This window comes from Dactylosporangium sp. NPDC000521 (assembly GCF_042898305.1).
Lineage (GTDB): Bacteria > Actinomycetota > Actinomycetes > Mycobacteriales > Micromonosporaceae > Dactylosporangium.
Genome location: NZ_JBIAYW010000026.1, coordinates 1 through 56,174, shown reverse-complemented (window position 1 = coordinate 56,174; position 56,174 = coordinate 1). Strand labels below are relative to the sequence as shown.

Here is a 56,174-nt window from a genome sequence, read left to right as displayed (position 1 = left end):
CGTAGAGCAGCGCCCCCTCGACGATCCCGTAGAGCCGCTGGGCGCCGCGGACCTCCTTGGCGGTCGACGTGCGGACCACCGCGTCGGTGGCCATCTGCCACTGCGTGGTGCCCTTGGCCTGGCCGATGTAGAGCTCCATGATCCCGGTCGGCTGGCTGAGCAGCACCTCGACCTCGTCGGTCGCCTTGCCGTCCGCGAGCACCGGCCGCCACCAGCCGGTCTCCCGGTTGCTGGGCTTGATCGGGTTGCCGTCGACGTCGATCACCCAGGCGCGCGACTCGTAGAACAGGAACGGCCGCCCGTCGTGGCTGAAGCGGATCTCCTGCGCGTAGTGGAAGCCCTCGATCGTCGGGTAGTCGCCCTGGCCGCGCCCGCGCCACACCCCGACCAGCGGCAGCAGCCCGAGCAGCGCGGGATGGAGGTCCGGGCCGACCCGCAGGTCGTGCGTCTCCTCGTACGGGTACTCCCCGACCTGGGCCAACCCAGCCCATGGCGGCTGCATGTCTGTCACCAACGCCCCCTCGACACCCTCACCGCGAGATAGATCAGCCCGCCTGCGAGGGCGCCCATCCCGGCGACCAGCAAGCTGACGAACCCGATCTCGGTAACCATCCCCCGAATCCTATGCTGCGAGTCATGGCACGCTCTCTGGTCATCAAGACAACCGCCGGCTCGGACGCCCCGGAACGCTGCTCGCAGGCCTTCACCGTGGCCGCGACCGCGCTCGCCGGCGGCGCCGCCACCTCGCTCTGGCTGACCGGGGAGTCGGCGTGGTTCGCGCTGCCGGGCCGGGCGGCGCAGTTCGAGCTGCCGCACGCGGCGCCGCTCGCCGACCTGCTGGACGCGCTGCTGGCGGGCGGCACGGTCACGCTGTGCACCCAGTGCGCCGCCCGTCGCGGCATCGGTCCGGACGACGTCATCCCCGGCATCCGCATCGCCGGCGCCGCCGTCTTCGTGGAGGAAGCCCTCCAGGAGGGCGCGCAGGCGCTCGTCTACTGAGCCGACAAGGCACTCCAGGCGGGCACAGCCGCTCATGTACCGAGTCGACAAGGCACTCCAGGCGGACGCGGCCGCTCATGTACCGCGTCGAGAAGGCGCTCCGGGAGCGCACGGCCGCTCGTGTACCGCGTCGAGAGGGCCTTCCGGGAGCGCGGCCGCCCGTGTGCCCGGCTAGCAGCCGGCCGTCGAGGTGATGTGCAGCTCGCTGCCGTCGACGCGCAGGGCGACACCCGCCTCACCGGCACGGAAGGCGAAGAGCTTCGGCTCGTCGAGCACGACCGCGGAGGCCGGGACCGTGGCGCGGGACGCGGCGCCGTCGCCGGTGGTGACGGCCTCGACGGTCCACAGGGTGCCGCCGCCGGGGCAGGTGACCCGGTGGGTCCGCCACTGCGACGCGGTCTGCTTCAGGGTGTCGAGGACGGCCTGGACGGGCGCGCGGTTGGCGGTCTGCGACTGCGGGGTCGCCTCCTCGACCGCGGCGTCCTGGACCCGGCAGCCGGTGTCGCCGATGAAGCGCAGCTGCCCCGGCTGGATGACGCTGCCGCGCACCGAGACGAACCCGCCGGCGTCGGCGCTCAGCGAGTGGTTGCTCGGGCCGCTCACGAGGTGGGCGTCGTAGGAGGCGGGCAGGGCCGCCTTGATCCGGTCGAGGACGTCGGGCTCGGTGCCCTGCTTCACGTACACCAGCAGCACCCGCTCGAAACGGGTGCCCTCGCGGGCGGAGGTGACCCGGCAGCTGCGGTCGACGCGCGTGTAGCCGCCGAGCGCCGTGACGGAGGTGGCCGGGTCGAGCGCGGCGGCGATGCGGCCGAGCGCTCCGTCGACGATGGGCAGGCCCTGCGCGATCGTGGTCTGGTCGCGGGACGTCGGCGTGCCGTGGCGCGAGGAGAAGTAGGCCAGGCCGGCCACCACGAGGGCCCAGGCCACCGTGACGGCGATGATCCAGCGACGTTTCACGGCGGCAATCCTCGCAGGCCGGCACACCGCCACCAAATGCCGCCGCACTGCGCCGAAAAATGCCGCCGCCCTCCGGGGTTGGGCCCGGAGAGCGGCGGCACGGTGCGTGCGAAGGTCAGGCGACCGCGACCGCGACCTCGTTGATGCCACGGCCGGCGGCGAGGTTCGCGTCACCGTTGCCCTGGCGGGACAGGGCCCGCAGCGTCCAGTTGCCGGGCGCGGCGAAGAACCGGAACTGCCCGGCCGGCGACGTGACGACCTCGGCGGTGAACTCGCCGGTCGCGTCGAGCAGGCGTACGTAGGCACCGCCGACGGGGCCGTCGCCGGAGCTCACGACGCCCGTGATGACGGTTTCCTTCTCGACGTCCACAGAGGCGGGGATCGGCGCGCTCTGCTCGGGGGCGCCGCAGCTGTCAGCAACACTCATGATGCTCTGCCTTTCACGCGTTGCCGGGCTCGTCGCCGATGGCGACGGGGACACCGACGAGGGAGCCGTACTCGGTCCAGGAACCGTCGTAGTTGCGCACATCGCTGTGCCCGAGGATCTCCTTGAGCACGAACCAGGTGTGCGAGGAGCGCTCGCCGATGCGGCAGTAGGCGATGGTCGCCTTGCTGTCGTCGAGGCCGGCGGCGGCGTAGATCTCGCGCAGCTCGTCGTCGGACTTGAAGGTGCCGTCCTCGTTGGCCGCCTTGCTCCACGGCACCGACACGGCGGTCGGGATGTGGCCCGGACGCTGCGCCTGCTCCTGCGGGAGGTGAGCGGGGGCGAGGAGACGACCCGCGAACTCGTCGGGCGAGCGGACGTCGACGAGGTTCAGCACGCCGATCGCCTTGACCGCGTCGTCGCGGAACGCGCGGATCGACAGGTCCTGGTCGTGCGCCGCGACATACGTGGTGGCGGGGCGGCTGACCTCGTCCTTGGTCAGCGGGCGCCCGTCGAGCTCCCACTTCTTGCGGCCGCCGTCGAGCAGCTTGACGTCGCCGTGGCCGTACAGCTTGAAGTACCAGTACGCGTAGGCGGCGAACCAGTTGTTGTTGCCGCCGTAGAGGACGACCTTGTCGTCGTTGCCGATGCCCTTGCTGGACAGCAGGGCCTCGAACTGCTCCTTGTTGACGAAGTCCCGGCGGACCTGGTCCTGCAGCTCGGTCTTCCAGTTGATCTTGACCGCACCGGCGATGTGGCCGCCGTCGTAGGCGGCGGTGTCCTCGTCGACCTCGACGAAGACCACGTTGTCGGCACCGATGTTCTGCTCGGCCCAGTCGGCCGTGACCAGTGCGCTCTCGCGACTCATGAGTGTTTTCTCTCCCAGGGAACGATTTGGGGTGGGTCGAGTCGGCACACGGGTCGGGGTGTGCACCACGCCGCGCGCGACCCGAGGGGACGGATCACGGTTTCGGCGATGGGTCTGAAAACTGCCGCGGACTGGGAAATCGCCCGCCAGACCCATCGGTCTGGGGCGCCGCTGCCTCGAGCCGTTAGTCGAGCACGCTGCAGGGCCGCACCACTAGGGGCGGCAACACAGGCAGGTGGCCACGCGGCACAGGTCGACCGCGCGCCGTCTGGTGAGCAGCATGCTCATGGTCAGGCAGCCTAGCACCGCCTGAGGTGTCATCCCAGGGTCCGCTTGGTCACTGTCCGCCTGTTGGACCTGATCACTGCCCGGAAAGGGGAACGTCCTTCGCCGAGGCGATGACGCGGAGCCCCGCGTCGGTCGTCTCCGCGGAGTTGATCACCAGGTTGTACGGGAGGCCCGGCAGCTTGACGGTGACCTGGAGCCGGTTCTTGTTGGCCTGGATGAGGTCGTTGACGAACTTCGGCAGGTTGCCCTGGTCGGTGGTGACCGAGTCGAGCTTGAGCCGGACCTTGCCCGACTCGACGACCATGCCGCCGTTGGCGATGATCGTGACCTTGAACCCCTGGTACGCGAACGGGATCCGCAGCTCGATCTTGTTGTTGACCACCTTCACGTCGACGGCGGAGGGGTCCACGCCCTGCGGCAGGTTGCTGAACTCCAGCAGCTTCCGGACGTTGTCCCAGGTCATGGTGGCCCGGCCGATGACCTCGCCGGCGACCACCTCACCCCGGCCGTTCATCAGGTCGCGCGCGTCGGCCTTGACCGCCTTGGCGTCGACGGTGAGCGTCTCGAGCTTCACGTTGTCGATCTGCGGCTTGCTCAGGGCGATGCTGATCTTCTCGTACTCCCCCGCGAGCACCTGGGTGAGGAACGGGAAGCCGGCGATCTTCACCGAGGGGCCGCCCTCATAGGTGACGGAGTTGGCCGCGAGCTGCTTGCGGGTCTCGTCGGTGATGCGGTCCCGCGCGGTGCTCGCCGCGATCCGGTCCGCGACGAAGAGCACGCCGACCAGGACGACCGCCAGCACGACCAGCACGATGCCGATCTTGGCGCCTCTGCTCGCCACAGCACTCCTTCCGCGCCCCGGGTGGGGGTGTTACCGGCACGTACCCAGCCTCCAGGATTTCCTACCTTCGCAACCAGGGAGGCCGCTGCGACACGAGCTGCGACACGACTAGAGCAGTAACAGCGTGCTGGCGAGGTAGGCGGCGGGCGCGGCGAAGGCGAAGGCCCCCATCGGCCCCTGGATGTGGCGGGCGAGGTACATGGCGGGCTCGTCACCGTCGATCATGCGGCTGGCCTCGGCATAGCCGACCGACAGGTCCACCATGACGGCGACGATGGCGGTGGCCAGGCCGGCGAGGGCGCTCTGCAGCGGCATGATGCCCTCGAGCACGTTGCCGATCGCGCCGGCGGCGGCGGTGCCGACCATCGCGCCGAGCACGACACCGGCGCCGCCGCGCGGGACCTGCGGCGCGATGCGGGGCAGCGCGACGATCGCGTCGGTGACCCGGGCGACCACGATGGCGATGCCGGCGGCGGCGAGGCAGGCGACGATCGCCTGCGTGCCGCTCGGGATCCGGCCGAGGACGATCACGCTGGCGAAGGCCACGACGCCGAGGGTGACGACGAGCGAGGAGCCGAGCGACTCGGTGACCCGCTGGCGCCCCGCGGGGCGGGTGAGCTGGCCGACGACGCCGACGATGAACCCGGCCGCGGTGACGTACGCCAGCGGCGCGAGGGACGCCGGGCGGGTCAGGACCGCGGCGACGTCGGTGCCGATGGCGACCGCGATGCCGACGGCGGCGACGACGCGCGGGGCCGGCGGCCGGCTGGCGATGATCCAGACGCCGACGAACAGCACCTGCACGCCGAAGATCACCACCGCGTAGGACTCGTGCCTGGTCTGCGCGCCGACGACGAGCCCGACGGTCAGCAGGGCCGCGAACCCGGCGATACCGAGGGAGACCATGCGCCGCACCGGGGGCACACGCTCCGGTGTCTCGGGACTGTCCGGGACGTCGGCCTGCTCCCGGCGCCTGCGCCGGGGCGCCTCATCGGCGGCCGAAGGCCAGGCGCCGCGGTCCTCGGCGTGGTTCTCGGCGGAGGGCGGGGTAGCGGGCACGCCCCGATGGTGCCAGAACTCCCCCCACCCGGCCCCCACCGGGATGAGGAAATCGCGCATAGCATGCGGCGAGGAACGGTGGAGTGTGGCTCAGCCGACTGTCCCGATCTGGATCGCCGCTGGTCGCAAACGATGAGTACTCCGATATTCTAGGGCGGAGATACCCCCCACAACCTCCCGTCAGTGTGGCCGGGACGAAACAGAGCCGCGGAGGTGACTCGTGGAGATCCTGCTGCTGACCGCGGCTCCCGCGGGCCAGGTGGTCTTGCCCGGCCTCGACCTGCTGCCCCACACGGTGCGCATCGCCCCGCGCGACGTCCGCACCCTGATGAGCGGCCCGAGCCCGGACGCCGTGATCGTCGACGCCCGCACCGAGCTGGCCGATGCCCGCGCGACCTGCCGGATGCTGCACGCGACCGGCCTGGGCGTCCCCCTGCTGGCGGTGGTGACCGAGGCCGGCCTCGTCGCGCTGCACGCCGACTGGGGCCTCGACGACGTCGTCCTGGCCAGCGCCGGCCCCGCCGAGATCGAGGCCCGGCTGCGGCTGGGTGTCGGCCGGCTCAACTCGGCCGCGGCCGCGAGCGGCGGCATGATCAAGGCCGGCGAGCTGACGATCGACCCCGACACCTACGCGGCGAAGCTCAAAGGTCGCCCGCTCGACCTCACCTACAAGGAGTTCGAGCTGCTCAAGTTCCTGGCCCAGCACCCGGGCCGGGTCTTCACCCGCGACCAGCTGCTGCGCGAGGTCTGGGGCTATGACTACTTCGGCGGCACCCGCACGGTCGACGTGCACGTGCGGCGCCTGCGCGCGAAGCTCGGCTCGGAGTACGAGTCGATGATCGGCACGGTGCGTCAGGTCGGCTACAAGTTCGTGGTCCCGCCGGCCCGCCCGCTGCACGAGTCGGAGCCGGTAAGGGTCTGACCACCACACGGGGCCACCGTACGAGGCCGCCGCACGAGGCTGTGCGGTAAGGGTCTGCTCTAGGCTTGGCCCGTGACCGTCGAGCAGCTGGACCACCTCTCCACCACGCAGGTCGACCAGGTGCTCGCGCTGAGCCAGGCCGCCGGCGACACCGACGGGGCGCTGCCGCTGTCGGAGCACGTCGTGCTGCACCTGCGGCACGGGGGTGAGACGCAGGCGGTGCACCTGCTGGCGCGCGACGCCGCCGGCACCGTCGTGGGGTATGCGCACGTCGACACGACCGACGCGGTCGCGGGTGCCTCGGCCGAGCTGGCAGTACACCCGCAGCACCGGCGGCGCGGGATCGGGCGGGCGCTCGCCGAGGCGGCGATCGCGGTCGCCGACGAGCGCTCCGGCGGCCGGCTGCGGCTGTGGGCGCACGGCGACCACCCGTCGGCCTCCGCCCTCGCGATCCGCCTCGGCTTCGACCGGGCACGGGTGCTGCTGCAGCTGCGGCGGTCGCTGTTCGCGCCGCTGGACGAGGTGGCGCTGCCCGACGGGGTGACCCTGCGCGCGTTCCGCCCGGGTGAGGACGACGCCGCCTGGCTCGCGGTCAACGCGGCGGCCTTCGCCGACCATCCCGAGCAGGGCAAGTGGACCCTCGACGACCTGCGAGTACGGGTGCGGGAGCCCTGGTTCGACCCGGCCGGCTTCCTCCTGGCGTTCCGCCACGACCCGCCGGAAGAGCACGACAACGGCGAGCTGCCCGGAGGGCGTGACAGTGGCGGCAAGCTGCCCGGAGGGCGTGACAGTGGCGGCGAGCTGGTCGGCTTCCACTGGACCAAGGTCCACGGTGAGCCCGAGGCACACGTGCACGATCAGATCGGCGAGGTCTACGTGCTGGGCGTCGCGCCCGGCGCGCACGGCGGCGGGCTGGGCCGCGCGCTGACCCTCGCCGGGCTCTGGCACCTCCGCTCGCGCGGGCTGTCGCAGGTCATGCTGTACGTCGACGAGGAGAACCGGCGGGCCGTGGCGCTGTACCAGCGGCTGGGGTTCGTGCGCTGGGCCATGGACGTGAGCTTCCAGCGGTCCGGGCCGCAGGCCGGCATGCCGCCACTCGCCGGCTGACGCAAAAGCTGGGCCATGGACCTGAGCTTCCAGCGGTCCGGGCCGCAGGCCGCCATGCCGCCACTCGCCGGCTGACGCAAAACGGGCACCGACTATCTCCAGTGGGCAGTTCACTCATTGGCAAACTGTCCTCCGACCAGGCGTCACCTTCCCCGAAGCACCTGTTCACCGTGCGTTCATCCGGCTCCGGAGGACCGGTTACCTAGCGCTCTTAGCGTCGCTTTCAGTCGACGACCCCCGTCGGCAGTACCCCGACGAAGGGACCGCAGTGAACTTCAAGCGGCACGGCATCATGGCCGGCATCGCGCTCACCGCGACGCTGGCGCTCACCGCGTGCGGCTCGGACAACAACGAGACCCCCAGCACGCCGGGCACCGGCGGTGGCAGCACCGCGGCGTCCGACATCACCTGCGCCAAGGGCTCGCTGACGGCCCAGGGCTCGTCCGCGCAGAAGAACGCGATGGACGAGTGGATCAAGGCGTACCAGCTGAAGTGCACCGACGCCAAGATCGACTACCAGGGCACCGGCTCCGGTGCCGGTATCACCGCCTTCTCGGGTGGCACGGCCGACTTCGCGGGCTCCGACTCGGCCCTCAAGGACGGCGACGAGACCACCAAGGCCACCGCGCGCTGCGGCGGCAACCCGGCGCTCAACCTGCCGATGGTCACGGGCCCGATCGCCATCGCCTACAACCTCGACGGTGTCAAGGACCTCCAGCTCAAGCCGGAGACCCTCGCCAAGATCTTCGGTGGCCAGATCACCAAGTGGGACGACGCCGCCATCAAGGCCGACAACCCGAGCGCGACGCTCCCGTCGACCCCGATCAACGCGATCCACCGCCAGGAGTCCTCGGGCACCACCGAGAACTTCACGGGCTACCTGGACAAGGCCGCGGCCGGCACCTGGACCTTCGGCAAGGACAAGGTCTGGAAGGCGACCGGCGGCCAGGCCGAGAAGGGCTCCGACGGCGTCGCGGGCGCGATCAAGAAGGCGCCCGGCGCGATCGGCTACGTCGAGTGGTCGTTCGCCAAGGTCAACTCCCTCGCCACCGCCAAGATCTACAACGGCGCCGGTGAGTTCACCGCGCTGACCGGTGCCGCGGCCGGCAAGACCGTCGCGGGCGCCAAGATCACCGGTACCGGCGACGACCTGAAGCTCTCGATCGACTACGCCACCAAGGAGGCCGGGGCCTACCCGATCATCCTGGTGACCTACGAGATCGTCTGCAGCAAGGGCACCCCGGCCGACAAGCTCGACCTGGTCAAGGGCTTCCTGGGCTACACCGTGAGCGCCGCCGGCCAGGCTCAGCTCGAGAAGCTGGGCTACGCCCCGCTGCCCGAGTCGGTCCAGACCAAGGTCGCCGCCTCCATCAAGAACCTGGCCTGACAGGACTCTCCTTGAGCCAGCAGACTCTGCCTGCCACCTCCGCCGGTTCGCCCGGCGGAGGTGGCGGTCTTCCGAGGAAGCGCCGTCTCGGCGCTGACATGATCTTCCGTGGCACCGCGACAGCTGCCGGCTCGATGGTGCTCGTCATCATCGCCGCCATCGCCGTCTTCCTGATCGTCAAGGCCATCCCGGCGATCAACAAGGACACCGAGAACTTCTTCACCTACAAGTCGTGGTTCACCGACGGCGACACCCCGCAGTTCGGTGTCGCGGCGACGGTCTTCGGCACGGTGCTCACCGGTGCGCTCGCGCTCCTGCTGGCGGTCCCGGTGGCCCTCGGCATCGCGCTGTGCCTGTCGCACTACGCGCACCGCCGGGTGGCCACCAGCCTCGGCTTCGTGATCGACCTGCTCGCCGCGGTGCCCAGTGTCGTGTTCGGCCTCTGGGGCCGCGACTACTTCTACGAGCCGATCAACGACCTCTCGAAGTGGCTGCACGACACGTTCGGCTGGCTGCCGATCTTCGGGAGCGAAGGCCCCTACGGCAAGTCGATCCTGCTCGGCTCGATCGTCCTGGCGATCATGGTCCTGCCGATCGTCACCTCGCTCTCCCGCGAGGTCTTCATGCAGACCCCGCCGGAGAACCAGGAGGCCGCCCTCGCGCTCGGCTCCACGAAGTGGGAGATGATCCGCACCGCCGTGCTCCCTTACGGCAAGGCGGGCATCATCGCCTCGGTCATGCTGGGCCTGGGCCGCGCGCTCGGCGAGACGATCGCCCTCGCGCTGACCCTCGGCGGCGTCTACAACATCAAGTGGGACTTCCTCGGTCCCGGCGGCGTCACCATCGCCTCCAACATCGCCAACCGGTTCGGTGAGGCCAACGACACCGGTCGCGGTGCCCTCATCGCCTCCGGTCTGGTGCTGTTCGCCATCACGCTGGTCGTCAACATGGCCGCGCGCGCGATCATCTACCGGCGCCGCGAATTCGTCGGGAGCGCATGATGAGCGTCGAAACCCCTGAACGCGTCGTCGGGCTGAGCAGCGGCCAGCAGCTGCGCAGCAAGTCCCTGCCGTCGTGGTCGGCCTGGGCGGCGGCAGCCGCCGCGATCGCCGTGGCGTTCGTCCTGATCTACCTGACCTCGGCCGGCGGTCTGGTCCTCACCGGGGTAGTCGCGGCCGTGCTGTTCGTGCTGTTCTTCGCGATCGCCGCGTCGATCGTCGAGGGCGGCCGCGCGGCCCGCAACCGCATCGCCACCACGCTGATCTACGGCGCGTTCATCCTGGCCCTGGCTCCGCTGCTGTCGGTGGCCTGGACCCTGGTCAGCAAGGGCACCACCCGCCTCGACGGCAACTTCTTCGGCACGTCGATGAACAACATCGGCGCGTTCGACGAGAAGGGCGGCGCCTACCACGCGATCATCGGCACGCTCGAGCAGGCAGGTCTCGCCACGCTGATCACCGTGCCGCTGGGCATCCTCGGCGCGATCTACATCGTGGAGTACGGCCGCGGCTTCCTGGCCAACGCGATCCGCTTCTTCGTCGACGTCATGACGGGCATCCCGTCGATCGTGTCCGGCCTGTTCATCCTGTCGTTCTGGGTCTTCACGGTCACGCCGCTGTTCAACGACGGCCGGGCCGCCTACTCCGGCTTCGCGGCGGCACTCTCGCTGAGCGTGCTGATGCTGCCGACGATCGTCCGCTCCACCGAGGAGATGCTGCGGCTCGTGCCCAGCGCGCTGCGCGAGGGCGCCTACGCGCTCGGCGTGGCCCGCTGGAAGACGATCGTCAGCATCGTGCTGCCGACGGCGCTGCCGGGCATCGTCACCGGCGTCATGCTGGCGGTCGCCCGGGCCGCGGGTGAGACCGCGCCGGTCCTGCTGGTCGCCGGCGGCCTCAACTCGATCAACTTCAACGTGTTCAGCGGTAACCAGTCGTCCCTCTCCCTGTTCGTCTTCGAGCAGGCCGGGGTCGCCTCGGAGTTCGCGCCCGGCCGCGCCTGGACGGCGGCCCTCACGCTGGTCGTCCTCGTCCTGGTCCTGACCGTCGCGGCGAAGCTTCTGGCCCGCCGAAACAAGCTCGCCCGATGACCCTCTCTGGAGCGCCCCACATGGCAAAGCGCATCGAAGCCCACGGTGTCACGTCGTACTACGGATCCTTCAAGGCCATCGACGGCGTCTCGATGACGATCGAGCCGAAGTCGGTGACCGCTCTCATCGGGCCGTCCGGCTGCGGCAAGTCGACGTTCCTGCGGTCGATCAACCGGATGCACGAGGTCCTGCCCAACGCCAGGATCGAGGGGCAGCTCCTCATCGACGGGCAGAACATCTACGACAAGGACGTCGACGTCACCGCCGTACGCCGGATGATCGGCATGGTCTTCCAGCGGCCCAACCCGTTCCCGACCATGTCGATCTTCGACAACGTCGTGGCCGGCCTGCGGCTCAACGGCGTGCGCAAGAAGTCGGTGCTCGAGGAGGTCGCCGAGAAGGCGCTCCGCAGCGCCAACCTGTGGAACGAGGTCAAGGACCGGCTCGGCCGCCCCGGCGCCGGCCTGTCCGGCGGTCAGCAGCAGCGCCTGTGCATCGCCCGCGCCATCGCGGTCGAGCCGCAGGTCGTGCTGATGGACGAGCCCTGCTCGGCGCTCGACCCGATCTCCACGCTCGCGATCGAGGACCTGATCACCGAGCTGAAGAACCAGTACACGATCGTGATCGTCACGCACAACATGCAGCAGGCGGCGCGTGTCTCGGACCGCACCGGCTTCTTCTCGATCGACAAGACCGGCGACCCCGGCCGCCTCATCGAGTACGACGACACCGCGAAGATCTTCACCAACCCGTCGGTGAAGAAGACCGAGGACTACATCACCGGCCGGTTCGGCTGAGCGCGTGGGTCAGACAGGGCGGATGGCGTCGGCCGGGTCACGGTCCGACGCCGCCGCCAGGGCCGCCTCGATGCCGCCCGCCCCAGCCACCTCCGCCAGCTCGACGAGCGTGTGCATGGTGGGCGGCAGCATCGTGAAGCGGCCGTCGGCGGCCTCGGCCGGCGAGCACCACACCGTGTCGTCGGCCTCGCCACCGACGTCCCTCGTGACCTGACCCTCCGGCAGGGCGGCGAGGAAGAAGTACGTGTCGAAGCGCCGCGGCTCGAACTCCGGCGTGACCCAGCGCGACCAGGGTGCCAGCAGGTCGGAGCGCAGCACGAGGCCGTTGTCCGTGAGGAACTCGGCGAAGCCGAGCTCCCGCTGGATCAGCGCGATCCTGGCCCGCTCCCAGTCGGGCCCGCTCACGTCCCCGACCACGGTGTCCACGTCGGCGCCGGCCAGCAGCACCCCGGACTCCTCGAACACCTCCCGGACCGCCGCGCAGACCACCGAGCGCGCCACGGACTCCGGCAGCCGCAGCCGCGCCGCCCACTCCGCCGGCGACGGGCCGGCCCAGCCGGGCTGCACCGCCGCGTCCCGCGGGTCGACACCCCCTCCGGGGAACACGTACATCGACGCCGCGAAGGCCATCGTGGGGACCCGGCGCAGCAGGTACACCTCGAACGGCGCCCGCATGAGCACCACCGTGCTGGCGAGGCGGGGCTCCGCCGGTACACCACCCGACAACGCGAACTGACGGGCCTGCTCGGCCAGGGCTGGTGGCAGACGGAACTCGACCATCAGGCCAGATTAGGGCCTGGCTTCGTGGCCCGGGCGGCCGTGGGTGCGGCGCCGCTCCTTCATCTCGGCCTCGTAGAGGTGCCGGCGGCCCTGGACGAGCTCGTCACGGGCGGCCCGGTCGACGTCCTTGAAGGTGGCGTAGTAGTTGTCGTCGAAGTCCTCGACGATCTGGAACGTCCACCGGCCCGCGATCACGTTGCGGCCCACCAGGTCGGTCTCGATCCGCTCGGCGAGCTTCGGGTGGCCGGCGTCGCGGAAGAGCCTGACGGCCTCGTCGAGCATCAGGTCGGCATGGCCGATCAGCTGGTGCAGATCGTAGAGGTGCCCGCGGGCCCGCTCGACGCACTCCAGGGCCTCGCTCAGCTTGCCCAGCGCCTCGACGGTGGCGTCGGAGACACCGTCCGGCCTGCGGTGTTGTTCATCTGGTCCCACGAAAGCCGGGTTACCCCGCCGAGCACTAGATTGAACGCCATGGCCGACCGCATTCGCTGGGGCATCCTGTCCACCGGCAGCATCGCGAGCACGTTCGTGGAGGACCTGCGCCTGCTGCCCGACGCGGAGGTCGCCGCCGTCGGCTCGCGCACCGCGGAGAGCGCCGAGCGGTTCGCGGCGAAGCACGGGATCCCCCGGGCGCACGGCTCCTGGCAGGCGCTGGTCGACGACCCGGAGGTCGACGCGATCTATGTGGCGACGCCGCACACGGCGCACTTCGACGCGACGATGCTGTCGCTCGCGGCGGGCAAGGCGACGCTGACGGAGAAGCCCCTCACGCTCGACGTCGCGTCGTCGGAGGCCCTCGTGGCGACCGCCCGCGAGCGCGGCGTGTTCCTGATGGAGGCGATGTGGATGCGCTGCATCCCCGCCATCCGGCAGATGGCCGAGCTCGTCGCCGCCGGCGCGATCGGCGACCCGACCGCCGTGCACGCCGACTTCGGCATGGCCGGCCCGTGGGACGAGACGCACCGGCTGATGTCCCGGGCGCTCGGCGGCGGGGCACTGTTCGACGTCGGGATCTACCCGGTGACGTTCGCGCACCTGTTCCTCGGCGCGCCGTCCAGCGTCCAGGCGTGGGCGCGGATGACCGCGGGCGGCATCGACGAGAACACCGGCATCCTGCTCGGTTACGACTCCGGCGCGCTCGCCGCGCTGACCTGCTCGCTGGTCGGCGACAGCGCCCGCCGGGCGACCGTCACCGGCACGACCGGCCGGATCGAGGTGGCCCGCGACTTCTTCCACCCGTCCGGCTACACGATCTGGCGCGGCGACGAGGCCGAGACGGTCGACCTGCCGTTCGAGGGTGCCGGCTACCACTTCGAGGCTGCCGAGGTGCACCGCTGCATCCGGGAGGGCCGCACCGAGAGCCCGCTGGTCCCGCTGTCGGAGACGCTGGACATTTTGACGGTTTTGGATGTTGTACGGGTAAAGGTCGGTCTTGACTACTCGAGCTGAACGGGGCAACCCGTTCGTCGTGTCACCGTTACCGTGCGCGATATGGCGAAGGAGATCCGGGCCGATCCCGGCGCGCTGAGCGACCTGGCCGACGCGAGCCTGGCCGCGGCCGAGCACCTGGGCGACCACTTCCGTGGCGGCTACCGCGACCTGCCGGTCCCGGCGCCGGCGTTCGGCAACCTCGGCGGCAGCGCCGCCCTGCACGGCACCTGCACCATGGTCCTCCGGGACGCCCAGTCCGTGATCAGCGGGCTGGTGGCGGTCCTGGAGGGCGACGCCGAGCGCCTGTGGCGCACCGCGTTCGCGTATCACGAGGCCGACCGCCTCGCCGACCAGCGCATGGGCGGCTCCCGCGGAGCGCCGGCATGACGAACGCGGGGCTGGTCATGGAGGCGGTCACGGTCGATGACCTGTGGCGGATCGAGGCGCGGCCCGCGCTGCTCGACGCGGCGGCCGTGGTGTGGCGGCAGGTGGGGCGGGACGCGGACGCGGCCCGCACGGCGCTGGACACGGCGGCGCGGCGGCTGGTCTGGGCGGGCGACGCGGCCGACAGTTACCAGTCGCACCGGGGCAGGCTCGGCGGGGACCTGGACGCCGTGACGCGGCTGGCGCCGGAGGTCGCGTACCGGTACGAGGCGATGGCGGCGCTGCTGCGACGGGGGCAGGGCCTGCTCGACGACGCGTGGCGGGCGATCGCCCCCGTGCCGCACCGGCGGGGGCTGGACGGGGTCACGTTCAGCCCGGCGGATCCGGCGCAGGCCACCGCGGTCGGGCGGGCCGTCACCGAGGCCGCGACGATCCGGTCGGAGATCGCGCAGGCGCTGCTCGTCCACGACGCCGCACTCCGGTCGGCGCGGCCGCGGTGGGCGGCGATGGCGGCCGGTTGGAGCGAGATCGCGGCGGGGCGCGTCGAGGGCTGGCTGGCCCCCGCCGAGGCGTCGCACGCCGTCGACGTGATCGTGGCCGGCAGCTTCGTGGTGGACGCCGGCGACGGCGCCGACGTCGTGTCGGTGCGCACCGAGGCCGACGGCAGCAGGATCGTGCTGGTCGGTGGGGTGCCGGTGCGCGTGCCGGCCGGCGCGCGGCTGGTCGTGCGGGCCGGCTCGGGCGACGACACCGTCCACGTGGAGGGCGGCGGCGCGGTCACCGTGCTCGGCGGCTCGGGCGACGACACGCTGGAGGGCGGCACCGGCGACGACACGCTGCTCGCGGGTGCGGGAGTGGACACCGTGCGCGCGGGCGACGGCGACGACCTGGTGAGCCTGGGACCGTGGCGGGGCGGCGAGCAGAAGGCCGAGACGGCCGCGCTCGGCGGCGGCGACGACCGGCTGTGGGGCAGCGGCGGCCCGGAGCACATCGACGGCGGCGACGGCGACGACCTGCTCTTCGGCGGCGACGGCGACGACGTGATCAGTGCCGGGGCCGGCGCGGACACCGTCGACGGCGGCGCCGGCGAGGACCGGCTGACCGGCAACGGCGGCGACGACACGCTCTTCGGCGGGGACTCCGGCGACCACCTCGACGGCGGTGCGGGCGACGACCGGCTCGACGGCGGCGAGGGCGCGGACGTGCTCTACGGGCTCTCCGGCCGGGACACCCTGACCGGCGGCGCGGGCGGCGACTACCTGGAGGGCGGCACCGGCGACGACGTCCTCGACGGCGGCGACAGCCGTGACGTGCTGTCCGGCGGGCAGGGCGACGACACGCTGACCGGCGGGGCCGGCGACGACGTCGTCTACTCCGGGGCCGGCGCCGACGTCGTGCGCGGCGGCGAGGGCGACGACCTGCTCTACGGCCAGGGCGACGACCGGGTCGCCGGGGTCGAGCACATGACCGCGGTCGCGACGTCCATCGACACGTTCATCCGGATCGAGGGCGACGCGGAGTTCGTCGAGCGGGTCCGGGCGGACCTGGACCTGCTCGGGGCGTCCCCCGCGGGCCGGCAGATGCTGGCCGCGCTGCAGGCGACCGCGGTGCCGATCACCATCCGGCCGGTGGGGGACGACAACGGCTACGCCGACCCCGGGCCGTGGCCGGGGATCCGCTACAACCCGGCGTGGGGCGCCCTGCAGGACGGCCGCCCACCGCTGTCGACGCTCTTCCACGAGCTCGCGCACGTGTACGACTTCACGCACGGGACGGCCGACAACCACCCGTACAACGGCGCCAGCGGGCGGGACGTGGACGGCCGGGGCAACCCGGTGCTCAACCTCGAACGGCAGGCGACCGGGCTGCCCATCGACGACGACGGCGACCCGGCGACCGCCAACCGTCTCGACCCGCGGCACCCGATCGAGCTCACCGAGAACGGCCTGCGCGCCGAGATGCACCTGCCGCTCCGCGACACGTACGGCCGCCCCTGACGACTCAGAACATCCAGCGGGAGATCAGGTAGGCGAGCACGGCGATGGCTCCCGCGGCCGGGAAGGTGAGGACCCAGGCGATCAGGATGTTGCCCGCCACGCTCCACCGGACCGCGGAGAGCCGCTTCGTCGCGCCGACGCCCATGATCGCCGAGGTGATCGTGTGGGTCGTCGAGATCGGCACGCCGAGCCACGAGGTGGTGAAGAGCACGCCCGAGGCGACGGTCTCGGCGGCGAAACCCTGCGGCGGGTCCAGGTCGATGACCTTGCGGCCCAGGGTGCGGATGATCCGCCAGCCGCCGGAGTACGTGCCGAGCGCCAGCATCGTGGAGGAGGTCCAGAACACCCACTCGGGGATGTGGCTGGTGTTGTCCTGGTAGCCGCCGGCGTACAGGGCGAGGACCACGATGCCCATGGTCTTCGCGGCGTCCTGCATGCCGTGGCCGACGGACATCGCCGCGGCGGAGACGGTCTGCGCGTAGCGGAAGCCCTTGTTGAGCTTGCGCGGGTTGCCGTTGCGGAAGATCCACATGATGGCGATCATCACGATGCCGCCGAGCGTGAAGCCGACCAGCGGCGAGGCCACCATCGGGATGACGACCTTCTCCACGATGCCGCTCCACAGGACCGTGGCGTCGTCGACGCCGAGGAGCATCGCGCCGAGCGAGGCGCCGACCAGGCCGCCGACCAGGGCGTGCGACGAGGAGGAGGGGATCCCGAAGTACCAGGTGATGAGGTTCCACGCGATGGCGCCGACGACACCGGCGAACACGATGCCGAGGCCGCTCATCCCGCTCGGCGGGTGGATGATGCCGCTGCCGACGGTCTTGGCGACCTGGCCGCCGAGGTGCGCGCCGGCGAAGTTGCCGAGCGCGGCCATGATCAGGCCCGTGCGCGGACTGAGCGCACGGGTGGAGACTGAGGTCGCGATCGCGTTGGCCGCGTCGTGGAAGCCGTTGGTGTAGTCGAACACCAGTGCCACGAGGATGACGGCCAGCACCGCGATGAGCTGCGCGCTGATGTCACGACTCCTTGACGACGATGGTCTCGACCGTGTTGGCCACGTGCTCGAAGGCGTCGCAGGCGGCCTCGAGCTCGTCGACGACCTCCTTCATCTTGAGCACGGTGAGCGCGTCGTACTCACCGGAGAAGAGCCGCACGAGCAGCATGCGGTACGCGTTGTCGCCCTCGTTCTCCAGGCGGTTGCACTCGACCCAGTACTCCTCGAGGTTCTTCATGGTCTTCAGCCGCGGCATCGCGTCGGCAGTGAGGCGGGCCTGCTGGTCGAGGACCTTGACGATCTCGTGCAGCTCCCGGGGCAGCGACGGCAGCTTGGTCAGGCCGTACAGGTACAGCAGGCTGCCGACCGCCTCGAGGTGGTCCATCACGTCGTCGAGCAGCGAGCCGAGCCGGTAGATGTCCTCCCGGTCGAACGGCGTGATGAAGCTTGAGTTGATCTTCTTGTACAGCTCGTGCGTGATGGCGTCGCTGTCGTGCTCGACCTCGACCAGTCGCTCGCTGACGGTCTGCACGTCGACTCCCGGCAGCGCCAGCTCGGAGAGCAGTTCGGTCCCCTTGACGAGGTTGCCCGCCGCACGGGTGAAGAAGTCGTAGAACGAATCGTCGCTGGGACGCAGCCTCAAACGCACAGCCTGACCTCGAGACGTGAACGAAATCCGCGAGGGCCGGTTGGTCCTCGGCGGGAATGCTAGATCCCGCTACTGAGCTCGGCAGAACCGCAGTCCTGTGACCTTGTGCAGTTCATCTTCCGTTCAGCCGCTGTTCATCTTGTACCGCTGGCCGCCGGGGTTCGGCCCGGTGCTTTCGCTCGCGATCGACCGGTTTGCGGAGAAATCTCGCGAGCGGTGCCCGGTGGCGGCTGGCGATCAGGTCGGCGCCCGCGGCGCGCAGCTCCTGCCAGAACGCCGTGCGGACGTGCCGCGGGTCCTCCGGCACGCCGACGAACCGGATCCGGCGGCCGCCGGCGTGCGCGGCGCCGACCAGCGACCGCAGGATGTGCCGCGCCTCCGCGGGAAACTCGGGCCACTCCTCATGCGGGTCCCAGCCGATCCGGGCGTCGAGCGCCTCGGTGACCAGCGGCGCGACGGTGACGGGCAGGCCGCCGGGCTCCAGGTCGCTGAAGCGGCCCTCCAGGAACGCGAACCGCTCGTAGGCGCCGAGCAGATCGGCGCGGGACCAGTACGGGCCGGTGAGCACGACGGTGATCGCGCCGGGCACGACGCGGCCGCCGAGGAACGTGGTGAGCAGTTCGGCGCGCGGGCGCAGGAGGAGGTCGAGCGCCTCGTACTCCGGGCGGGCGGCCTGCAGCAGCGCGGCCCGCTGCTGCGGCGCCGTCACGCGTGGCGGCGGGGCCGGCTCCGGGTCGGCGTGGACGAGCAGCAGGAACGGCTCGGCGCGGCGGGGGTGGACCCGGCCGAGCGGGCTCTCGGCGACCAGCGCCGCCAGGGGCTCCAGGACGGCCTGCTCGAAGGTCGGCGCCGGCTCGCCGTCGGGCATGTCACAGTCCAGGCGCAGCACCGGCGGCACGGTGTCGGTGTCGAGCCGCACGGCGACCTCGACGCCCGCGAAGCCGGCGCGGACGGCGGTCACGACCGGGTCGGCGGGGCCGTCGACCGCCACGAGCAGGCCGTCGGCGAGATACGGCCGGCCCCGCCGCGCTCTCGCCGCGGCCAGTGCGCCCATCGCCGCGAGGCCCACCATGCCGCTGGCGACCGTGGCCAGACCATTGCTCATGCCCTAAATGGTATGTAACAGGCATTTCGCCCGGGTGGAAAACGCCCTGCTTGAATAGGTGTCGTGGTCGACGAGTTCAGCGCACACCGTGATCATCTCTTCGGCGTGGCGTACCGGATGCTCGGCAGCCGAGCCGATGCCGAGGACGTCGTGCAGGACGCCTGGCTGCGGTACGCGGGGGCGGACACCACCGGGGTCGCCGACCTGCGGGCCTGGCTGACCACCGTCACCGGGCGGCTGTGCCTCGACCATCTGCGGGCCGCGAAGGCGCGCCGGGAGGCGTACGTCGGGCCGTGGCTGCCGTCGCCGCTGGTGGAGCGGATCGCCGACCCGTCGCAGGTGGACCCGGGCGAGCGGGTGTCGTTCCGGGACAGCGTGAGCATGGCGCTGCTGTGCGTGCTCGACGCGTTGACCCCCGAGCAGCGGGTGGCGTTCGTGCTGCACGACGTGTTCGCGGTGCCGTTCGCGGAGGTCGCGGCGACGCTCGGTACAACACCTGAGAACGCCAGGCAGCTGGCCTCTCGCGCCCGTCGTGCGGTCACCGACGGCGAACGCCGCCACACGACGGACCGGGCGCTGCAGGCTTCGGTGCTGACCGCCTTCACTGCGGCGGCGGCCGGCGGGGACATCGAGGCGCTGCTCAAGGTGCTCGCCCCGGACGTGGTCGCGTTCGGCGACGGCGGCGGCGTCGTGTCCGCGGCCCGGCGGCCGGTCGTCGGGGCGTCCGACGTGGCTCGCTTCGTGCTGGGCCTGTACCGCCGCACTGCCGATGTGTCGATCGAGGTCGCGCTGGTCAACGGCGACCTGGGGTTGGTGGTGTCCTTCGGCGGGGCCGCCGCGGTCGCCGGCTTCGGGATCAGCCCGTCGGGACTCATCACCGGGCTCTACAACCAGCTCAACCCCGCGAAGCTGTCACTGGACGAGTTCTAGCCATTCGCGGTACCTGTCGCCGAACGGTTCGATCCGCTGCGTGACGGCGCCGAAGAGCCAGTCGGCGCTGGCCTGCGCCTCGGCGATCACGTCGGCGGGGTAGGCGTACTTGACCTGGTGCGCGGCGAACTCGTCCTCGTCGAGCAGCTCGATCGCGCCCGTGCGCCGGCGCCGCACGTCGAGGTCCAGGTCGATCATTGTGACCTCCGTCTCCTCCACCCAATGGGGGACTGTGGTGATGTCGCAGTAGATCTCGGTGCGGTGCGGTGCCGCGTTGAAGCACGCGGTCCACCAGGCCTGGCGCGGGAAGAGCAGCACGTGCGGCGCCTCGACCGGGCCGGTCCTCGTCGGGCCGCGGTGCACGATCGTGCCGGTGTCGGCGCCGACCCAGATGCCGTGGTCGTCCTCGCCGAGGAGCCTGGTCTCGTAGTTCCAGTGCAGTGAACCGTCGAACTTGCGGTAGACCACTTTTGGCATGCGCCCACAGTACTGATCGTGATGGTGCCCGCGGGTTTCTGTCGTACCGAGGCGGTAGCTTCTTGGTCGTGACTGCGACGCTTGCCACCACTGATCTGCTTTCCGCCGCCGTCGGTGCCGTGCCGGGCGGCATGGAGCGGCCAGGGCAGCAGCAGATGGCCGAGGCGATCGCTTCGGCCGTGTCGCGTGAGGAGCACCTGCTCGTCCAGGCGGGCACGGGCACCGGCAAGTCCCTGGCCTATCTCGTGCCGTCCCTGCTGGTCGACGGCCCCGTCGTGGTGTCCACCGCCACGCTCGCGCTGCAGTCACAGCTCGTCGACCACGACCTGCCGCGGCTCGCCGACGCGGTCGAGCCGCTGCTGCGCCGGCGCCCGACCTTCGCCGTGCTCAAGGGCCGGCACCACTATGTCTGCCTGGCCCGGCTGGAGGGCACCTCCGCCGACGAGCCCGACGACGCGCTCTTCGACGTCGGCGAGGCCCGGCCGACCCGCTGGCTCGGTGAGGCGGGGCGGATCGGCAAGCACATCGAGCGCCTCCGCGACTGGGCGATGGAGACCGAGACCGGCGACCGCGACGAGCTCGACCCGGGCGTCGACGACTCCGCGTGGAGGCTGGTCTCGATGCCCGCCCGCGAGTGCGTCGGCGCGGCCCGCTGCCCCTATGGGTCGGAGTGCTTCGCCGAGGCCTCCCGCGCCCGCGCCCGCGAGGCCGACATCGTCGTCACCAACCACAGCCTCCTCGCCGTCGACATGCTCAGCGGCCGCATGATCATCCCGCCGCACAAGCTCCTCGTCGTCGACGAGGCGCACGAGCTCGCCGACCGGGTCAGCTCCGCCTCACAGGCCGAGCTCACCCCCGAGCTGCTGGAGCGCGCCGCCCGCCGCTGCCGGCCCTATGTCGACGACGACGTCGCCGACCGGCTCATGGAGGCCGGCGACACGCTCACCGTCGCGCTCGCCGACGCCCCCGCCGGCCGCATCACCGACGGCCTGCCCACCACCCTCGGCGAGGCGCTCACGCTCCTCGACGGCGGCGGCCGCAAGGCGGTCGACGCGATCGGCGAGGTCAAGGCCGACGACGCCGACCCCGTCCGCAAGCAGCAGGCCAAGACCATGGTCGCCGACCTCACCAAGATCGCCCAGCGGATCCTCTCCGACTCCGAGCACGACGTCACCTGGATCGAGCGCGACGACCGCGGCCGCCGCGCGGTGGTCATCGCCCCCCTCTCGGTCGCCGGCACGCTCAACACGCACCTGTTCCACGAGCGCACGGTCGTCGCGACCTCGGCCACCCTGGCCCTCGGCGGGCAGTTCGACACCGTGGCCCGCTCGCTCGGCCTGCCTGTCACGGCCCCGGCGCCGGTCCCGGCGCAGCCTTCATCGCCGGGGGCCGCCGCTCGCGACGCGGTCATGCGCGCCTCCGCCGCCCGCGACGAGGCCGACCTGGCGTGGAGCTCGCTCGACGTCGGCTCCCCGTTCGACTATGCCAAGCAGGGCATCCTCTATGTCGCCGCCCACCTGCAGCGCCCGCAGACCTCCGGCCTGTCCGAGCCCGCGGCCAACGAGATGGTCGAGCTCGTCCAGTCCCTGGGCGGCCGCACCCTCGGCCTCTTCTCCTCCCGCAAGGCCGCCGAGCGCGCCGCCGAGGTGCTCCGCGCCCGCGTCCCCGGCATCACGATCCTCCTGCAGGGCGAGGAGGCGCTGCCGATCCTCGTCCGCAAGTTCCGCACCGACCGCAACAGCTGCCTGCTCGGCGTCATGTCCCTCTGGCAGGGCGTCGACGTGCCGGGCGACGCCTGCCAGCTGGTCATCATCGACCGCCTCCCCTTCCCCCGCCCCGACGAGCCCCTCGCCGCCGCCCGCTCCGCCGCCGTCGACTCCGCGGGCGGCTCGGGCTTCGCCGCCGTCAGCGTCCCGATCGCCGCGGTCCGCCTGGCGCAGGGGGTCGGCCGCCTGATCCGAGCCCGCACCGACAAGGGCGTCGTGGCCGTCCTCGACTCCCGTTTGGAGACGGCCCGCAGCTACGGCCCTTACCTCCGCGCCTCTCTCCCCCCGTTCTGGTACACCACCAAGCCCGACGTCGTCCGCGCCGCCCTCCGCCGCTTGTCCACCTCCTGACCGCGCATCTCGCTGCCCTCTCGGACCGCACCGCCCTCGTCGTCGCCCGGCTGGCTCGACGCCTGACCGCCCGCTCCGGCCCTTCTCGGACCTCGCCGCTCTCGTCGACGCCCGGCTCGCCCGGCACCTGACCGCCCGCTCCGGCCCTTCTCGGACCGCGCCGCTCTCGTCGACGCCCGGCTGGCCCGCCGCCTTCCACCTACTTCGGCCCCGCCCCCTCTCGGGCCTCACCGCCTGCGTTCTCTGACGTCACCGCCTGCGTTGCCGCCCGGCTCACAACCTCGGCCCGCCGCCTGTCCACCTCCTGACCGCCGACTTCAGGTGCCGCCCCTTCTCGGACCTCACCACCGTCGGAAGTTGCCGACCACGACCTGGCCCGCCGCCTGCCCACCTCCTGACCGCCCGCTCCGGTCCCTGCCGCTTCTCGGACCTCACCGCCATCGGGAGCTGCCGACTCACGGCCTTGCCCGCTGCCTGTCGACGCTCTGACCGTCCACTTCTGCCCGCCCCTCTCGGACCCCCACCGCTCTCGTTGTCGCCCGGCTGCCCGCCACCGCCTGCCCACCCCCCGACCGCCCGCTCCGACCCCTGCCCCTTCTCGGACCTCACTACCGTCGGAAGTTGCCGACCCACGGCCTGGCCCGCCGCCTGCCCACCTCCTGACCGCACACCTCGCCGCCTCGTCGTTGCCCGGCTGGCCCGCCACCGCCTGCCCACCTCCCCTGACCGCCCGCTCCGGTCCCTGCCGCTTCTCGGACCTCACCACCGTCGGGAGCTGCCAACTCACGGCCTTGCCCGCTGCCTGTCGACGCTCTGACCGTCCACTTCTGCCCGTCCCTCTCGGACCCCCACCGCTCTCGTTGTCGCCCGGCTGCCCGCCACCGCCTGCCCACCTCCTGACCGCACACCTCACCGCCCTCGTCGTTGCCCGGCTGGCCCGCCACCCCTGCCCACCTCCTGACCGCCCGCTCCGGCCCCCTGACCCTTCTCGGGACTCACGGCCGTCCGAAGTTGCCGACCCACGACCTGGCCCGCTGCCTATCTCCCCCGACCGCACGCTCCGGTCCCCTGCCCCTTCTCGGACCTCACCGCCGTCGGGAGCTGTCGACGCCCTGACCGCCCGCTTCTGCCCGCCCCGCTCGAACCCTCACCGCGCTCGTTGTCGCCCGACTGGCCGCCAACGCGTGCCCACCTCCCGACCGCACGCTCCGGCCCCCTGACCCTTCTCGGAACTCACCGCCGTCGGGAGCTGCCGACTCATGACCTGGCCCGTCGCCCATCCGTGACCGCCAACTTCGACTGCTCCTCTCGGGTCTCGCCGCTTCCGGTGCTGCCCGGCTCACGAGCTGGTCCACCGCCGACTTCCGACGACGATGGTCGCGCCCGTCGCCGCCTGCCCCGATTTCCTGGATCGGCCCGCGTCCCAGGCGGCTAACGTGCAGTCCGTGCCGCTGCAGGTGTGCCGCTGCACCGATCGACGTGTTGGCCAGGTCCAGCAGCACGGCCGGCCCGCCTGGCACCCTTGTCCCCGGTCGGCCAGCAGCACCGCACCGGCCGGCACCAGGCGAGCCCAGCAGCGCAGACAGCCGTACGGCGCCCGCCACCAGCCAGCACCATCGCACCGATCGACGCTGCTGGCAGGTCCAGCGACGCAGCCGGCCGCACCCCGTCAGGCAGCACCACCGCGCCAATCGGCACGCCGGCCAGGTCCGGCAACGGCGGCGCCGCGCGAAACCCTCAATCCACCGTCGTGCCCATCGACGCAGGGCCGATCGACACACCTGTCTGGTCCGGCGACGCAGCAAGCCGCACGGCACGCTCGACCCGCCCGAGTCGCCGGCGAGGGGTAGCTGCGTCAGGGCGACGGATCGCTGCCCGTTGGAGGGACGGAACCCCGCACAGGTTTCCTGGCGGTGCCGAGATGTTCTGCACGGCCAGAGGTGGTTGGCGGCGGGGGTCAGTCTGCGGAGACGATGACCGAGTCGGGGGGTGGTTCGTGGCGGTGTTGGACCAGGTGGCGGATGCCGGTGTTGAGGACGGCGACCAGCGGGACGGAGACCAGGGCGCCGATGATGCCGGCCAGGACGACGCCGGTGGAGATGGCGACGATGACGGCCAAGGGGTGGACGGAGACGGCGCGGCCCATGATGAGGGGCTGGAGGACGTGGCCTTCGAGTTGCTGGACGGCGATGACGCCGATGAGGACGATCAGGGCGCTGATCGGGCCTTCGTCGACCAGGGCGACGAGGACGGCGACGGCGCCTGAGACGGTGGCGCCGACGATGGGGACGAAGGCGGCCAGGAACACCATTGTCGCCAGGGGGAACCAGAAGTCCACGTCGATGATGACCAGGAGCAGGCCGATGCCGACGGCGTCGATGAAGGCGACCAGCACCGTCGCGCGGACGTAGGCGACCAGGGTGTGCCAGGCGGCCTCGCCGGCGCGGCGGACGGGGTCGCGGGCGGGGGTGGGCAGGACGCCGGTGAGGAAGAGCCAGATGCGGTGGCCGTCGCGCATGAAGAAGAACGTGACGAAGAGCACCAGCAGGAGCAGCGCGAAGAACTCGATGGTGGCGGTGGCGGTGGAGACGGCGCTGTCGGTGAGGCTGCCGCGGTTGTCCTTGAGCCAGTTGGTGGCGGCGTCGAAGGTGGCGTCGAGCTGGCTGCCGTTGAGGTGCAGCGGGCCGGTGGTGAGCCAGGTCTGGATCTGGTCGACGCCGGCCGAGGCCTTGTCGGCCAGGTTGGGGAAGCCGGCGACGAACTCGGTGACGACCAGGGTGAGCACGCCCGCGACGGCGGCGAGGCCGGTGATGAGCACCAGGAACGCGGCCAGGGACGGCGGGAGCTTCACGCGGCGGCGCAGGAAGCCCATCATCGGCGCGAGCAGGGCGGACAGCAGCAGGGCGATGCTCAGCGGGATGAGGACGGTGCCGAGCCGGCTGACGAGCCAGAGCAGGACGGCGAGGGCCGCCACGAGGACGAGCAGCCGCCACGACCAGGCGGCGGTGAGGCGCAGGCCACGCGGGATCTCGGCGTCGTCGCGGCTCATCGTCGTCGAGTGGATCAGGTCGGGCTCGGCCGGTGGGAGCGGCACCAGCACGACAGGGTCCTCTTCGGAAGCCGCCAGCGCGCGTTCGAGGCGGGCGTTTTCGAGGCGCTGCTCGTACGCCCGCCGGAGGTTGGCGCGCACCTGATCGAACCGGCCCACGGAACCCCCCTGTGACTGCTGCGAACCGACCGGACGCTTCACCGTAGTCCGGGTCCCGCGGCGATGGCACGCAGACAGGCGGTAGCGTCGCAACCGTGACAGCCCAGCCAGCCGCAGGTTACCCGCCGGCCACCACCCCGCCCGCCGTGTCCGATGTGGAAGGGGGCCTGCCGATCCGGTTGCTGCACGACCGGGTCCTCGTCCGGCTCGAAGGGGGCGAGGGTGAGCGCCGGCACGCGTCCGGCATCGTGATCCCGGCGACGGCGTCGGTGGGGCGGCGCCTGTCGTGGGCCACGGCCGTCGGGGTGGGGCCCAACGTGCGGTCGATCGTGGCCGGCGACAGGGTGCTGTTCGACCCGGAGGACCGCTCCGAGGTGGAGCTGCAGGGCCGCGACTACGTGCTGCTGCGCGAGCGTGACGTGCACGCCGTCGCGGCGCGGCGGGTCGAGCCGGACTCGACGGGGCTCTATCTGTAGGGGTAGGGGTATCCGGCGTACATCGGCACCGGGGGCGGAGGCGGCGGCACGACGACCGGGACGGGCACGACCGGGTTGGGCGGAGCCGCGAGCACCCGGACCATCCCGTCCGGGAAGGTGATGTGGTACCTGCTGCCGTCCCACACCGCCAGCGGTGCCTGCGGATCGCGCCCGACGAAGACCTGCCGGTACGCGGCGAGCGCCGTCAACAGCTGGCGCTCCTCGGCGAGTGCCTCCATCCGGCGGGCCGGTGTGTTGTCCAGGCCGCGGTGCATGCCGTCGCGGAGCAGGGCGAGCTTCGTCGCGTCGAACTGGAATGCCTTCATCGCCTTGGCGCCCGGGTCACCGGCGACCCGCCTGGCCCATCGGCGGGCGGACAGCCGCCTGCCGAGCGTGCCGAGCGCCGCCACCTCCGGCGGGGAGAACCAGCCGGCCCGCGCGTACCCGGTGAGCATCCGCTCGGTCAGCCTGCCCTCGGCCGCGCGCTGCCACAGGGCGAAGCCGACCATGCAGAGGAAGATCGGCATCATGACGGAGAAGTAGCCGTACAGCAGGATGATCGGCTTCGCGGCGGCGATCACCGACATGAGGTTCCACGAGCCGTGCAGCATCATCGCGAGCAGCAGGCCGGCGAAGGGTGCGAGCCACTTGACCGCCTTCGTCGAGCTGCGCGACGCGGTGCCGAGCCCGATGGCGGTCATCGACGTGAAGAGCGGGTGCGCGAACCCGGTCATCAGGATGCGCACGATGAAGATGCCGACGAGCGCCGCCGCGCCCTTCACCGCGCCACCGTGCTCGGCGGTGTCGGCGTAGCCCTTGTACCCGAGGTACAGGATGTTCTCCACCATCGCGAACCCGGTCGCGGACAGCCCGCAGTAGACGATGCCGTCGATCAGGCCGGAGAACGCCCGGGGGCGGCGCCACAGCAGCAGGACCGGCCCGAGGGCCTTCATGCTCTCCTCGATGAACGGTGCGACCACGACCGCCACGATCGCGTCCGACAGGCCGAGCTTGTCGGCGAGCAACCCGCCGGCGGTGTTGACCGCGAGCGCGACCGTGGTGGCCACGCACGCGCCCCAGCCGAAGACGAAGACGAGATAGCGGACGGGCTCGGGCTCGTACCGGTCGAGCCACAGAAAACAGGAGACCAGCAGCGGCACGGGGATGACGGCCGCGCCGACGCCGATGACGAGGGCGGTCCACCCGCCGGTGAAGCCGAAGAACGCCAGTATCGCGACGCCGCACGCCGCGATGCCGCCCGTGACGCCGATGAGCGTCCAGAGGCGGCGGCGGTCGGAGCGCTTGGCGGGCGGCGCGGCGGCCAGGGCGAGGGCCGCGGTCGGGTAGCGCTGCTCGCCGGTGTCGGGCGCGGCCTCCTCCGTCACGTTGGGCACGACGTCGGCGCCGGCCACGTCCCACCCCGACGGCGCGGGCGAGCCGGTGGCCGGATCGACCCCACCACCCGAAGCACCGCCTGACGCGCTGCCCGAAGCGCTGCTCGGGGTGTCGGGCGCCTTGTGAAGAGCGACCGGCCCGCCGCTCGACGGAGGCGGCACGGGGAGCGGGGCTGCCCAGGGTGACCGTTCCCCGGGCGCGGCCGGGGCGGCCGCTGGTCGTGCATCACCCGGCAACGGCGACCAGGTGGCGTCACGGCTGCCCGGATCCGAGGGCGTCCCAGCCGGCGGGAGATCGGTCATGGGCCAACCTTATCTGCGCTACGGTGAGGGCAGGTCATGAGTGCCAGCGCAAAGCCCCGGCTCGCTGGCCGGCAACCCTCGCGTTCGCGGCGGGGTGCCCCGGGTGATGACACGGTCCGGCACGCGGTGTGTCCGGACAAGCGCGAGCGGAGGGCTCTGCCATGTCCACGATCCTGTCCCCCGGTGACGTGAAGCTGCGCGACGGCCGCAGCGTCGACTTCGCCAACCTCGACATCGCCGCGACCGCCCCGTGCCTGCGGGTGGTCGCCGACGCGGTCGCCGAGCTCCTGCCGTTCTACGGCAGCGTCCACCGCGGCGCCGGCGCGCTCTCCGAGCGGTGCACGCGGGAGTACGAGCAGGCCAGAGAGACCGTCGCGGACTTCCTCGGCTGCCGCGACGGCGACACGGTCGTCTTCACCCGCAACACCACCGACGCCCTGAATCTGCTGGCCAGGGCGGTGCCCGAGGGCACGACGGTGCTCACGTTCGACGCGGAGCACCACGCCAACCTGCTGCCGTGGCAGCGGAGCCTCCACCTGGACGCGCCGCGCTCGCCGCAGGAGGCGGTGGAGTCGCTGGAGTGGGCGCTGCGCCAGCAGCGGTGCGGCCTGGTCAGCGTAACGGCGGCGAGCAACGTGACCGGCGAGGTGTGGCCCGTGGCGGCGCTCGCCGAGGTGGCGCACCGCTACGGGGCCCGGCTGGCGGTCGACGCGGCGCAGCTCGCCCCGCACGCCCCGGTCGACCTGACCGCGCTGGGCGCCGACTACGTGGCGTTCTCCGGGCACAAGCTGTACGCGCCGTTCGGTGCCGGGGTGCTGGCCGGGCGGGCGGACTGGCTGGACGCCGCCGAGCCGTACCTGGCCGGGGGCGGTGCGAGCGCCAACGTCGGCGACGACCTGGACGTCCGGTGGGCGATCGGGCCGGCGCGGCACGAGGCCGGCACGCCCAACCTGCTCGGCGCCGTCGCGATCGCGGCCGCCTGCCGGGCGCTCGCCACCGCCGACCTCTCCGCGGAGCGGGCCCTGGTGACGCGGCTGCGGGCGGGCCTGGCGCGGCTGCCGCACGTGGAGGAGCTGCGGCTGTTCGAGGCGGACGCGGAGCGGGTCGGCATCGTGTCGTTCGCGGTGCTCGGCGAGGACCCCGGCGAGCTGGCCACGACGCTCGGCCGGGACCACGGGATCGGGGTGCGGACGGGGCAGTTCTGCGCGCATCCGCTGACCCGGCGGCTGCTGTCGGAGGCGGCGGCCAGGCTCGACCCGTCGGCGCCGGTGCCGACGCAGGCGGTGCGGGCCAGCTTCGGCCTCGGCACCACGGAGGCCCACATCGATCGCCTCCTGGCCGCCCTGCACCGCTGAGCCACCTGGCCCCGGGCCATGATCCGTGCGGCTCGGGACCGCCCGGGATCATGAGCCGGACGCGGCGCGGTCCAGGACGGCGGAAGGGGTGAGGTCGGCGATGGTCAGCGTGCCGTCGGCGACCTCGTCCCAGGTCAGCGGGGCCGACACCGTCGGCAGGGCACCCGCCCGCAGCGAGAACGGCGCGACCGTCGTCTTGAACGCGTTGTTCTGGCTCCAGTCGATGAAGACCTTCCCCGGGCGGAGCTGCTTCGCCATCCGGGCCACGATCAGGTCGGGCCGGAGGCGGGCGAGCTCTTCGGCGACGTCCTTGACGTACGCGCTGATCTCGTCGGCGGTCTCCTCGCCGGACAGCGCGGCGGTCAGCTGCATGCCCTTGCGGCCGGAGGTCTTGGCGGAGGTCTCCAGGCCGTCGTCGGCGAGCCGGTCCCGGACCAGCAGCGCCACCTCGTAACAGGCGGCGAGCGTGGCCGGCGGGCCGGGGTCGAGGTCGATGACGAGCAGGTCGGGGTTGAGCGGCGAGCCGTCGGCGGCGACCCGCCACTGGGGGGTGTGCAGCTCGAGCGCGGCGAGGTTCGCCAGCCAGACCAGGGTGGCCAGCTCCTCGACGACGATGAAGTCGATGGTCTCGCGGCCGCGGCTGGAGCCCGGCACCGGCAGCCTGACGGTGCGGACCCAGTCGGGCGTGCCGGCCGGGGCGTTCTTCTCGAAGAAGCTGATGCCGTCGACGCCGTTGGGGTAGCGGATCCTGGTCAGGGGCCGGTCGGCGAGGTGCGGCAGGAGGACCGGCGAGATGCGGGTGTAGTAGTCGATGACCTCACCCTTGGTGTAGCCGACCTGCGGATACAGCACCTTGTCGAGGTTGGACAGGTCGAGGTGCCGCCCCTCGACCTCGACCCGCACCTTGTCAGGCATCGGCGACGTCCGAGGAAGCGTCAGCGACGTCGGAGGAAGCGGCAGCGGCGGCGACATCCGAGGAAGCGGCAGCGGCGGCGACGTCCGCGGGGGTGAGGTCGGGCCGCAGGCGCAGGAAGCGCGGGAAGCGGAGCCGGCCGTCGCGCGTGCGGTGGCTGAACTTCACCTCCACCACCAGCGTCGGCGTGACCCAGGTCGCGCCGCGGGCGTCCTCGCGGGGCACGGCGCCCGCGAAGGGCGGCTGCGGCACCGCCAGGTCACGCAGCGCGTCCAGCAGGGCACGCTCGGCCGCGTTGGAGATCCCCCCGCCGACCCGGCCGCTGAAGGCGAGCAGGCCACCGGCCACCGGGACCCCGACGAGCAGGGCGCCGAGGGCACGCTTGCCGGGCCGCCAGCCGCCGACGACGAACTCGCAGCTCTCCTCCAGCTTGACCTTCACCCAGTCCGGCGAGCGGAGGCCGGGCAGGTAGTGCGAGCCGGCCCGCTTCGCCACCACGCCTTCGAGGGCGTTGTCGCGGCTGGCGGCGACGGTCGCCGGGCCGTCGTCGAAGCACGGCGGGACCACGGCGCGCGACCCCAGCGCGAGTCCTTCGAGGATGCGGCGGCGGCTGGTGTACGGCGCGGCGAGCACGTCCTTGCCGGCGGCCCGCAGCACGTCGAAGGCCAGGTAGGACACGGGCAGGGCGGCCGCCAGCCGCGCGGCCCGGGCCGGCTCGCGGACGTGCATCCGCTCGGCCAGCAGCTGGAAGGACGGCCGGCCGGCCTCGTCCATGGTGACGACCTCGCCGTCGAGGATGGTGTCGTCGAGGCCCGCGCCGATCGCCGCGAGCTCCGGATAGGCGGCGGTCACCTCGACCCCGCTGCGCGCGTAGAGACGGGTGACGCCGGCGGTGACGACCGCGATCGCCCGGATGCCGTCCCACTTGAACTCATACGACCAGCCCGGCCCGGTCGGAAGCGGGCCGGTGGAGGCGAGCATCGGTGCCGGTGGGCCGGTCCGCATCACCCCACGATAGTTGGCCGCCGACTTCCTCGCGTGGAGGTCGATTCGATGGGAAGCTGGTATTTCGAGGTCAACTCGGCCAACTCGCAGCGGAAAGGGATCACCGATGCGCGCGATCTGGAAAGGCGCGGTCTCCTTCGGGCTCGTGTCGATCGCCGTCCGCCTGTATTCGGCGACGGAGGAGAAGGACATCCGCTTCAACCAGGTGCACCGCGACGACGGCGGCCGGATCAAGTACAAGCGGGTGTGCTCGATCGACGGCGAGGAGGTCGCGTACGACGACATCGCCAAGGGGTACGACCTCGGCGGCGGCGAGATGGTGATCCTCACCGACGAGGACTTCGCCGACCTGCCGCTGACCACGAGCAGGGCGATCGAGGTGCTGGAGTTCGTGCCGGCCGAGCAGGTCGACCCGATCCTCTACAACAAGGCGTACTACCTGGAGCCGGACAAGACGGCCGCGAAGCCCTACGCGCTGCTGCGCGACGCGCTCACCAACACCGAGCGGGTCGCGATCGTCAAGGTCGCGCTGCGGCAGCGGGAGCAGCTGGCGACGCTGCGGGTCCGGGAGGACGTGCTGGTCCTCAACACGATGCTGTGGCCCGACGAGATCCGGGCGGCGAAGTTCGACATCCTCGACGAGGACGTGTCGGCGCGCCCGGCGGAGCTGGCGATGGCCGGCTCCCTGATCGAGTCGATGGCCGCGGACTTCGACCCGTCGACGTACACGGACAACTACCGCGAGGCGCTGCAGGAGGTCATCGACGCGAAGGTGGCCGGCCGCGAGGTCGTCCAGCCGGAGGAGACCGAGGAGGCGCCGGCCGCGGCGGTCGACCTGATGGCGGCGCTGCGGGCCTCCGTGGAGCGGGCGAAGGCGGCCCGCGGCGAGACCGCACCGGCCCCCGCGAAGAAGGCCGTGAAGAAGGCCGCCGCCGCGAAGGACGACGACGTGGCCGAGGCGACCCCGATCAAGCGCACCCCGGCGAAGAAGGCACCCGCGGCGAAGAAGGCGACGCCCGCGAAGAAGGTCACCCCGGCGAAGGCGAGGAAGTCCGCCTAGCCGGTGGTGCGGGTGAAGTAGACCGTCGCGGTCGCCTTGTCGAGCAGCAGGTCGGTGCCGTCGACCCGCAGCCAGGCGGCGTCGGCGGGGGCGAAGGGGCGGAGGTCCTCCGGTACATCCGGAGCCTTCGCCGCCGTGGTCGCCGGCAGCGCCTGGGCCCGCTCCGCGGTCAGCACCGCGAACCCGTCCATCGTGTAGTCCATCGGCCCGATCTCCGGGCAGGACCGCGCCCGGGCCTCGTGCTCCTGCCAGTGGACCTGCTGGATCGGCGCGAGCTGCGGCCACTGCTGCTCGATGCGGGTCTTCGAGGTGATGATCCCCGTCTTCGTGGGACCGTCGAGGTCGTCGCAGCCGGCGAGCCCCGGCACCAGGTCACCCAGTGCCAGGACCACGCCACAGACCGCGATCACGCAGGCGAGGACGGCGCCGGAGACGATCAGCGCGATCTTCGCCGTACGGTTCACCCGTTGATCTGTACCACCTCGAGGCCACCGCCGGCATAGTCGGCCCGGACGCGCTTCTTGTCGAACTTGCCGACGCTCGTCTTCGGCACCGCCTCGATGAACGACCAGCGCTCCGGCAGCTGCCACCGCGCCACCTTGTCGGCGAGGAAGTCGCGCAGCGTCCCGGCGTCGGCGCTCGCACCCTCCTTGAGCACGATCGTGGCCAGGGGACGCTCGCCCCACTTGTTGTCCGGTACACCCACGACACACGCCTCGAGAACGGCGGGGTGCGCCATGAGCGCGTTCTCCAGGTCGACGGAGCTGATCCACTCGCCGCCGGACTTGATCACGTCCTTGGCACGGTCGGTGAGGGTGAGGTAGCCGTTGGGCGAGAGGGTGCCGACGTCGCCGGTGCGCAGCCAGCCGTCCTCGAACTTGTCGGGGTCGGGGCCGTCCTCGCCGATGTACTGCGCGGTGATCCACGGCCCGCGGACCTGCAGCTCCCCCACGGCCTTGCCGTCGTTCGGCATGACCTCCCCGGCGGGCCCGACGATGCGGCCCTCGACACCGGCCGGGATCCTGCCCTGGGTGTACCGGTAGGCCCACGCCTCTTCGCCGCCGACGCCGGCGGGCTCCCGGGCGACCGAGCCGAGCGGCGACATCTCCGTCATGCCCCAGGCGTGGATGACCTCGATGCCGTGCCGCTCGGAGAACGCGTGCATCAGCGCCGGCGGGCAGGCCGAGCCGCCGATGACGACCTCCTTGAGCGAGGAGGTGTCGGTCGGGTTGGCGTCCAGGTAGGCGAGCAGGTCGGTGAAGATCGTCGGCACGGCGCCGGCGAACGTCGGCTTCTCCGTGGCGATCATCTGCGCGAGCGGGGCCGCCTGCAGGAAGCGGTCGGGCATGATCAGCGAGGCGCCGCTCATCATCGCCGCGTACGGCAGGCCCCACGCCATCGCGTGGAACATCGGCACGATGCACAGGTCGCGCACCTTCGGCCCGAGGCCGAAGCTCTCCGCCATGCAGACCTCCATCGAGTGGAGGTAGATGGAGCGGTGCGAGTAGGCGACGCCCTTCGGGTTGCCCGTGGTGCCGCTGGTGTAGCAGAGCGCGGCGGCGTCGTGCTCGTCGACGGCGGGCCACTCGTACGTGTCGGGCTTGCCGTCCAGCAGCGCGTCCCAGCGGTGGACCTCGACGCCGTCCTTGCTCAACTTCGAGGCGTCGCCGTCGCCGACGACCACGATGTGACGGATCGTGGTCAGGTGCGGCAGCACGTTGGCGAGCAGCGGGATCAGCGTCGAGTCGACGATGACGACCCGGTCCTCGGCGTGGTTGGCGATGTAGGTCAGCTGCTCGGGGAAGAGCCGCAGGTTGAGTGTGTGCAGCACCGCGCCCATGCTCGGCACGGCCAGGTACGCGATCAGATGCTCGGCGTTGTTCCACATGAGCGTGCCGACGCGCTCGTCGCCGGTGACCCCGAGGTCGTCGTGGAGGGCGTGGGCGAGGCGGGCGGCCTGGCGGCCGACCTCCGCGTATGACGTGTGCCTGCCGTCGGCGCCGGTCCAGGTGATCACCTCGGAGTCGCCGTGGACGGTGGCCCCGTGCTGCAGAATTCGGGAGATCAGAAGGGGTGTCTGCATCATCGTGCTGCGCATGTACTGCACGCTAATGTGCGGTGGCTCACAACGGAACCCCGGAGCTACTGGCGAGTAGCTCCGGGGTCGCTGTCAGAACGCCGCTGCCTTGGCCTCCATGTCGGCCGCGGCTTCCTCGCTGTTGGTCTGCTGCGGCGCCCCGCCCTGCAGCGGCTTGTCCGGCAGCGCGATGGCGATCACCGTGCCGACGAACGCGACGACGGCCGCGGCGAGGAACACCGGGTGCAGCGCGTTGACGAACACGTGCTCGACGAATTCGAGCTGCTGCGCCGGCAGCTTCCGCACCTCGGCCGGCGAGTTGATCGACACGCCCTTCATGCCGCTCATCTGCGCCGACAGCTTGTTGTTCATGAGCGCGCCGAGCGCGGCGACGCCGACCGAGCCGCCCAGCGACCGGAAGAACGTGGCGGCGCTCGTGCCGGCGCCCATGTCGCGCAGGTCGAGCGCGTTCTGCACGGCGAGGATGAGCGGCTGCATGGCCATGCCGAGGCCGACGCCGATCACGGTCATGTAGATGAACGCCTGCCACAGCGGCGTGCCGACCTGCAGCGTCGTGAACAGCAGCAGCCCCGAGCCCATGATCACGGTGCCGGCGACCGGGAACCACTTGTACCGGCCGATCCCGCTGATGACCCGCCCGGCGACGATCGAGGTCACGATGACGCCCGCCATCATCGGCAGCATCAGCAGGCCCGAACGCGTCGGCGAAGCGCCCTTGACGATCTGCAGGTACAGCGGGACATAGATGATCGAGCCGAACATCGCGAACCCGAGGATGAAGGTCGCGGTGTTGGCGAGGGTGAACGTCGCCCGCTTGAACAGGCGCAGCGGCAGGATCGGCTCCTCGGCGCGGCCCTCGGCGACGATGAACAGCGCGGTCAGCACCGCACCGGCGGCCAACAGCCCGAGGATGGTGGGCGAGCCCCACGCGTGCTCGTTGCCGCCCCACGACAGCGCGAGCAGCCAGGCGCTGACCGCCGCGACCATGAGCGTGGCGCCCAGGTAGTCGATCTTGTGGTCCCGCCGGGTGTGCGGGACGAGGCGCAGCACCCGGCTGCACACGAACAGCGCGAACACGCCCAGCGGCACGTTGATGTAGAAGATCCAGCGCCAGTCCGTCTCGGCGAAGTAGCCGCCGACGAGCGGGCCGGCCACCGAGGAGATGCCGAACACGGCGCCGAAGAGTCCCTGGTACCGGGCGCGCTCCCGCGGCGCGACGACGTCGGACACGATGGTGAACGCGAGCGTCATGAGACCACCGGCGCCAACGCCCTGCAGGGCGCGCGTGGCGATCAGCTGGGTCATGTCCTGCGACAGGCCGGCCAGCAGCGAGCCGACCAGGAACGTCAAGATCGCGAACAGCAGGACCGGGCGACGGCCGTACAGGTCGCTGATCTTGCCGTACAGCGGGGTCGACGCGGTCGAGGCGAGCAGGTATGCCGTCACGACCCACGAGTAGTGGTCGAGCCCGCCGAGGTCACCGACGATGGTCGGCAGCGCGGTGCCCACGATGGTCTGGTCGAGCGCGGCGAGCAGCATCCCGGTCATGAGGCCACCCATCAGCAGCATGATCTGCCGATGGGCGAGTTGCGGCCGGGCCTGTTCCGGCGGCGCGACGGTGGTCATCGAGCGTCCCTTTCGGAGCTTGTCCCTGGCAGCTTCTCGGCCAGCGTCTGGTTCAGTTGCGTGAAAAGGGCGGCGAAGATCTGCCGCTCCTCGGGCGTCCACCCGGCGAGCAGCTCCTGCCACATGGCGAGCCAACGGGCCCGGTTCTCCGCGAACACGTCCCGGCCGAGGTCGGTGACCTCCACCAGGCTGGCGCGGCGGTCGGTCGGGTCCGTCGCGCGACGCACCAGCCCCGCCGCCTCCAGCGCGCCGACCTGCCGGCTGACCGTGGACAGGTCCAGCGCGACCTCGGTGGCGAGCGCCGACATCCGGAACGGCCCGTCGACCGCGATCCGGCTCAGCAGCACGTACGCGGGGCGCTCCAGTCCACGGCCCGCGTCACTCCACTTGAGCGTGGCGAACAACCGCTCGGAGAGGCGGATGAACCGCCCCACCTGCCGCCCGATGGCGGCGTGTTCGGCCAGCCCGGCGTCGTCGTCCACGGATCCCCGCCCCTGCGTCGCGATACTTGCTTGCCACAAGCATCGGTTCGCGGGCCGAGGTTCACCAACTTATTAACGGGTGATCCGCGTTACGGCCGGATTTGCTTTCGTCGCCGGTTTCGGCTATTCGCGACCTTCGACCGTTTGCGGCTTTCGGCCCGCTTGCGACCTTCGGCCATTTCACGGCTTTTCGGCTATTCGCGTCTTTGGGCCATTCGCGGTCTTTGGCCGTTTCGCGGCTTTGGCGACTCGCGGCTTCGGCTATTCGCGACCGAACTCGAAGCGGTCCGCGGGGAACGACTTGTCGCCGACGACCAGGACGGGCACGCCGTCGCCGAGGCCGTGCTCCTTCTTCTCCTGCGGGGTGGGCATGCGGGCCCAGAGAACCTCGCCCTGGTGCAGCCAGATCCGCTCCCGCGGCGCATTGGACCGCACACGGCTGCGGTAGCCGCGCTTGCTCTCCACAAGCCCCTCACCGCGCAGGTACGCCATGGCGTCGCGAATCGTGTCGCGGCCGACGTCGTACTCCTCGGCGAGGTACTTCTCCGAGGGCAGCAGGCTTCCGGGAGCCATCTCACCGCTGTTGATCTTCTGACGGATCGCGTCCGCGACCTGCAGATACAGAGCCAGGCCCGAACTGCGGGAGATCATGAACGCGACCATATGAAGGTCTATCGGCCGGACATGTTGTGGCCTTATGGCCACTCGGCTACACTCTGAGCCAGGCGCGGGGCCGGGCTGGGCGGTCCGGTTCCGTGCCACCAGCAGGGGTGCGGCGTCGTACCACGACGCTGCGAGCCGCGCGGCGCCGCACCCCACTTCATGTCCGTAGCGCAGCTGACCGACCGGAGCCGGCCATGGACGACGACGATCTCTTCCCCATCGTCACCCTCGACCTGCGCGCCATCCGCGCCGTCCTCACCGAGGACGAAGGCGACCTGATCCTCCTGGTCGACGACGGCGACGTGCAGATCGAGTTCAACTCCGGCCTCTGCGGCACCTGGGAGCAGGCCATCCTGGGCGCTGAACGCGTCGCCACCGCCGCCACCGACTTCGCCGCCGCGCTCCGCCGCCTCCACGCTCCCACCACCCTCGCCGCCTGACCCACCCGGTGCTGTTCATGCAGCGGACCGGTCGTCCGGAGCTCCGAATTACCGATCCGCCGCAGAAGAAACCGCGCCCTCCGCCCAACCCGTGATCCAAGGACAGCCGTGGCCGCCCAAACGACCACCACACGACTTCGATCACAGCCACGACCCAACGCTTCGCCCACCACCCCCACACCACCCCACCCCGCCCGTGATCCAAGGACAGCCGTGACCGCCCAAACGACCACCACACGACTTCGATCACGGGAAGGAGAGTGCGGGCGGGACGCGCTTCCGGATCACGGGCAGCAAGGCGAGACCGGCCGGCTCGCGTGATGGTGCGGCGATGGGCGCACGGCAGATGCTGCGCGCGGGCGCGAAGCCACGATTCCGCGCCGCGGACACGCAGCCAGCACAACGCGCAGGCGGTGCGAGCACAGCGCGCGGGCACGAAGCCACCACCCCGCACCGCGGGCGCGAAGCCAGCACAGCGCGAAGCGAGCGCAGCGCGCAGGCACAGCGCGCAGGCGGTGCGGGTGAGAGTCCTCGCGGAACCCGCTACGCAGCGGTGGGGCGGAAGGTCAGTACAGACAGCGCCGCCCGGGCAGCGGGCTCGCTGGGGAAGAAGCGAGCGACGCTGCACGGGCGGCGAAGGGGTCTCAGGCGGCCCTGCGGCGCGCCAGGATCTGCAGAAGTCGACCGCCCACGATGAGGAGGACGCCGCCGCCGAGCATCAGGGCCACGTTGTTGCCGGTGACCGGGAGGCCGCCGCCGGCGCTGCCGCCGCCGGAGCCGCCACCGTTGCTGCCGCCGTAGCCGTCGTCGTCATCGTCGTCGTCGGGGCCGTAGCCGCCGGAGCCGCCGCCGGGGCTCTTGGTGGGGGTGCCGGGCGCCTTGGGGGCCGCGGCGGCCGCCTCAAGGGTGCAGATGCCCAGGTCGATGAGGGCGGTCTTGTCGGCCGGGCCGGAGTCGCCGTGGCCGTACCCGCCGCTGGACTTCCAGGTGTTGCGGGCGATCAGCTGGACGCGGACGGAGGCGGCCTTGGCGTAGACGCCGGTGGAGCTGAACTGCTTCTCGACCACGCCGAGCTCGACCCGCAGGACGACCACGCCACGCTTCGACGGAGCCGTGCTCTCGGTCGAGGCGGCGGGGGCAGCCGGGGAAGCGGAGCCGAGCAGGCCGCCCACGACGGGAAGGCCGGGCAGGCCGCCGAGCAGGCTGTTGAGGTCGGCGCCGGGCAGGACGGCCGTGGCGCCGCCGACCACGCCGGAGACCGTGGAGGTGATGCCGGTCAGCAGGTCGAGCAGCGGGATGCCGGCCAGGAGCGGCAGGCCTTCGGCGCGGGCCAGGTCGGCGGCGGCCTCGGCGCTCGCGGCGTCGACGGGCACGACCACGTCGACGTGGGACCCCGCGGACGAGACGCGGACCGGGGCCTGGCCGGGGATGGTGACCTCGAGGACCGGGGCGGTGTAGTCGACCGTCTTCTTGCCGCCGGCGAGGACGCGCAGGGTCGGCGGGCTGACGACCCGGACGCCGATGGCGGTGGGGCCGTTGTCGAGCAGCTTGAAGTCGGCGATGCCGCCGGTGGCCGTGGCGGAGGCGGCCGGGCGGCTGCCCGAGGAGTCGACGCCCGCGACCGTGGCGCTCTCGACGGCGTTGATGCGCAGCAGCGCGCGGCCGTTGCGGCCCGGCAGGACGGTGATGCCGGCGAGCTTCGCCTCACCGGCGGCCCGCGGGCCGTCGGCGGTGCTGCAGCGGCCGGCGTTCTTCCAGGACGCCTGGGCGCGCAGGCCGCCGGTGCCGAGCCGCAGGGCGCCGAGGTCGACGCCGGCGACGTTCACGACGTCGGGCTGGTCGTGGGTCGGGGGCGCCTGCTGGTACGCCCTGGGCCCGAGCACCCCCGCGGGCAGGTCGCCGCTGCTGCGCAGGTAGCGGGCGTCGGCGGCGGCGCGCAGGCTCCCGCCGGCGATGCCGGAGTGGGTGGTGGCGACGCGGAGCTCGGGCAGGACCGTGCCGGACAGGCCGGCGGCGCGCAGATCGACGCGGCCCAGGGCGAGCGTGTTGCTGGCGGCGGTGGCACCGAAGCCCTCTGGGCAGGCCGCGTCGGCCGGTGCCGCAGCCGCGGGCGCCGCGAACGCGACCGGGCTCAGCGCTCCGACGATCGCCGTTGCGGCGAGGGCGGTGAGGGTCCGGGCTGTTTTTGGGCGTGCGGAAGCAACAGGAGACGTCATGCTTGAGGTCCTCCGAGACCGGGAGTACGGGGGTAGCTCGCCGGGGGGCGTGCCACTGCTGCCCCCAACGAGCCCTTTCCGGCTGGAGTTACGGCCCAGTTTGCGGGCTCATCCGCACTAGTAACGACGAAGTAGTTGGAATAGCTACGGAGCCCCCCTAAAGAGTCAAAATGGACTTTTGACCGAGAAAGCCGCAGGCCATATGGAACTGGCAGCGGGCCGCGTTACTGTGCACCCATGGGCATGCTGTGCGCGGTGAGCTTCAATCGCTACGGGCGGCTGTTCTACTTCGACCCCGGCGAGTTCCGCCCGGAAGTGGGCGACCGGGTGCTGGTCCCGACCGACGACGGACCCGAGGTCGCGGAGTGCGTCTGGGCCGCACAGTGGGTCAGCGAGGAGACCGAGGGCTTCCCACGGCTGGTCGCCATGGCCGGCGACGCCGACCTGCGCCGCGACGAGCTGCTGCGCAAGCGCAAGGCCGAGGCGAAGGTCGCCGCGAAGAAGCTGATCCGCGATCACGAGCTGCCGATGAAGGTCGTCGCAGTGGACCACGTGCTGGACAGCACCGGCGGGCAGGGCGCGCGGACCACGATCTATTTCACCGCACCTCATCGGGTGGACTTCCGTTCGCTGGTGCGGGACCTGGGCGCCACCCTGCACTGCCGGGTGGAGCTCCGGCAGCTGTCCGCCCGCGACTCTGCCCGCGTCCAGGGCGGCATCGGCTCGTGCGGGCGCGACCTGTGCTGCGCCACGTTCCTCAACGACTTCGAGCCGGTGACCATCCGGATGGCGAAGGACCAGGACCTGCCGCTCAACCCGTTGCGCATCTCCGGCGCCTGCGGGCGGTTGATGTGCTGCCTCAAGTACGAGCATCCTTTGTACCAGCAGTTCCAGGCCACCGCGCCGGCCGTCGGCACGCGGGTGTCCACGCCGTCGGGCGAGGGCCGGGTCGTCGGGCACAGCGTGCCGCGCGACTCCGTCACCGTGCGGATGGACGCCGACGGGTCCCGCTGCTCGTGCAGCCGCGCCTCCGTGTGTGGCTCGCGTCAGGCGTACGAAGAGCGCTACTGAACCGTCACGGTGCCGGAGCGGCCGCCGCGAACAGTCGGCCGGGCAGTGACGGCAGGGCGTCCAGCGGACCGGTGCCCGCGGGCGGGCGACGCGAAGGCCGCGCCGCCCGCCCGTGGTGAGGTCGCACGTCAGGCCGGGACGACGCCCCAGGCGAGGGAGCCGCCGATGAACGCCGGCACGGTGGCCGCGTCCGCGAGGGACGTGCCCGCCCCGCGGCTGTAGTCGTTGGCCTCGTTGACCTGCTGCCAGTCGGTGCGGCTGACCCGCAGCTGGATCTCGCCGCTGTTGCCGCCGGGCGCCACGCTGCCACCGGTGAAGGTGACCTCGATGTACGCGTCGGCGCCGTTGACCGCCGACGGCAGGTTCACGACCCGGGTCGCGAGGTTGCCGCAGCCGACGGCGGCCCAGTCGCACCAGATGGCGTAGGTGCCGCCGTCACGGGTGAAGTAGTAGCGGACCGCGACGGTGTTCAGCGCGAGCGGCGCGGTGCCGCCGTTGACGACCTGGAGGCCGGGCTTGATCTCCTGGTCGTTGGTCGGGACGCTGTTGTTGCGGTACTGCACCCGCACCACCCCGGTCGGGTTGGCGGCGGTCCTGCCGGTAACCGCGGCGGAGACCGCCGAGGCGTTGCCGGCCGCGTCGACGGCCCGCACGGTGTAGCTGTACGTGGTGTTCGCCGTCAGCCCGGTGTCCGTGAAGGTCAGGGAGGCGGTGTTCCCGATCTTGGCGCCGTCGCGGAGGACGTCGTACCCGGCGACGCTGCCGCTGTTGTCCGTCGAGGCGTTCCACGCCAGCGAGACGCTGCTGGTCGTGGTGCCGGTGACGGCCAGCCCGCCCGGCACCGACGGCGGGGTGGTGTCGACCGGCGTGGTCGACGTGGTGGCGGTGCGGGCGGCCGACGCCGCGGACACGTTCCCGGCCGCGTCGAAGGCCCGCACGGTGTAGCTGTACGTGGTGCCCGGCGTCAGGCCGGTGTCCGTGAAGGACGCGCTGGCCGAGGTGCCGACCTTGGTGGCGCCGCGGTAGACGTCGTACCCGGCGACGGAGCCGCTGTTGTCGGTGGACGCGGTCCAGGTCAGCGAGACGCTGGTGCCGGTGGTGCCGGCGACGGTGAGCCCGGTCGGCACCGACGGCGCGACGGTGTCGCTGACGCCGCCGTAGCGGTCGTTGAGGCTCATGCCGCCGGCGCCGAGCTTGACGTTGTGGTCGAGGCCGACGAACTTGTTCTGGTAGGACCACAGGGCGGGCTTCAGCATCGCGTACTTGGCCTCGTCCCACGTCTTCCAGTCGTCCAGCAGCAGGCCGCCGGTGTCGCCGGAGTTGGGGTTGAGCACCCAGAAGGTCTGGCTGATGCGCTTCTCGATGATGGTGTCGCGCAGGGCGTACATCCACTTGTCCTGGCGGGCGTCCTGGCCGAGCCGGCCGCCCCACTCGCCGACCAGCAGCGGCGCGGTGTTGTCGGTGTGGATGTAGAGCCAGTTGGGCTGCCACACGTCGGCGGTCAGCGACGCCTTGTCGAACGACTTCTGGAACCACGGCTGCTCGAAGACCAGCGGGCCGTAGTCGTGCGGCGAGTAGACGATGTGGTTGCCCAGGCTGACCGGGTAGTTCTTGACGCCGCGCAGGTTGCCGCCCCACCAGTTGCCGTAGTAGTCGGCCTCGGCGGTCGAGGTCCAGTTGGTGCCGTTCTTCGGGAAGATCTCGATGCCCTCGCAGAGGATGAGCATGTTGGGGTTCTTCGCGAGGATCCGGTTGCCGGCGACCTGGCAGGTGTTCTTGAAGTTGTCCTGGTCGGTGGAGTTGTCCCACTTCGCCCGCGGCGACTCCGACCACTTGCCGTGCGGCTCGTTCTTGATGTCGGCCGCGACCAGGGTGTCGTTCGTCTTGTACCGGTCGATCACCCATTCCCAGCCCTGGTAGAACAGCTCGGGCGTGATCGAGCCCTTCCACCAGACCGGGTAGATGTGGCCGGAGTTGTCGGCCTCGGCGGAGTGCACGTCGAGCATCACCTTGATGCCGAACTGCTGGCACAGCTGCAGGAAGTAGTCGAAGACCTGCAGCGTGGTCTTGCCGACCAGCTCGGGGTTGGCGTAGGTGTTGACGCCGCTGGGCACGGCGGCCTGGCCGGCCTTCCACTCCAGCAGCAGCTGGGTCGAGATCGGCACCCGGACGATGTTGATGCCGCGGTCGGCCATCGACCTGGTGATCTCGGTGATGTTGCCGCTCCACAGGCCGTGGAAGACGCGCTCGGTGGCGTTGAAGCCGAACCAGTTGGTGCCGGTCAGCCAGACCTCGTTGCCCTGGCTGTCGACGATCTTGTTGCCGGCGGTGTGCAGCCAGTCCGCGGTGTCGGCGGCGGTGGCGGGGCTCGACGACACGAACGGCGCGAGCGGGACGAGCAGCGCGGCCGCGGCGGCGGCCAGCAACCTGCGATGGAGGCGCATGCTGACGTTCCTTCCAGATGGCGGTCCAGAACAAGCGGGAGCACCCCCACGAGGTGGCGGCACGCGTGGGAGCGCTCCCGGTGACGGGTAGCGTAAGCATGTCGGCACCGTCGCGAAACAATGGCGAACATCGTTGGCACGCTTGTCCCGCGGCACGCCGGGACCCGCGCAAGGAGGTCCCGGCATTGACCACTGTCCTCATCGCCGACGACAACAGCGTGGTCAGGGCGGTCATCAGGGAGATGCTCACCGGTGACATCACCGTCGTCGCGGAGGCGGCCAACGGTGCCGAGGCGCTCGAGCTGGCCCGCCGGCACCGGCCCGACGTGACGCTGCTCGACCACCGCATGCCGGTCCGCGACGGGCTGTCGGTCGTCGGGGCGATCAGCACGCACAGCCGGGTGCTGATGCTGACCCGCAGCGCCGACGACCGCACGGTGCTGGACGCCGTGCGCTCCGGCGCGATCGGGTTCCTGGTGCACGGCCAGTTCGGCCCGGCGGAGCTGCTGCACGCGGTCCGGGCCGTCGCCGCCGGTGAGTCGCACCTGTCGCCGAGCGCCGCGCGGGTGCTGGTCGCCGCCGTGCGCCAGGCGCCGCCGCGGCACGGGCTGTCGCAGCGCGAGGCGGAGGTGATGGACCTGATCGCCCGCGGACTGTCCAATGGGGACATCGCCGCGACCCTGGTCCTTTCGTCGAAGACGGTCGAGAACCATGTGAACCGCATCTTCGCCAAGCTCGGCGTCACCAGCCGGGCCGGCGCGATCCGGCGCTGGGACACCTGAGTTTCGGGCTCGCCGCACCCAAATCCGTTGGGTGTGAACCGCTTCCGCAGCTGCCGACCAGGGCGGACGCGCCCGGCGAGAGTTTCGGGAAACGTTGCCAACCCGGCCCGCCCGTGGTGTCGTGGCGGCATGCGGGTCCTGGTCATCAGCTCCACCGGTAACAGCCTCGCCGAGCTGCTGCGCCCGTGCGCCGGCACGCTGGACGTGCGCCCGCTGCTGCACGTGCTCAACGGCGGGCGGATCGACGCCGACCTCGTCGTGCTGCATACGCACGCGCCGATCCGCGAGCTGACCGCGCTCGCCACGCTGCCGCCGCCGCGCCCGCCGGTGCTGGTGGTCGCCTTCGCGGTGGTGCCCGGCGACGTGGTGCCGATGCTGCGGGCCGGCGCGCGCAGCCTGCTGGTCGAGGGCCAGTACACGCGGGCGGACCTGCTCGACGCGGCCCGCGCGACCGCCGACGGGCACAGCCGGCTCTCACCGGTGCCACTGTCCATCGTGGTCGACCACGTGCAGCACCGCACCGCCGACCGGGCACCGGCGCTGCTGCACCAGCCGCTGACCCGCCGCGAGCACGAGATCATGGAGCTGATCGCGGCCGGCGAGCCCAACGCGGCCATCGCCGTGCGCCTCGACCTGGCGGAGAAGACGGTCCGCAACCGGGTCAGCCAGATCTACCTGAAGCTGCGCGTCAACAACCGCACCGAGGCGATCGTGCAGTGGCTCAGCCGCACCGAACGCCGTTCAGGGTGAAGACGGTCGGCGCCGGGTTGGCCCCCTGCCACGTGCCCTGCAGCCCGAACGTGACCGTGCCGCCCGCGGGCACGGTCGGCTTGACCCCACCGTCCTCGACGACGACCGCCGCGCCCGTCTGGGTCGCGATCGCGCCCCAGTAGCTGATCAGCTGCTGACCCGACGAGTACTCGAACCGCAGCGACCAGCCGTCGATCGTCCGCGTGCCGGTGTTGGTGAGGACCACGTCCGCGACGAAGCCCGGGTTCCATTCATTGCGTTTGGAGTAACGCACTCTGCAGGCGTTTGCGGCGTCGGTACCGGTAGATCCCCCGACGCCCGGCGGAGGTAGGGGGCCGGACGTGCCGCTCACGGACGGTTTCGGGGTCTTCGGCGAGGCCGGAGCGGCGGTCGGCGACGCCACCGCCGCCGACCGGGACGGCGCACCGCCCGGCGACCCGGACGTCTGTCCATTGGGGAAGGACGGGCCGGCACCCGCGGGCAGCGCCCCGGCGGACGGCCCGCCGACGCCGGCCGGAAGCCCGGCGGCGCCGCGCGGCGGGTTCGCCGCTCCCCCGGTGAAGGGCAGGACCAGCGCCACCGGCAGGGCCGCCGCGGCAGCGCCGACGAGCAGCCGCAGCCGGCGCGACGGCGGCGCCGCGAGCGGCGCGGGCTCGGCGGGGACGACCGCGGTGACCCGGCTGCCGCCGCCGGGCCGGGACCACACGGTCAGCGTCCCGCCGCACAGCCGGGCCCGCTCCTGCATGCCGACGAGGCCGTGGCTGCCGGCCCGCTGCAGCACGCTCAGGTCGTCGGGCACGGCGAAGCCGGTGCCGTCGTCGCGGACCTCCAGGGTCACCTCGCCGCCGGCCCGGGTCAGCGTCACCGCGACCAGCTCCGCCCCCGCGTGCGCGGCGACGTTGCGCAGCGCCTCGCGCAGGATCCAGCACAGCTCGATGCCGACCTCGGGGGCGGCGTCGACGTCGGCGTTGTGCAGGATGACACCGACGCCGCTGGTCACCGACCACTCCCGCCCGATCGCGGCGACGACGTCCGACAGCGGCGCGTCGGCCGGGTTGGACCGCAGCTCGTCGATGAGCACCCGGGCGTCGCGGGCCGCGTCGAGCGAGCCGTCGCGCAGCGTCGCCGCCAGCCGGCTGGCCCGGTCGGGCTCGGCGAGCGTGCCCGGCAGCGCGGCCGCACCGAGGGCGATCGCGTCGAGCGTCTTGCTCAGCGAGTCGTGCATCTCCCGGGCGAGCCGGGCGCGCTCGGCGGCCGCGGCGGCGGCCCGCGCCTCGATCCGCATCCGCTCGCCGCGCGCGGTCCACGCCCGCCGCACCCGCATGGCGAGCACCGGCAGCAGCCCGGCGGCGGCGACGGCCGCGACAGCGACGGCCGGGTGCGGCTCCGGCCCGGCGGCCGCGGCGCCGCCCGTACCACCGCCGGAGCCGGAGCCCGGAAGCAGCCACACCAGCAGAAGCGCCGCCGGCAGCCAGATCGCCGTGGCGGCGAGGCCGAGCAGGGTGCCCCCGGCGGCGGCGGCCACCGCCAAGGGAAGCATCGCGAGTGCCCCGGGGAAGGCACCGGTCACCCCGAGCACGACCGCCCCCGCGGCGGCGAGGAGTGCGACGGCCGCACGAAGACGCACTGAGTCACGCATGGTGCGACGAGTATCACTCGCAGCGCGGCAACCCGCTACTGTCCCGTGGGAGCGCTGTCAGGCGCGCGGCACGGCCGCTGTCACGCGCGCGGCACGGCCGCTGTCACGCGCGCGGCACGGCCGCCGCTGTCAGGCGCGCGGCGCGGCCGCCGGGAGCTGGCGCTCCAGGTCGGCGGCGGGGACGGGGCCGGAGAAGTAGATGCCCTGGGCCTTCTCGCAGCCCAGCAGCGTCAGCTCGCGCGCCTGGGCCTCGCTCTCGACCCCCTCGGCGACGGTGTCCAGGTGCAGCATCTGCCCGAGCCGCAGCACCGCCTGCGCGACCGCGGAGCCCTTCGACGTGCCGTCGAGCTCCGCGACGAAGCAGCTGTCGAGCTTGAGCGCGTCGACCGGCAGGCGGGTCAGGTAGCGCAGCGACGAGTACCCGGTGCCGAAGTCGTCCAGCGCGACCCGGATCCCGGCCGTGGTCAGCCCCTCCAGCTGCGCGATCGGGCCGGCCTCAGCGGTGTGTCCGCCGCCCACGGCGGACGCGGTCGGGGCGGCCTCAGCGGTGTGTCCGCCGCCCTCGGCGGAGCCGCCGGCGACCGCGCTCTCCGGCACCTCCAGGACCAGGTGACCGGGGAAGAACCCGGTCCGGTCGAGGATCTCCAGCACCTCGCGGGTGAAGCCCTGGTTGTCCAGCTGGCGGGGCGAGATGTTGACGTTGAGCTGCAGCGACGGCACCCGCCGCTGCCACGCCTTCGCCTGCGCGCAGGCCTGCTCCAGCACCCAGCGGCCCAGGTCCTCGATCAGGTCGGCGCGCTCGGCGAGCGGCACGAACGTCTCCGGGACGAGCAGCCCGTGCCTGGGGTGCTCCCAGCGGACGAGCGCCTCCACGCCGGCGATCTCGCGGTGCGGGAGGGCGACGATCGGCTGGTACAGCAGCCGCAGCTGCCCACCGGCGATCGCGCCGCGCAGCTCGTGCTCCAGCGACAGCTCGGCCTCGTCGCTCAGGCTGCGGTCCCAGCACTGCCAGCGGGTGCCGCCGTCGCGCCGCTTCGCCTGCTGCATGGCGAGGTCGGCGCGGTGCAGCAGCTCATCGGTCGTGCATTCGCCGGGGGCGCCGACCGCGACGCCGATGCTCACCGACGCGCGCGGCGTCTGGTCGCCGAACGGCTGCTCCGCCGCGGCCGCGATCCGCCTGGCGACGGCGACGGCGTGGTCGACCCGGTCGATGTCGTGCAGCACGACGGCGAACTCGTCGCCGCCGAGCCGGCCGACCAGGTCGCCGCCGAGCACGCTGCGGCGCATCAACTCGCCGAACTCGACCAGCAGCCGGTCGCCCGCCTCGTGCCCGAGGGCGTCGTTGACCTGTTTGAAGCCGTTCATGTCGAGCAGCAGCACGGCGGTGCTCCGGCCGGTCCGCTCGCCACGGGCGAGGGCGTGGCCGAGGACCTCGTGGACGCGGGACCGGTTCGCCAGGCCGGTGAGCCCGTCGGTGACCGCCATCTCGCGGCTCTCCTGCTGCACGAGCGCCTGGCGCAGCACGACCAGCCCGGTGATGCCGGACGCGCCGATGACGAGCCCGGCCCACGGGTACGCCTGCTCCTGCCGCACCGCGGCGAGGATCATCAACGCGTAGCCGACGCCGATCCCGGCGTACGGCAGCATCCTGGTCCGGCCGGCCCACGGCCCGCCGCGGTCGGCGGCCCGCCGGCTCGCCCGGCGGTTCTGCTCGACGGCGGCGGCCGCCAGCAGGAAGTGGGCCGTGCACCAGCAGACGAACTGCCAGGCGATCCGCTCGACCTGGCCGGCGTGGGCCTGCAGGTATCCGAGGTAGCCGTCGCCGGCGGTGTGGATGAGCATCCCGGCGGCCACGATGCCCAGCGGGCGGCGCGACGCCGGGTCGGCGCCGCGCAGGAGCACCTGGGTGAGCGCGAACAGCAGGGCGAGGTCGGCGGCGGGGCGGACGGCCGCCGCGACGACGGCGCCGGCGGAGGCGCCCTTCGCCACGAGGTACGGCCCGACCACGAAGTACCACATCGTCATGGCGGCGCCGGCGACGACCGTGGCCGCGTCGAGGATGTGCTTGTGGCGCTCGTTGCGGCTCGCGGCGTGCGACGGGAACGCCCGCACGGCGAACAGCAGCACCAGCACGAACGCCAGGTGCGCCGCGTCGCGGGGCGACGGGAAGGGCTCCGGGCCGGTGACGGTGAAGATGACCGGCACGCTCAGCGCGAGCCCGTAGCCGAAGGCCATGAAGCGCCAAGCGCGCCGGGTCCGCTCGTCGAGCCAGTCGTGGCGGGCCGCGCACACCGCGCAGACCAGGCCGATCGCGCCGGCCACGAGGCTGCCGGCGCCGGCGGGCGCGTCGATCGGGGCACCCCCGCTGCCGAGCGCGACGAGGACGCCGGCCAGGGTCAGCGCGTACAGGCCGCCGAGCACCCCGAGCGCGGCGGTCCACCGCCTCGTCCGCCGGTCAGCTCCCACCGCCCTGGCAACCTCCACCCGACACCGTCCTCAACCACCAATTCGGCGGCGGAGGGCCACGGCTGAGCCAAACGGCCCGCGTACCGCGGCGGCCACGACCACGGCCTCCAGCGGCAGCCGGCTCGGACACGGCCGCCGCCACGGATGGCCCGCCGCCACGGATGGCCGGCGCCACGGATGGCCGGCGCCACGGATGGCCGGCGCCCGCGGCCCGCGGGTGGATCGGCGACGCCTCGCAGCCTCCGGAGACGTCGCGCTCATGCGACCGCGGGCGTCGAGCAGGTCCCCCGTTCCCGTCCTGCTCGACGCCCCGTCATGTGGCCCGGCCTGGCCTTCGGGCGCGCCGGCCCCGGAAGACCGGCGCGCCCTCGCGTCAGGACTGGACGTTGACGATCTCGCGGCCCGTGTTGGCGTAGAAGTACTGGTAGTAGGGGTTGCGGACCTGGATCTCGCCGATGGCGTACGCGACGCCCGGCTTGAACGGCGCCGGCGACGCCGTCACCGGGATCTTGACCTTCTGGGTGGAGCCGGTGCAGGTGGCCTCGGCGGTGTGGTTGCTGCCGCCCGTGGTGATGTTGCCGACGGCCTGCGTGACGCTGGCGTACGCGCTGAAGTACCAGCCGGCCGGGCACGAGACGTTCAGGGTCACGACTGTTGCCGCGCCCTTCGCCTTCAGCTGGGCCTGCTTGGCGATCTTCACGGTCCCGGTGCCGGGCGACTCGGACTGCAGGTTGACCGCGGCGCCGGCCGGGACGGCGAACGCGAGCACCCCGCCGACCGCGAGCGCGGCGACGCCGAGCTTGGACCTGGTGACCTTCATGGTGTTACCTCCCCGTTGGGTGATGGTGCGGACTCTTCGCCGTGGGAGGGCCCCGCGATGCCCACCAGGACACCGACGAGCAGCGGAACGACCGCCAGCTCCCACAGGAAGTCAAAGGCGCTGTGCAGCGCGAGCGCGGCGATGGCGGCGACCGCCCCGGCCCACAGCGCGTCGGGCACGCCGGCCCGCCTGCCGGCGCGGACGTGCAGGATCAGGGCCGCGACGAACGCGAGCAGCAGCACGAGGCCGATCGCGCCCAGGTCGACGAGCCACTGCAGGTATTCGTTGTGGACCCACCGGCTGACGACCAGCTGTCCGGTGTGGTCGATCCAGAAGTACCGCCCCTGCCCAGGGCCGCTGCCGGCGACCGGGTGGGCGGCGACCAGGTCCAGCGCCGAGGACGTGGCCCCGGAGCGCCCCCGGGAGGCGAGGGTCGCCCGCCGGGCGAGCAGCGCGTCCAGCCCCGGCACGTGCCGCAGGCTCGGCAGCGCCGCGGCCGCCAGCACCGCGCCGGCCGCCAGCGGCACGAGGGCGTGCAGCCGCGGCAGGACCAGCGCCACCACGGCGCCGGCGACCAGGCCGCCGATCGCGAGCAGCGGCCGCGGCGACGCGTCCGCCGGGAACGACGGGACGAGCGACGCCAGGGCCACCGCCGCGCCCAGCAGGGCCGGAACGGCATGGCGGAGCACGGCTCGCGCACCGGCGGCGGCGGCGAGCACGACCAGCCCCGCGGCGAACGCGAGCGCACCCGCCCGGCTCAGTGTCGCGGCGAGCCCCACCTGCGTGAGGTAGACGGCGCAGGGCCGCCACCAGACGCCCGGATCGTCGATCGCCAGCGCCAGCGCCAGCAGCGCGGCGACCGCGAGGATCCCCGCCGCGGCGTTGGAGTAGGTCAGCGTGGACGCGGCGCGCCACAGCGTCGACTCGACCAGCACCGACCAGCGCTCCAGCCGCCACGCGACGCCGGCCCAGCCGGTCACCGCGACCAGCGTGCCGAGCCCGGCCAGGCCCGACATGAGCCACTGCCGGGCGGCCGGCCCCGTCAGGCGCACCGCCGCGAGCGCCCCGACGAGCGTGGCGAGGCTCGCCGCGACGGCGGCCACGACCGGCAGCCCGCCGCTCACGACGCCCCGCAGCAGCGCCCACGCGACGACGGCACCGGCGGTGCCGAGGATCGTGACGATCCCCGTGAGCAGGTCCCGGCGGGCGTGCAGCGCGAGGCCGAACGCGACCGCCGCCAGCACGGTCACCAGGATCCTGCCCGGCGGGTAGAAGCCGCCCTGGGCGACGACGCCGGCGGTCGCCGCGGCGACCAGAGCGATGTTGGACAGGACCGGATCCTGTTTGAGCACAAGCGATTCCACCAGCACAACCCTCCCCGTCAGGGCGCCTGTGCCGGAAACAGTATCGACGTCCGCGAAGATTCGCAGACTCCTATCCGATACAACCTTTTCGGCTGCTGAGGCGTTGCCGGGGCGGTGCAGGGCGCCGATCGCGACCCTGGCGGGTGGGCGCTCGCGCGCCGGCGCTGGCGGGTGGACGCTCGCGTGCGCTGGCGCTGGCGGGTGGACGCTCGCGCGCGCCGGCGCTGGCGGGTGGACGCTCGCGCGCTGTCAGACCTTCTCGATCCAGAACTGGATGGACTTCGGCGGCAGGGTCACCGCCAGGACCGGGCCGGTCTTGTCGCCGAGGCCGGCGTTGTACTGCGACGGCGTGTACTGCTGACCGTGGAAGGCCCTCGCCGAGCCGGTGTCCACGGTGTACGAGACGGATGCGGCGCCCCGGTTGGTGAGGGCGAAGACCAGCTTGCCCTGCGGTGTCTTCCAGGCCATGATCCGCTGGTCCTGGCGCACGGTGCCCTCGTCGACCTGGTGGCGCACGGAGTTCCACGGCAGGTACTGCACGAAGCCGGCGACGGCGTGCCAGTTCTGGCGGTTGTAGTCCCAGTGCCCCTTGGCGATGTTCGCGTACTTCGTGAAGTCGTTGTCGTCGTACGGGCGCCAGAAGCCGAGCGAGTAGCCGGCGGCCTCCGTGTTGTACGTGGGCTTGAGCGCGTGCAGCCAGAACCAGGTCGGCGAGTTCTGGAACGTCATCCAGTTCATGATGGACTGCGCGGTGTTGATCATCCGCCAGTCGCTGGTGCCGCCGGACAGGTACTCGAACTCGTTGTTGTAGACCGCCTTCCCGGCCGCGTTGCCGGTGAACGCGCCGGCGGTCAGCTGCTCGTTGCTGTCGGCGCCGATCCGGTGCCAGCTCCAGCCGTCCACATAGGACAGCGCGGTGGCGTCGGCGCGGATGAGCGCGCCGCCGCGGCCGTTCTGCCCGGCGTTGGAGTCGGCGTGGATGTGGATGTCCGGCCGGCGCGCCCTGATCTTCCCGGCGGCGACCTTGAACGCGGCGTAGTACTGCTCGTTGGAGTAGCCGCACGCCGAATACGCCAGGTTGGTCAGGTGCGGCTCGTTCTGCAGGCCCCACATCTTCACCGGGATCCCGTTCGCCTCCAGGTACTCGATGTCGCGCACGAGCGCGTCGCCGAACTGGTCCAGCGCCGCCGGCGTGGTCGAGGCGAGCGTGCCGCCGATGTAGCTGTTCGTGGACTTCCAGCCGGGCGCCGGCGACCAGTACTCGGCCGCGACGCCCTCGATCCCGGACTGCTGGATCAGCTCGCGGATCTCGGCCATCTGCTCGGGCCACCGGCCGACGATGTTCTTCCGGTCGGCGGTCAGGCCGCGCAGGTACAGGCCGAGGGCGAGCCGGCAGTAGCGGAACCCCCGGTCGGGGCGGACCTTCAGCATGTCCCGGTAGAGCCGGGTGCGCTCCTCGGCGACCAGGTCGTGCGGCACCGACGTGGTCGCCTCGGGCAGCCCGTTGTTGCCGGAGCCGATCGAGTCGAACTGCAGCTCGACGCCGAGCCCCCAGATCGTCTGGCGGGGCTGGTCGTGGCGGATGACGTAGTCGGCGGCGGCCGCGGATGCGGGCCGCGTGCGGGCGGCGGTGCCGAGGACGGCCCCGGCGCCGGCCGATGCGGCCAGGCCGAGGGTGGAGCGACGGGTGAGTGCCATGGCGGTGGACCTCCTCGTTCGAAGTTGCTAGTCGGGCTCCCGCAGGGGCGGAAGACCCAGGGCCTTGCGCGGGGCCGGACGGAGCAGGCTCGCCGCCTGTACCGCCGACGCGCCGCCGTCGAGCACGATCTCGGCCCCGGTCAGCAGGGCCGCGGCCGGTGAGACCACATAGGACACCGCGGCGGCGACGTCCTCGGGGGTGCCGAGACGGCCGAGGTGCGCCTCCCGCTGGCGTGTCTCGTCGCCCGGGTCGGTGAGCCGGGACTGCGTCGCGGGGGTGCGGATCCAGCCGGGCGCGATGCTCACGGCGCGGATGCCGTGGGCGGCGTAGTCGACGGCGAGCTGGCGGGTGAACGCGGTGAGCCCGGCCTTCGCCGCCGCGTACGCGGGCAGGCCCGGCGCGAACGCGTGCGCCAGCACCGACCCGATCGTGACGATCACGCCCTCGCCGCCGGCCATCATGCCGGGCAGGACCTGGCGGGCGCACAGGTAGGCGGATGTCAGGTTGGCGTCCAGGACCCGGTGCCAGTCGGCCGGCTCGGTGCGGTGCACGGGCGCGCCCTCGGTGAGGCCCGCGCACGTGACGAGCACGCCGGCGGCGCCCAGCCCGGCGAAGGCGCGCTCGACCTCCGCGGGGTCGGTGAGGTCGGCCTGCGCCCTGTCGATGCCGGCGACGTCATACCCGTCGGCCCGCAGGCGGGCCGCGACGGCCGAGCCGATGCCGCCCGCCGCCCCCGTCACGATCGCCAGTGTCATGCCCGGAACACCTCGTACTTCTCGATGAGCGACCCGTCGAGCGTCACGCCGAGCCCGGGCCCCCGCGGCACCGCCAGCGCACCGTCCACTAGAGACGGTTTCTCGACCGGGAGGTCGTCGCGCAGCGGGTTCGGCAGCCGGTTGTACTCGTAGATCGGCACGTTGGGGGTCGCGGCGGCGAACTGCAGCGCCGCGGCGAGCCCGACCGCCGAGCCGACGCCGTGCGGGGAGACGGTGACGTGGAAGGCGTCGCACAGCGCCGCGATCCGCCGCGCCTCGGTGATCCCGCCGGCCCGCGCCAGGTTGGGCATGACCACGTCGACGGCGCGGGCGAGCAGGAAGTCGCGGTACCCGTACCGGCTGAACTCGCTCTCACCGGTGACGACCGGGATCCGGACGGCGGCGCGCACCTCGGCGAGCCCGGCGACGTCGTCCGTCGCCAGGGGCTCCTCCAGCCACCGCACGCCGAGGCCGTCGAGCGCCTGGCCGAGCCGGATCGCGGTCTTCACGTCGTACGCGCAGTTGAGGTCGACGTGCAGCGCGGCCCGGCCGGCGAGGGCGTCGACGACCGCCGACGCGTGGGCGAGGTCGGTGGCCTCGCCGCGCCCGAGCTTCAGCTTCATCGCGCGGAAGCCCTCGTCGAGGAACGCGCGGGCGCGCTCGGCCGACTCGGCCACGTCCGGCAGGAACGGGATCGGGCTGGCGTAGACCGGGACCGTGTCGCGGACCGGCCCGCCGAGCAGCCGGTGGACGGGCAGCCCGGCGGCCTTGCCGCGCAGGTCCCACAGCGCCAGGTCGACGCCGCTGATCGCCTCCAGGTAGAACCCGCCGGTCCGGCCCGCCCCGGACTGCGCGCCGAACATCAGCTCCCACAGCGCCTCCGACGCGCCCGCGTCGCGACCGACGAGCATCGGCGCCAGCAGCGAGCCGACGATCGTCGCGGTCACCCGCGGCTCGGGCAGGCCGTAGCACTCGCCGATCCCCTCGAGGCCGTCGACCGTCCGGATCCGCACGAGGGTGGTGTACTGGCCGAGCCGCGGCAGGACCCGGTGGCTCGACGCGGGGGTCGTGAGCCAGTCCGGGACGGTGTCGTAGAGCGCGGCGAACGGCGCGGCGAGCGCGATGGCCTCGACGGAGGCGATGGTGAGAGTCATTTGATGAGGGCGTTCATCCGGTCACGGGCAGCCATGAGCGCGTCCTTCGGGGTCTTCTTGCCGATGAGGATGGCCTGGACCTCTTCGGCCAGGACCTTCTCCATCTGCGAGAACTGCGGGTAGATCCAGAACGGGCTGGCGCTGGAGTTGGCGCCGATCTGGCTGGTGAAGTCGGTGGCGAACTTGTCGTTGCGCACCTCGGGGGCGGCCTGGCCCGCGGTCGTGGTCGGCGGCAGGCCGGCCTTGGTGAACCACGGGATCGAGTAGCCGGTGTCGGTGGTGATCGTCCTGGCGAAGTTCGCGGCCGCGGCCGCGCCGGCGCCGTTGACGACCACGATGATCTGCCCCCAGGCGAGGTGCCGCGGCTTGTCGCCGGGCTTGGTGACCGGCCGGGCGACGGGGACCATCTTCGTCCCGAGGTCCTTGTCGGGTGAGGATTTCGTGACGGCGGCGCGGCCGCCGATGGCGTCCTCGTAGAAGGCGGTCTTGCCCTGGGACATGAGGGCGCGGGCGTCGACGCGGTTGACGTCGGGGGCGATGAGTTTCTGGTCGTAGAGCTTCTTGTACCAGGTGAGCGCCTCGACCGACGGGTCGTCGCCGATGACGACCTTGTTGTTCTCCACGATCGGGGAGCCGAACTCCCACAGCCACGGGATGATGTCCTTGAGCTGGTCGACCTTCGTCATGCCGGCCCACGGCACCACCCCGCCGCCGAGGCCCTTGACGGCGGTAAGCGCCGCCTCGAACTCGGCGATCGTCTTCGGGGCGCTCGTGACGCCGGCCTTCGTCAGCAGTTCGGTGTTGCTGATGAGCCCGATGCCGGCGGTGGTCCACGGCAGGCCGTACTGCACGCCCTTGGACTGGCCGAGCGCGAGCGGGGCGGCGGCGTAGTCCTGGCCGGCGGCGACGCTCTTGAGGTCCAGGAGCTTGCCGGTGGCGGCGAGGGTGGCGAGCCAGGCGACGTCGAGCTGGACCGCGCCGGTGAGCTGGCCGCCCTGCACCTGCAGCAGGACCTGGTTGAGGTAGTCGTTGTACGGGTACGACGGCGTGCTGATCTTCGTCCCGGCGTTGGCGGCGGCGTACTTGTCGATCGCCGCCTGCAGGGGCTCCTTCGTGACGGCCTCGTTGTAGGCCCAGCTGGTCAGCGGGAACTCCTTGACGCCGTCGTCCTTGAGACCTTCGGCGGGTGCGGCTTCCTTCGTGGCGGGGGCGCAGGCGGCGAGGACGGTGCCGAACGCGCCGAGCTTGAGCATGTTGCGGCGGCTGAGTGACATGGGGCGCTCCTGTGGGATTCAGCCCTTCACGGCGCCGGCGGTGAGGCCGGCGACCAGATAGCGCTGGAGGATGGTGAAGCCGATGACGACGGGGAGGGACACGACCAGGGAG

Annotated in this window: 51 protein-coding genes, 1 pseudogene and 1 riboswitch (1 of these 53 running past the window's edge); of the genes and pseudogenes, 19 read left to right on the top strand and 33 right to left on the bottom strand. The window is 72.1% G+C overall.

The window, feature by feature from the left end; genetic code table 11:
• Together ACFY3L_RS46895 and mtfM are read right to left on the bottom strand one after the other, a co-directional pair.
• Window positions 1-502 carry the 5' portion of an FABP family protein gene (locus ACFY3L_RS46895; RefSeq protein ID WP_389340056.1) on the bottom strand. It extends 74 nt beyond the left edge of the window, so 502 of the gene's 576 nt are visible here — the first part of the coding sequence; it begins with the start codon at window positions 500-502; its stop codon lies off the left edge, out of view.
• A 5-nt stretch (window positions 503-507) separates the two neighbouring features.
• Window positions 508-612 (bottom strand): small membrane protein MtfM, encoded by a 105-nt coding sequence (gene mtfM, locus ACFY3L_RS46890; RefSeq protein WP_033363477.1) that lies wholly within the window; start codon window positions 610-612, stop codon window positions 508-510.
• 12 nt (window positions 613-624) lie between these two features.
• Here mtfM and ACFY3L_RS46885 point away from each other — a divergent pair, with 12 nt between their 5' ends.
• Entirely contained in the window at window positions 625-999 is a 375-nt protein-coding gene (locus ACFY3L_RS46885) for a DsrE family protein (protein WP_389340054.1), read from the top strand.
• Between the two features lie 171 nt (window positions 1,000-1,170).
• Here the strand turns inward: ACFY3L_RS46885 and ACFY3L_RS46880 are convergent, their stop codons facing one another.
• From ACFY3L_RS46880 to ACFY3L_RS46855, 6 genes are all read right to left on the bottom strand, one after another.
• Complete coding sequence (locus ACFY3L_RS46880; protein WP_389340052.1) at window positions 1,171-1,956, bottom strand: hypothetical protein; 786 nt, start codon at window positions 1,954-1,956, stop codon at window positions 1,171-1,173.
• Between the two features lie 115 nt (window positions 1,957-2,071).
• Window positions 2,072-2,383 carry a DUF1416 domain-containing protein gene (locus ACFY3L_RS46875; RefSeq protein ID WP_389340050.1) on the bottom strand — a complete coding sequence of 104 codons (312 nt, stop codon included), beginning with the start codon at window positions 2,381-2,383 and terminating at the stop codon, window positions 2,072-2,074.
• A 13-nt stretch (window positions 2,384-2,396) separates the two neighbouring features.
• A complete protein-coding gene (locus tag ACFY3L_RS46870; protein ID WP_389340048.1) occupies window positions 2,397-3,248 on the bottom strand; it encodes a sulfurtransferase in 852 nt (283 codons plus the stop codon).
• A 213-nt stretch (window positions 3,249-3,461) separates the two neighbouring features.
• Window positions 3,462-3,530, bottom strand: a complete 69-nt coding sequence (locus ACFY3L_RS46865; protein ID WP_313900978.1) for a putative leader peptide — start codon at window positions 3,528-3,530, stop codon at window positions 3,462-3,464.
• A gap of 79 nt (window positions 3,531-3,609) precedes the next feature.
• A complete protein-coding gene (locus tag ACFY3L_RS46860) occupies window positions 3,610-4,377 on the bottom strand; it encodes a DUF2993 domain-containing protein (protein ID WP_389340046.1) in 768 nt (255 codons plus the stop codon).
• Window positions 4,378-4,485: 108 nt separating this feature from the next.
• Window positions 4,486-5,436 carry a hypothetical protein gene (locus ACFY3L_RS46855; RefSeq protein WP_389340044.1) on the bottom strand — a complete coding sequence of 317 codons (951 nt, stop codon included), beginning with the start codon at window positions 5,434-5,436 and terminating at the stop codon, window positions 4,486-4,488.
• Between the two features lie 220 nt (window positions 5,437-5,656).
• Between ACFY3L_RS46855 and ACFY3L_RS46850 the strand changes: the two genes are divergently transcribed.
• The 6 genes from ACFY3L_RS46850 (at window position 5,657) to pstB (ending at window position 11,735) form a co-directional block, all read left to right on the top strand.
• On the top strand, window positions 5,657-6,358 hold the full coding sequence (locus ACFY3L_RS46850; protein ID WP_389340042.1) for a winged-helix domain-containing protein: 702 nt from the start codon (window positions 5,657-5,659) through the stop codon (window positions 6,356-6,358).
• A gap of 72 nt (window positions 6,359-6,430) precedes the next feature.
• The gene (gene mshD / locus ACFY3L_RS46845; RefSeq protein WP_389340040.1) at window positions 6,431-7,465 is read left to right on the top strand and encodes a mycothiol synthase; all 1,035 of its coding nucleotides are present in this window, start codon (window positions 6,431-6,433) and stop codon (window positions 7,463-7,465) included.
• Window positions 7,466-7,733: 268 nt separating this feature from the next.
• A complete protein-coding gene (gene pstS, locus ACFY3L_RS46840) occupies window positions 7,734-8,852 on the top strand; it encodes a phosphate ABC transporter substrate-binding protein PstS (protein WP_389340038.1) in 1,119 nt (372 codons plus the stop codon).
• A 98-nt stretch (window positions 8,853-8,950) separates the two neighbouring features.
• Window positions 8,951-9,853 (top strand): phosphate ABC transporter permease subunit PstC, encoded by a 903-nt coding sequence (gene pstC / locus ACFY3L_RS46835; protein WP_389340036.1) that lies wholly within the window; start codon window positions 8,951-8,953, stop codon window positions 9,851-9,853.
• On the top strand, window positions 9,850-10,938 hold the full coding sequence (pstA, locus tag ACFY3L_RS46830) for a phosphate ABC transporter permease PstA (RefSeq protein WP_389340034.1): 1,089 nt from the start codon (window positions 9,850-9,852) through the stop codon (window positions 10,936-10,938). Before pstC ends, pstA begins: the two co-directional genes overlap by 4 nt.
• A gap of 20 nt (window positions 10,939-10,958) precedes the next feature.
• Window positions 10,959-11,735, top strand: coding sequence for a phosphate ABC transporter ATP-binding protein PstB (gene pstB / locus ACFY3L_RS46825; protein WP_344511493.1), 777 nt, complete (start codon window positions 10,959-10,961; stop codon window positions 11,733-11,735).
• 9 nt (window positions 11,736-11,744) lie between these two features.
• Here pstB and ACFY3L_RS46820 read toward each other — a convergent pair whose 3' ends face one another.
• Window positions 11,745-12,515 carry an NUDIX hydrolase gene (locus ACFY3L_RS46820; RefSeq protein WP_389340032.1) on the bottom strand — a complete coding sequence of 257 codons (771 nt, stop codon included), beginning with the start codon at window positions 12,513-12,515 and terminating at the stop codon, window positions 11,745-11,747.
• A gap of 9 nt (window positions 12,516-12,524) precedes the next feature.
• Window positions 12,525-12,947, bottom strand: coding sequence for a hypothetical protein (locus ACFY3L_RS46815; RefSeq protein WP_389340030.1), 423 nt, complete (start codon window positions 12,945-12,947; stop codon window positions 12,525-12,527).
• 39 nt (window positions 12,948-12,986) lie between these two features.
• Between ACFY3L_RS46815 and ACFY3L_RS46810 the strand changes: the two genes are divergently transcribed.
• The 3 genes from ACFY3L_RS46810 to ACFY3L_RS46800 are packed head-to-tail and all read left to right on the top strand — an operon-like array spanning window position 12,987 to window position 16,327.
• Entirely contained in the window at window positions 12,987-13,964 is a 978-nt protein-coding gene (locus ACFY3L_RS46810) for a Gfo/Idh/MocA family protein (RefSeq protein WP_389340028.1), read from the top strand.
• A 42-nt stretch (window positions 13,965-14,006) separates the two neighbouring features.
• Window positions 14,007-14,333 (top strand): hypothetical protein, encoded by a 327-nt coding sequence (locus tag ACFY3L_RS46805; RefSeq protein WP_389340026.1) that lies wholly within the window; start codon window positions 14,007-14,009, stop codon window positions 14,331-14,333.
• A complete protein-coding gene (locus ACFY3L_RS46800; RefSeq protein WP_389340024.1) occupies window positions 14,330-16,327 on the top strand; it encodes a M91 family zinc metallopeptidase in 1,998 nt (665 codons plus the stop codon). Before ACFY3L_RS46805 ends, ACFY3L_RS46800 begins: the two co-directional genes overlap by 4 nt.
• A 4-nt stretch (window positions 16,328-16,331) precedes the next feature.
• Here the strand turns inward: ACFY3L_RS46800 and ACFY3L_RS46795 are convergent, their stop codons facing one another.
• From ACFY3L_RS46795 to ACFY3L_RS46785, 3 genes are all read right to left on the bottom strand, one after another.
• A complete protein-coding gene (locus tag ACFY3L_RS46795) occupies window positions 16,332-17,348 on the bottom strand; it encodes an anion permease (protein WP_389340161.1) in 1,017 nt (338 codons plus the stop codon).
• Window position 17,349: 1 nt separating this feature from the next.
• Window positions 17,350-17,976: a DUF47 family protein gene (locus ACFY3L_RS46790; RefSeq protein ID WP_360095910.1), complete on the bottom strand. Its 627-nt coding sequence runs from the start codon at window positions 17,974-17,976 to the stop codon at window positions 17,350-17,352.
• Between the two features lie 112 nt (window positions 17,977-18,088).
• Window positions 18,089-19,081: a hypothetical protein gene (locus tag ACFY3L_RS46785; protein WP_389340022.1), complete on the bottom strand. Its 993-nt coding sequence runs from the start codon at window positions 19,079-19,081 to the stop codon at window positions 18,089-18,091.
• 63 nt (window positions 19,082-19,144) lie between these two features.
• Between ACFY3L_RS46785 and sigJ the strand changes: the two genes are divergently transcribed.
• Window positions 19,145-20,011, top strand: coding sequence for an RNA polymerase sigma factor SigJ (sigJ, locus tag ACFY3L_RS46780; RefSeq protein ID WP_389340020.1), 867 nt, complete (start codon window positions 19,145-19,147; stop codon window positions 20,009-20,011).
• Here sigJ and ACFY3L_RS46775 read toward each other — a convergent pair.
• A complete protein-coding gene (locus ACFY3L_RS46775) occupies window positions 19,994-20,488 on the bottom strand; it encodes a DUF402 domain-containing protein (RefSeq protein ID WP_389340018.1) in 495 nt (164 codons plus the stop codon). The two genes, sigJ and ACFY3L_RS46775, sit on opposite strands and share 18 nt — an antisense overlap.
• A gap of 131 nt (window positions 20,489-20,619) precedes the next feature.
• On the opposite strand from ACFY3L_RS46775, the gene ACFY3L_RS46770 reads away from it, so the two are divergent.
• A complete protein-coding gene (locus ACFY3L_RS46770; protein ID WP_389340159.1) occupies window positions 20,620-22,605 on the top strand; it encodes an ATP-dependent DNA helicase in 1,986 nt (661 codons plus the stop codon).
• 1,957 nt (window positions 22,606-24,562) lie between these two features.
• Here ACFY3L_RS46770 and ACFY3L_RS46765 read toward each other — a convergent pair.
• The gene (locus ACFY3L_RS46765; RefSeq protein ID WP_389340016.1) at window positions 24,563-25,813 is read right to left on the bottom strand and encodes an AI-2E family transporter; all 1,251 of its coding nucleotides are present in this window, start codon (window positions 25,811-25,813) and stop codon (window positions 24,563-24,565) included.
• 146 nt (window positions 25,814-25,959) lie between these two features.
• Between ACFY3L_RS46765 and ACFY3L_RS46760 the strand changes: the two genes are divergently transcribed.
• Entirely contained in the window at window positions 25,960-26,289 is a 330-nt protein-coding gene (locus ACFY3L_RS46760; protein ID WP_389340157.1) for a GroES family chaperonin, read from the top strand.
• Here the strand turns inward: ACFY3L_RS46760 and ACFY3L_RS46755 are convergent.
• Complete coding sequence (locus ACFY3L_RS46755; RefSeq protein WP_389340014.1) at window positions 26,280-27,701, bottom strand: PrsW family intramembrane metalloprotease; 1,422 nt, start codon at window positions 27,699-27,701, stop codon at window positions 26,280-26,282. The two genes, ACFY3L_RS46760 and ACFY3L_RS46755, sit on opposite strands and share 10 nt — an antisense overlap.
• A 317-nt stretch (window positions 27,702-28,018) precedes the next feature.
• Window positions 28,019-28,135: riboswitch (SAM riboswitch) on the top strand.
• A gap of 12 nt (window positions 28,136-28,147) precedes the next feature.
• On the opposite strand from ACFY3L_RS46755, the gene ACFY3L_RS46750 reads away from it, so the two are divergent.
• A complete protein-coding gene (locus tag ACFY3L_RS46750) occupies window positions 28,148-29,341 on the top strand; it encodes an aminotransferase class V-fold PLP-dependent enzyme (protein WP_389340012.1) in 1,194 nt (397 codons plus the stop codon).
• 48 nt (window positions 29,342-29,389) lie between these two features.
• On the opposite strand, the gene ligD (ACFY3L_RS46745) is transcribed toward ACFY3L_RS46750, so the two are convergent.
• Window positions 29,390-30,256, bottom strand: a complete 867-nt coding sequence (gene ligD / locus ACFY3L_RS46745; protein ID WP_389340010.1) for a non-homologous end-joining DNA ligase — start codon at window positions 30,254-30,256, stop codon at window positions 29,390-29,392.
• A 79-nt stretch (window positions 30,257-30,335) separates the two neighbouring features.
• Window positions 30,336-31,259 (bottom strand): annotated as a pseudogene (gene ligD / locus ACFY3L_RS46740) (non-homologous end-joining DNA ligase); the annotation flags it as partial.
• A 106-nt stretch (window positions 31,260-31,365) separates the two neighbouring features.
• On the opposite strand from ligD (ACFY3L_RS46740), the gene ACFY3L_RS46735 reads away from it, so the two are divergent.
• Complete coding sequence (locus tag ACFY3L_RS46735; protein WP_389340008.1) at window positions 31,366-32,319, top strand: Ku protein; 954 nt, start codon at window positions 31,366-31,368, stop codon at window positions 32,317-32,319.
• On the opposite strand, the gene ACFY3L_RS46730 is transcribed toward ACFY3L_RS46735, so the two are convergent.
• The 5 genes from ACFY3L_RS46730 to ACFY3L_RS46710 form a co-directional block, all read right to left on the bottom strand.
• The gene (locus tag ACFY3L_RS46730) at window positions 32,316-32,783 is read right to left on the bottom strand and encodes a hypothetical protein (RefSeq protein WP_389340006.1); all 468 of its coding nucleotides are present in this window, start codon (window positions 32,781-32,783) and stop codon (window positions 32,316-32,318) included. The genes ACFY3L_RS46735 and ACFY3L_RS46730 overlap by 4 nt on opposite strands.
• Entirely contained in the window at window positions 32,780-34,417 is a 1,638-nt protein-coding gene (locus ACFY3L_RS46725) for a fatty acid--CoA ligase (RefSeq protein ID WP_389340004.1), read from the bottom strand. The genes ACFY3L_RS46730 and ACFY3L_RS46725 overlap by 4 nt, the downstream gene beginning before the upstream one ends.
• Before the next feature lie 72 nt (window positions 34,418-34,489).
• A complete protein-coding gene (locus tag ACFY3L_RS46720) occupies window positions 34,490-36,043 on the bottom strand; it encodes an MDR family MFS transporter (RefSeq protein ID WP_389340002.1) in 1,554 nt (517 codons plus the stop codon).
• The gene (locus ACFY3L_RS46715; protein ID WP_389340000.1) at window positions 36,040-36,525 is read right to left on the bottom strand and encodes a MarR family winged helix-turn-helix transcriptional regulator; all 486 of its coding nucleotides are present in this window, start codon (window positions 36,523-36,525) and stop codon (window positions 36,040-36,042) included. Before ACFY3L_RS46715 ends, ACFY3L_RS46720 begins: the two co-directional genes overlap by 4 nt.
• Window positions 36,526-36,786: 261 nt before the next feature.
• Window positions 36,787-37,176, bottom strand: coding sequence for a GntR family transcriptional regulator (locus ACFY3L_RS46710; RefSeq protein WP_389339998.1), 390 nt, complete (start codon window positions 37,174-37,176; stop codon window positions 36,787-36,789).
• Between the two features lie 206 nt (window positions 37,177-37,382).
• Here ACFY3L_RS46710 and ACFY3L_RS46705 point away from each other — a divergent pair, with 206 nt between their 5' ends.
• Window positions 37,383-37,628 (top strand): hypothetical protein, encoded by a 246-nt coding sequence (locus ACFY3L_RS46705; RefSeq protein WP_389339996.1) that lies wholly within the window; start codon window positions 37,383-37,385, stop codon window positions 37,626-37,628.
• Between the two features lie 644 nt (window positions 37,629-38,272).
• On the opposite strand, the gene ACFY3L_RS46700 is transcribed toward ACFY3L_RS46705, so the two are convergent.
• Window positions 38,273-39,844 (bottom strand): hypothetical protein, encoded by a 1,572-nt coding sequence (locus tag ACFY3L_RS46700; RefSeq protein ID WP_389339994.1) that lies wholly within the window; start codon window positions 39,842-39,844, stop codon window positions 38,273-38,275.
• A gap of 237 nt (window positions 39,845-40,081) precedes the next feature.
• Between ACFY3L_RS46700 and ACFY3L_RS46695 the strand changes: the two genes are divergently transcribed.
• Window positions 40,082-40,915 carry a stage 0 sporulation family protein gene (locus ACFY3L_RS46695; protein ID WP_389339992.1) on the top strand — a complete coding sequence of 278 codons (834 nt, stop codon included), beginning with the start codon at window positions 40,082-40,084 and terminating at the stop codon, window positions 40,913-40,915.
• Between the two features lie 128 nt (window positions 40,916-41,043).
• Here the strand turns inward: ACFY3L_RS46695 and ACFY3L_RS46690 are convergent, their stop codons facing one another.
• Window positions 41,044-43,359: a cellulase family glycosylhydrolase gene (locus ACFY3L_RS46690; RefSeq protein WP_389339990.1), complete on the bottom strand. Its 2,316-nt coding sequence runs from the start codon at window positions 43,357-43,359 to the stop codon at window positions 41,044-41,046.
• A gap of 185 nt (window positions 43,360-43,544) precedes the next feature.
• Here ACFY3L_RS46690 and ACFY3L_RS46685 point away from each other — a divergent pair, with 185 nt between their 5' ends.
• Together ACFY3L_RS46685 and ACFY3L_RS46680 are read left to right on the top strand one after the other, a co-directional pair.
• Window positions 43,545-44,141 (top strand): response regulator, encoded by a 597-nt coding sequence (locus ACFY3L_RS46685; RefSeq protein ID WP_389339988.1) that lies wholly within the window; start codon window positions 43,545-43,547, stop codon window positions 44,139-44,141.
• A 129-nt stretch (window positions 44,142-44,270) separates the two neighbouring features.
• The gene (locus tag ACFY3L_RS46680) at window positions 44,271-44,891 is read left to right on the top strand and encodes a LuxR C-terminal-related transcriptional regulator (protein WP_389339986.1); all 621 of its coding nucleotides are present in this window, start codon (window positions 44,271-44,273) and stop codon (window positions 44,889-44,891) included.
• On the opposite strand, the gene ACFY3L_RS46675 is transcribed toward ACFY3L_RS46680, so the two are convergent.
• The 8 genes from ACFY3L_RS46675 to ACFY3L_RS46640 form a co-directional block, all read right to left on the bottom strand.
• Complete coding sequence (locus ACFY3L_RS46675) at window positions 44,863-46,530, bottom strand: cellulose binding domain-containing protein (RefSeq protein ID WP_389339984.1); 1,668 nt, start codon at window positions 46,528-46,530, stop codon at window positions 44,863-44,865. The genes ACFY3L_RS46680 and ACFY3L_RS46675 overlap by 29 nt on opposite strands.
• Before the next feature lie 129 nt (window positions 46,531-46,659).
• Entirely contained in the window at window positions 46,660-48,996 is a 2,337-nt protein-coding gene (locus tag ACFY3L_RS46670) for a putative bifunctional diguanylate cyclase/phosphodiesterase (protein WP_389339982.1), read from the bottom strand.
• Between the two features lie 373 nt (window positions 48,997-49,369).
• A complete protein-coding gene (locus ACFY3L_RS46665; protein WP_389339980.1) occupies window positions 49,370-49,816 on the bottom strand; it encodes a hypothetical protein in 447 nt (148 codons plus the stop codon).
• Window positions 49,813-51,180, bottom strand: coding sequence for an O-antigen ligase family protein (locus ACFY3L_RS46660; RefSeq protein ID WP_389339978.1), 1,368 nt, complete (start codon window positions 51,178-51,180; stop codon window positions 49,813-49,815). The genes ACFY3L_RS46665 and ACFY3L_RS46660 overlap by 4 nt, the downstream gene beginning before the upstream one ends.
• 249 nt (window positions 51,181-51,429) lie before the next feature.
• Window positions 51,430-52,878, bottom strand: a complete 1,449-nt coding sequence (locus ACFY3L_RS46655) for a hypothetical protein (RefSeq protein ID WP_389339977.1) — start codon at window positions 52,876-52,878, stop codon at window positions 51,430-51,432.
• 27 nt (window positions 52,879-52,905) lie between these two features.
• Window positions 52,906-53,634, bottom strand: a complete 729-nt coding sequence (locus ACFY3L_RS46650) for an SDR family NAD(P)-dependent oxidoreductase (protein WP_389339975.1) — start codon at window positions 53,632-53,634, stop codon at window positions 52,906-52,908.
• Window positions 53,631-54,788, bottom strand: coding sequence for a mandelate racemase/muconate lactonizing enzyme family protein (locus ACFY3L_RS46645; protein WP_389339973.1), 1,158 nt, complete (start codon window positions 54,786-54,788; stop codon window positions 53,631-53,633). The genes ACFY3L_RS46650 and ACFY3L_RS46645 overlap by 4 nt, the downstream gene beginning before the upstream one ends.
• On the bottom strand, window positions 54,785-56,062 hold the full coding sequence (locus ACFY3L_RS46640; protein WP_389339971.1) for an ABC transporter substrate-binding protein: 1,278 nt from the start codon (window positions 56,060-56,062) through the stop codon (window positions 54,785-54,787). Before ACFY3L_RS46640 ends, ACFY3L_RS46645 begins: the two co-directional genes overlap by 4 nt.
• Window positions 56,063-56,174 lie beyond the last annotated feature (112 nt).

Excerpts from the sequence above, each read along its gene's own strand:
- mtfM (WP_033363477.1), bottom strand. The coding sequence starts at position 612 with ATGGTTACCGAGATCGGGTTCGTCAGCTTGCTGGTCGCCGGGATGGGC.
- ACFY3L_RS46885 (WP_389340054.1), top strand. The coding sequence starts at position 625 with ATGCTGCGAGTCATGGCACGCTCTCTGGTCATCAAGACAACCGCCGGC.
- ACFY3L_RS46875 (WP_389340050.1), bottom strand. The coding sequence starts at position 2,383 with ATGAGTGTTGCTGACAGCTGCGGCGCCCCCGAGCAGAGCGCGCCGATC.
- ACFY3L_RS46870 (WP_389340048.1), bottom strand. The coding sequence starts at position 3,248 with ATGAGTCGCGAGAGCGCACTGGTCACGGCCGACTGGGCCGAGCAGAAC.
- pstC (WP_389340036.1), top strand. The coding sequence starts at position 8,951 with ATGATCTTCCGTGGCACCGCGACAGCTGCCGGCTCGATGGTGCTCGTC.
- pstA (WP_389340034.1), top strand. The coding sequence starts at position 9,850 with ATGATGAGCGTCGAAACCCCTGAACGCGTCGTCGGGCTGAGCAGCGGC.
- pstB (WP_344511493.1), top strand. The coding sequence starts at position 10,959 with ATGGCAAAGCGCATCGAAGCCCACGGTGTCACGTCGTACTACGGATCC.
- ACFY3L_RS46820 (WP_389340032.1), bottom strand. The coding sequence starts at position 12,515 with ATGGTCGAGTTCCGTCTGCCACCAGCCCTGGCCGAGCAGGCCCGTCAG.
- ACFY3L_RS46810 (WP_389340028.1), top strand. The coding sequence starts at position 12,987 with ATGGCCGACCGCATTCGCTGGGGCATCCTGTCCACCGGCAGCATCGCG.
- ACFY3L_RS46805 (WP_389340026.1), top strand. The coding sequence starts at position 14,007 with ATGGCGAAGGAGATCCGGGCCGATCCCGGCGCGCTGAGCGACCTGGCC.
- ACFY3L_RS46800 (WP_389340024.1), top strand. The coding sequence starts at position 14,330 with ATGACGAACGCGGGGCTGGTCATGGAGGCGGTCACGGTCGATGACCTG.
- ACFY3L_RS46785 (WP_389340022.1), bottom strand. The coding sequence starts at position 19,081 with ATGAGCAATGGTCTGGCCACGGTCGCCAGCGGCATGGTGGGCCTCGCG.
- ACFY3L_RS46775 (WP_389340018.1), bottom strand. The coding sequence starts at position 20,488 with ATGCCAAAAGTGGTCTACCGCAAGTTCGACGGTTCACTGCACTGGAAC.
- ACFY3L_RS46770 (WP_389340159.1), top strand. The coding sequence starts at position 20,620 with ATGGAGCGGCCAGGGCAGCAGCAGATGGCCGAGGCGATCGCTTCGGCC.
- ACFY3L_RS46750 (WP_389340012.1), top strand. The coding sequence starts at position 28,148 with ATGTCCACGATCCTGTCCCCCGGTGACGTGAAGCTGCGCGACGGCCGC.
- ligD (WP_389340010.1), bottom strand. The coding sequence starts at position 30,256 with ATGCCTGACAAGGTGCGGGTCGAGGTCGAGGGGCGGCACCTCGACCTG.
- ACFY3L_RS46735 (WP_389340008.1), top strand. The coding sequence starts at position 31,366 with ATGCGCGCGATCTGGAAAGGCGCGGTCTCCTTCGGGCTCGTGTCGATC.
- ACFY3L_RS46725 (WP_389340004.1), bottom strand. The coding sequence starts at position 34,417 with ATGCGCAGCACGATGATGCAGACACCCCTTCTGATCTCCCGAATTCTG.
- ACFY3L_RS46720 (WP_389340002.1), bottom strand. The coding sequence starts at position 36,043 with ATGACCACCGTCGCGCCGCCGGAACAGGCCCGGCCGCAACTCGCCCAT.
- ACFY3L_RS46710 (WP_389339998.1), bottom strand. The coding sequence starts at position 37,176 with ATGATCTCCCGCAGTTCGGGCCTGGCTCTGTATCTGCAGGTCGCGGAC.
- ACFY3L_RS46705 (WP_389339996.1), top strand. The coding sequence starts at position 37,383 with ATGGACGACGACGATCTCTTCCCCATCGTCACCCTCGACCTGCGCGCC.
- ACFY3L_RS46700 (WP_389339994.1), bottom strand. The coding sequence starts at position 39,844 with ATGACGTCTCCTGTTGCTTCCGCACGCCCAAAAACAGCCCGGACCCTC.
- ACFY3L_RS46695 (WP_389339992.1), top strand. The coding sequence starts at position 40,082 with ATGGGCATGCTGTGCGCGGTGAGCTTCAATCGCTACGGGCGGCTGTTC.
- ACFY3L_RS46690 (WP_389339990.1), bottom strand. The coding sequence starts at position 43,359 with ATGCGCCTCCATCGCAGGTTGCTGGCCGCCGCCGCGGCCGCGCTGCTC.
- ACFY3L_RS46680 (WP_389339986.1), top strand. The coding sequence starts at position 44,271 with ATGCGGGTCCTGGTCATCAGCTCCACCGGTAACAGCCTCGCCGAGCTG.
- ACFY3L_RS46675 (WP_389339984.1), bottom strand. The coding sequence starts at position 46,530 with ATGCGTGACTCAGTGCGTCTTCGTGCGGCCGTCGCACTCCTCGCCGCC.
- ACFY3L_RS46665 (WP_389339980.1), bottom strand. The coding sequence starts at position 49,816 with ATGAAGGTCACCAGGTCCAAGCTCGGCGTCGCCGCGCTCGCGGTCGGC.
- ACFY3L_RS46655 (WP_389339977.1), bottom strand. The coding sequence starts at position 52,878 with ATGGCACTCACCCGTCGCTCCACCCTCGGCCTGGCCGCATCGGCCGGC.
- ACFY3L_RS46650 (WP_389339975.1), bottom strand. The coding sequence starts at position 53,634 with ATGACACTGGCGATCGTGACGGGGGCGGCGGGCGGCATCGGCTCGGCC.
- ACFY3L_RS46645 (WP_389339973.1), bottom strand. The coding sequence starts at position 54,788 with ATGACTCTCACCATCGCCTCCGTCGAGGCCATCGCGCTCGCCGCGCCG.
- ACFY3L_RS46640 (WP_389339971.1), bottom strand. The coding sequence starts at position 56,062 with ATGTCACTCAGCCGCCGCAACATGCTCAAGCTCGGCGCGTTCGGCACC.